Origin of the sequence: Mycobacterium sp., assembly GCF_035640695.1 — a bacterium.
Taxonomy (GTDB): domain Bacteria; phylum Actinomycetota; class Actinomycetes; order Mycobacteriales; family Mycobacteriaceae; genus Mycobacterium.
The window spans coordinates 1-46,546 of sequence record NZ_DASQVQ010000012.1 but is presented as its reverse complement, the minus strand read 5'-3'; the positions used below and the strand labels follow the sequence as shown (position 1 = coordinate 46,546).

39 protein-coding genes are annotated in these 46,546 nt (G+C 65.9%); 21 read left to right on the top strand and 18 right to left on the bottom strand.

The genetic code is table 11. The features are described 5' to 3' along the window. Both VE759_RS01995 and VE759_RS01990 read right to left on the bottom strand, forming a co-directional pair. Positions 1-381: phosphoadenosine phosphosulfate reductase family protein (locus tag VE759_RS01995; RefSeq protein WP_324927727.1), on the bottom strand; the 381-nt coding region annotated here is incomplete at its 3' end. Between the two features lie 134 nt (positions 382-515). Next, on the bottom strand, positions 516-1,685 hold the full coding sequence (locus tag VE759_RS01990) for an acyl-CoA dehydrogenase family protein (protein WP_324927725.1): 1,170 nt from the start codon (positions 1,683-1,685) through the stop codon (positions 516-518). Between the two features lie 145 nt (positions 1,686-1,830). Here VE759_RS01990 and fabG point away from each other — a divergent pair, with 145 nt between their 5' ends. The 6 genes from fabG (at position 1,831) to VE759_RS01960 (ending at position 9,694) form a co-directional block, all read left to right on the top strand. Next, entirely contained in the window at positions 1,831-2,565 is a 735-nt protein-coding gene (gene fabG / locus VE759_RS01985; RefSeq protein ID WP_324927733.1) for a 3-oxoacyl-ACP reductase FabG, read from the top strand. A 38-nt stretch (positions 2,566-2,603) separates the two neighbouring features. Beyond that, positions 2,604-3,791 carry a CoA transferase gene (locus VE759_RS01980; protein WP_324927731.1) on the top strand — a complete coding sequence of 396 codons (1,188 nt, stop codon included), beginning with the start codon at positions 2,604-2,606 and terminating at the stop codon, positions 3,789-3,791. Positions 3,792-3,813: 22 nt separating this feature from the next. Beyond that, positions 3,814-5,007 carry an acyl-CoA dehydrogenase family protein gene (locus VE759_RS01975; protein ID WP_324927723.1) on the top strand — a complete coding sequence of 398 codons (1,194 nt, stop codon included), beginning with the start codon at positions 3,814-3,816 and terminating at the stop codon, positions 5,005-5,007. Beyond that, entirely contained in the window at positions 5,004-5,708 is a 705-nt protein-coding gene (locus VE759_RS01970) for a GntR family transcriptional regulator (protein ID WP_324927721.1), read from the top strand. Before VE759_RS01975 ends, VE759_RS01970 begins: the two co-directional genes overlap by 4 nt. An 861-nt stretch (positions 5,709-6,569) precedes the next feature. Further along, a complete protein-coding gene (gene treS, locus VE759_RS01965; protein ID WP_324927720.1) occupies positions 6,570-8,366 on the top strand; it encodes a maltose alpha-D-glucosyltransferase in 1,797 nt (598 codons plus the stop codon). Beyond that, positions 8,363-9,694: a maltokinase N-terminal cap-like domain-containing protein gene (locus VE759_RS01960; protein WP_324927718.1), complete on the top strand. Its 1,332-nt coding sequence runs from the start codon at positions 8,363-8,365 to the stop codon at positions 9,692-9,694. Before treS ends, VE759_RS01960 begins: the two co-directional genes overlap by 4 nt. Positions 9,695-9,704: 10 nt before the next feature. Here the strand turns inward: VE759_RS01960 and VE759_RS01955 are convergent, their stop codons facing one another. Then, positions 9,705-10,478, bottom strand: a complete 774-nt coding sequence (locus tag VE759_RS01955) for an HAD-IIA family hydrolase (protein WP_324927716.1) — start codon at positions 10,476-10,478, stop codon at positions 9,705-9,707. Positions 10,479-10,627: 149 nt separating this feature from the next. Here VE759_RS01955 and VE759_RS01950 point away from each other — a divergent pair, with 149 nt between their 5' ends. Beyond that, positions 10,628-11,572, top strand: coding sequence for a class I SAM-dependent methyltransferase (locus VE759_RS01950; RefSeq protein ID WP_324927714.1), 945 nt, complete (start codon positions 10,628-10,630; stop codon positions 11,570-11,572). Positions 11,573-11,584: 12 nt separating this feature from the next. Here VE759_RS01950 and tatB read toward each other — a convergent pair whose 3' ends face one another. After that, positions 11,585-11,977, bottom strand: coding sequence for a Sec-independent protein translocase protein TatB (gene tatB, locus VE759_RS01945; RefSeq protein ID WP_324927712.1), 393 nt, complete (start codon positions 11,975-11,977; stop codon positions 11,585-11,587). 283 nt (positions 11,978-12,260) lie between these two features. Here tatB and VE759_RS01940 point away from each other — a divergent pair, with 283 nt between their 5' ends. After that, positions 12,261-12,680 (top strand): ChaB family protein, encoded by a 420-nt coding sequence (locus VE759_RS01940; protein WP_324927710.1) that lies wholly within the window; start codon positions 12,261-12,263, stop codon positions 12,678-12,680. Here VE759_RS01940 and VE759_RS01935 read toward each other — a convergent pair. Next, positions 12,677-13,966, bottom strand: coding sequence for an MFS transporter (locus VE759_RS01935; protein WP_324927709.1), 1,290 nt, complete (start codon positions 13,964-13,966; stop codon positions 12,677-12,679). The genes VE759_RS01940 and VE759_RS01935 overlap by 4 nt on opposite strands. 143 nt (positions 13,967-14,109) lie before the next feature. On the opposite strand from VE759_RS01935, the gene VE759_RS01930 reads away from it, so the two are divergent. Both VE759_RS01930 and VE759_RS01925 read left to right on the top strand, forming a co-directional pair. Then, entirely contained in the window at positions 14,110-15,195 is a 1,086-nt protein-coding gene (locus VE759_RS01930; RefSeq protein ID WP_324927707.1) for an S-(hydroxymethyl)mycothiol dehydrogenase, read from the top strand. Beyond that, positions 15,192-15,815 (top strand): MBL fold metallo-hydrolase, encoded by a 624-nt coding sequence (locus VE759_RS01925; protein ID WP_324927705.1) that lies wholly within the window; start codon positions 15,192-15,194, stop codon positions 15,813-15,815. Before VE759_RS01930 ends, VE759_RS01925 begins: the two co-directional genes overlap by 4 nt. A 7-nt stretch (positions 15,816-15,822) precedes the next feature. Here the strand turns inward: VE759_RS01925 and VE759_RS01920 are convergent, their stop codons facing one another. The 7 genes from VE759_RS01920 to VE759_RS01890 all read right to left on the bottom strand — a co-directional run bounded on the left by VE759_RS01920 (position 15,823) and on the right by VE759_RS01890 (position 21,774). Beyond that, complete coding sequence (locus VE759_RS01920) at positions 15,823-16,950, bottom strand: NDMA-dependent alcohol dehydrogenase (protein WP_324927703.1); 1,128 nt, start codon at positions 16,948-16,950, stop codon at positions 15,823-15,825. Between the two features lie 86 nt (positions 16,951-17,036). Next, on the bottom strand, positions 17,037-17,573 hold the full coding sequence (locus VE759_RS01915; protein ID WP_324927701.1) for a nuclear transport factor 2 family protein: 537 nt from the start codon (positions 17,571-17,573) through the stop codon (positions 17,037-17,039). Positions 17,574-17,575: 2 nt separating this feature from the next. Then, positions 17,576-17,782, bottom strand: a complete 207-nt coding sequence (locus VE759_RS01910) for a ferredoxin (protein WP_324927699.1) — start codon at positions 17,780-17,782, stop codon at positions 17,576-17,578. 11 nt (positions 17,783-17,793) lie between these two features. Then, complete coding sequence (locus VE759_RS01905; protein WP_324927697.1) at positions 17,794-19,152, bottom strand: cytochrome P450; 1,359 nt, start codon at positions 19,150-19,152, stop codon at positions 17,794-17,796. Further along, complete coding sequence (locus VE759_RS01900; protein WP_324927695.1) at positions 19,152-19,967, bottom strand: SDR family oxidoreductase; 816 nt, start codon at positions 19,965-19,967, stop codon at positions 19,152-19,154. The genes VE759_RS01905 and VE759_RS01900 overlap by 1 nt, the downstream gene beginning before the upstream one ends. Then, positions 19,967-21,148, bottom strand: coding sequence for a cytochrome P450 (locus tag VE759_RS01895; protein WP_324927729.1), 1,182 nt, complete (start codon positions 21,146-21,148; stop codon positions 19,967-19,969). Before VE759_RS01895 ends, VE759_RS01900 begins: the two co-directional genes overlap by 1 nt. A 32-nt stretch (positions 21,149-21,180) precedes the next feature. After that, entirely contained in the window at positions 21,181-21,774 is a 594-nt protein-coding gene (locus VE759_RS01890) for a helix-turn-helix domain-containing protein (RefSeq protein ID WP_324927692.1), read from the bottom strand. A gap of 178 nt (positions 21,775-21,952) precedes the next feature. Between VE759_RS01890 and VE759_RS01885 the strand changes: the two genes are divergently transcribed. The 5 genes from VE759_RS01885 to VE759_RS01865 all read left to right on the top strand — a co-directional run bounded on the left by VE759_RS01885 (position 21,953) and on the right by VE759_RS01865 (position 26,752). Continuing rightward, positions 21,953-23,422, top strand: a complete 1,470-nt coding sequence (locus tag VE759_RS01885; protein WP_324927690.1) for an aldehyde dehydrogenase — start codon at positions 21,953-21,955, stop codon at positions 23,420-23,422. 61 nt (positions 23,423-23,483) lie between these two features. Further along, positions 23,484-24,236, top strand: a complete 753-nt coding sequence (locus tag VE759_RS01880) for an SDR family oxidoreductase (protein ID WP_324927689.1) — start codon at positions 23,484-23,486, stop codon at positions 24,234-24,236. After that, positions 24,233-25,099: an NAD(P)-dependent oxidoreductase gene (locus VE759_RS01875; RefSeq protein WP_324927687.1), complete on the top strand. Its 867-nt coding sequence runs from the start codon at positions 24,233-24,235 to the stop codon at positions 25,097-25,099. The genes VE759_RS01880 and VE759_RS01875 overlap by 4 nt, the downstream gene beginning before the upstream one ends. 2 nt (positions 25,100-25,101) lie before the next feature. Further along, positions 25,102-25,542, top strand: a complete 441-nt coding sequence (locus tag VE759_RS01870) for a carboxymuconolactone decarboxylase family protein (RefSeq protein ID WP_324927685.1) — start codon at positions 25,102-25,104, stop codon at positions 25,540-25,542. Continuing rightward, positions 25,532-26,752, top strand: coding sequence for a hypothetical protein (locus tag VE759_RS01865; protein ID WP_324927684.1), 1,221 nt, complete (start codon positions 25,532-25,534; stop codon positions 26,750-26,752). Before VE759_RS01870 ends, VE759_RS01865 begins: the two co-directional genes overlap by 11 nt. On the opposite strand, the gene VE759_RS01860 is transcribed toward VE759_RS01865, so the two are convergent. Beyond that, on the bottom strand, positions 26,749-27,324 hold the full coding sequence (locus VE759_RS01860; RefSeq protein ID WP_324927682.1) for a TetR/AcrR family transcriptional regulator: 576 nt from the start codon (positions 27,322-27,324) through the stop codon (positions 26,749-26,751). The two genes, VE759_RS01865 and VE759_RS01860, sit on opposite strands and share 4 nt — an antisense overlap. Positions 27,325-27,376: 52 nt before the next feature. Here VE759_RS01860 and VE759_RS01855 point away from each other — a divergent pair, with 52 nt between their 5' ends. Continuing rightward, entirely contained in the window at positions 27,377-28,054 is a 678-nt protein-coding gene (locus tag VE759_RS01855) for a class I SAM-dependent methyltransferase (protein WP_324927680.1), read from the top strand. Here VE759_RS01855 and VE759_RS01850 read toward each other — a convergent pair. The 5 genes from VE759_RS01850 to VE759_RS01830 form a co-directional block, all read right to left on the bottom strand. Beyond that, positions 28,051-29,103, bottom strand: coding sequence for a prenyltransferase (locus VE759_RS01850; protein WP_414687811.1), 1,053 nt, complete (start codon positions 29,101-29,103; stop codon positions 28,051-28,053). The two genes, VE759_RS01855 and VE759_RS01850, sit on opposite strands and share 4 nt — an antisense overlap. Positions 29,104-29,113: 10 nt before the next feature. Beyond that, a complete protein-coding gene (locus VE759_RS01845; protein ID WP_324927676.1) occupies positions 29,114-29,845 on the bottom strand; it encodes a class I SAM-dependent methyltransferase in 732 nt (243 codons plus the stop codon). Then, on the bottom strand, positions 29,839-31,092 hold the full coding sequence (locus tag VE759_RS01840; RefSeq protein ID WP_324927674.1) for a glycosyltransferase family 4 protein: 1,254 nt from the start codon (positions 31,090-31,092) through the stop codon (positions 29,839-29,841). Before VE759_RS01840 ends, VE759_RS01845 begins: the two co-directional genes overlap by 7 nt. Before the next feature lie 434 nt (positions 31,093-31,526). Further along, positions 31,527-32,195, bottom strand: a complete 669-nt coding sequence (locus tag VE759_RS01835) for a PAS and ANTAR domain-containing protein (RefSeq protein ID WP_324927672.1) — start codon at positions 32,193-32,195, stop codon at positions 31,527-31,529. Between the two features lie 47 nt (positions 32,196-32,242). Further along, positions 32,243-33,253 (bottom strand): TIGR03617 family F420-dependent LLM class oxidoreductase, encoded by a 1,011-nt coding sequence (locus VE759_RS01830; RefSeq protein WP_324927670.1) that lies wholly within the window; start codon positions 33,251-33,253, stop codon positions 32,243-32,245. Between the two features lie 195 nt (positions 33,254-33,448). Between VE759_RS01830 and VE759_RS01825 the strand changes: the two genes are divergently transcribed. From VE759_RS01825 to VE759_RS01805, 5 genes are all read left to right on the top strand, one after another. Next, on the top strand, positions 33,449-33,868 hold the full coding sequence (locus VE759_RS01825; RefSeq protein ID WP_324927668.1) for a helix-turn-helix domain-containing protein: 420 nt from the start codon (positions 33,449-33,451) through the stop codon (positions 33,866-33,868). Positions 33,869-34,073: 205 nt separating this feature from the next. After that, positions 34,074-34,817, top strand: a complete 744-nt coding sequence (locus VE759_RS01820) for a glycoside hydrolase domain-containing protein (protein WP_324927666.1) — start codon at positions 34,074-34,076, stop codon at positions 34,815-34,817. A 539-nt stretch (positions 34,818-35,356) separates the two neighbouring features. After that, on the top strand, positions 35,357-44,677 hold the full coding sequence (locus VE759_RS01815) for a polyketide synthase (RefSeq protein WP_324927664.1): 9,321 nt from the start codon (positions 35,357-35,359) through the stop codon (positions 44,675-44,677). Between the two features lie 9 nt (positions 44,678-44,686). Next, positions 44,687-45,085 (top strand): holo-ACP synthase, encoded by a 399-nt coding sequence (locus tag VE759_RS01810; protein WP_324927663.1) that lies wholly within the window; start codon positions 44,687-44,689, stop codon positions 45,083-45,085. Positions 45,086-45,190: 105 nt separating this feature from the next. Beyond that, a complete protein-coding gene (locus tag VE759_RS01805) occupies positions 45,191-46,525 on the top strand; it encodes a dipeptidase (RefSeq protein ID WP_414687810.1) in 1,335 nt (444 codons plus the stop codon). Positions 46,526-46,546 lie beyond the last annotated feature (21 nt).

Sequence of the window (46,546 nt, the reverse complement as noted above, 5' to 3'; positions counted from 1 at the left end):
GACGGTCTGCAGCGAGTTGCGCGACGAACCGTTGTCGACGACACGGCCGGCGTCGATGTCGTCCTGCACCGACGCGACCACCAACCGGACACCGGTTTCCGCGACCAGTTGGTCTCGGGTGGCGATGACCTCGTCGAAATTATGCCCGGTATCCACATGCATGACGGGGAAGGGCAGCCGGGCGGGATGAAAGGCCTTGAGCGCCAGATGCAGCATCACGATCGAGTCCTTGCCGCCGGAGAACAGCAGCACCGGGCGCTCGAATTCCGCGGCGACCTCGCGAACGATGTGAATTGCCTCGGCCTCCAGTGAGCGCAGATGGCCGAGCTCGTAGTGCCCGGACTGGCGCTGAGTAGTCGTCGCCGCCATTGGTTTCTCCATAAAAAAGGTAAGTATGATCATGTTTACCTTGTTAGTCAGTTATGAAACCAGCTGGTGGATCGGCTGTCAATAGCCGGAGCCCGCGGCTAACCCGGCACGCTTACCGAAGGCCTTTCGGTCGGAGGCGTGTTGTCTCAGCCGGACGGCGGTGTCTTGATGAGCCCCGCGCCGATGATGAGGCGTTGAATCTCGCTGGTGCCCTCGTAGAGCCGCAAAAGGCGGACGTCACGATAGATGCGTTCGACCGGCACGCCGTGCATGTATCCGCTGCCGCCGTGGATCTGGACGGCGAGGTCTGCGACCTTGCCCGCCATCTCCGTGCAGAACAGCTTCGCCGCCGACGGGGCAATTCTTCGGTCCTCGTTGTTGACCCACTGTCGTGCCGCGTCTCGCACGAGGGCACGCCCGGCCATCACGCCGGTCTGCTGGTCGGCGATCATCGCCTGCACCAACTGGTAGCTGCCAATCGGCGTCCCGCCTTGGGTGGCGGTGGCCGCGTACGCGACCGATTCATCAAGAGCTCGTTGGGCCGCCCCGACGGCTAGCGCTGCGATGTGCACGCGGCCGCGTGCCAACGAAATCATCGCCGCCCGATATCCGATGTCTTCGCTTCCGCCCACCAGGGCACTGACCGGGACACGCACGTCGGTGAAGCTGACGTCTGCCGTCCACGCGCCCTCTTGACCCATTTTCTTGTCCTTGGGGCCGACTTCGATCCCGGGTGTATCGGCCGGCACAAGGAACACGGCGATGCCGGGGCCGCTTTCATCGGCCGGGCGGGTGCGGGCAAAGACGACAAACAGATCGGCCACGGGCGCGTTAGTGATGAAGCGCTTCTGCCCGGACATGATCCAATCGTCGCCATCACGAACGGCCTTGGTGCGCAAGCCGGCCGGGTTCGATCCTGCGCCCGGCTCCGTTAGCGCGAACGAGGCGACGACCTCGCCCGAGGCCATTGCCTCCAGCCAGCGAGTCTTCTGCTCGTCGGTGCCAAATCCGACGAGAACTTGGCCGGCGATGCCGTTGTTCGTGCCGAACATCGACCGCAGCGCGAGCGACGTGTAACCCAATTCCATTGCCAGTTCGACGTCTTGGGCCAGATTCAGGCCGAGGCCGCCCCACTGCTGGGGAATCGCATACCCGAACAGCCCCATCTTCTTCGCCTGCTCGCGGAGATCGTCGGGAACGCGGTCGTCGACGAGGATCTCCGGCTCTCGCGGCATTACCGCGGTGCGGACGAAGTGGCGAGTCTGGGCGAGGATGTCTTGAAAGTCTTCGTCGCTGACTGCTGATTTATGGGTCATATGGGGAAGCTTCCTCTACTGCGGGCACGCGCCCACCGCCGGCACGGCGCCCCTCGAGCCTGCTGCATCATATATGAAATATGATGGCGGACTGTCGGCGCGTGCGTACTATGCCGCGAACACAAAGGATGGGTGATCCGTGTCCATGCTGAGCGGTCAAACGGCGGTCGTCACCGGCGGGGCGCAGGGCCTGGGTTTTGCCATAGCGGAACGTTTTGTGGCCGAGGGCGCGAAGGTCGTGCTCGGCGACTTGGACCTGGAGACCACCGAGGCGGCGGCCAAGCGGCTGGGACGTCCTGATACCGCGGCGGCCGTGCGGTGCGACGTGACTTCGTCGGCCGATGTCGACGGACTCATCGGGGCCGCCATCGAGCAATTCGGTGGCTTGGACATCATGGTCAACAACGCCGGCATCACCCGCGACGCGACGATGCGAAAGATGACCGAGGAGCAGTTTGACCAAGTCATCGCGGTGCATCTGAAGGGAACCTGGAACGGCACCCGAGCGGCCGCGGCCGTCATGAGGGAGAACAGGCGCGGCGCGATCATCAACATGTCGTCGCTGTCGGGCAAGATCGGTCTGCCGGGGCAGACGAATTATTCGGCGGCCAAGGCCGGCATCGTCGGCATGACCAAGGCCGCGGCGAAGGAGCTGGCCCATCTCGGCGTGCGGGTGAACGCGATTGCGCCCGGGTTGATCCGGTCGGCGATGACCGAAGCAATGCCGCCGCACATTTGGGACCAAAAGGTCGCCGAGGTCCCGATGGGCCGTGCCGGAGAGCCGAACGAGGTCGCCAGGGTTGCCCTATTCCTGGCCAGCGACCTCTCCTCCTACATGACCGGCACCGTGCTGGAGGTTACCGGGGGACGCTACATGTGAGCGAAGAAATGCGCGGTCTTCGAACGGGTTCGGCGGTGATGCCGCTGGACGGCGTTGTCGTCGTCGAGGTCTCAAGCTTCGTCGCCGCTCCGCTGTGCGGCATGACATTGGGCCAACTCGGAGCCGAAGTGATTCGTGTCGATCCCATCGGCGGTGCTTCCGACTTTCACAGGTGGCCACTGGCGGACAGCGGCACTTCGATCTACTGGACCGGCCTCAACAGGGGAAAACGTTCTGCGGCAATCGATTTACGCTCATCCGATGGCCAAGAGCTGGTCCAGCGGCTGATCGTCGAAGGCGACGGCATCGTGGTGACTAACGCCGCGGGCCTGTCATGGCTCGCGTACGATCGGCTGGTTGAGATGCGCTCCGACGTGATCCACGTCCAGATGCTCGGTCGCGGTGACGGCACAACGGCCGTCGACTACACGGTCAACGCGGCTATCGGGTTTCCGCTCGTCACAGGTCCTGGCAACCACGTCGGTCCGATCAACCATGTGCTGCCGGCCTGGGATGTCTGCTGCGGCCTGTACGCCGCGCTCGCGGTTATGGCCGCGCTGCGCCGCCGTGATGATTGCGGGGCAGGCACCCGCATCAGCTTGGCTCTGGAGGACATCGGGCTGGCCACCGCCGGTAATCTCAGCTTTCTTACCGAGCCACAGGTCAACGGCACACAAAGGCCTCGGCTCGGCAACGCCATCTACGGCCAGTACGGCCAGGACTTCACCAGCCGGGATGGCGTTGGGTTCATGATCGTCGCGTTGACCGGACGCCATTTTCGCGACCTGGTCGAGGTGACCGGCGCCGGCGGGCCGGTTTCGGCCGTTGCCGACGCGCTCGGTGCCGATTTCAGCGCCGAGGGTGACCGTTACCGCTACCGCGAGGTGTTGACGGCATTGTTCGCACGATGGTTCGCCGACCACACCGCCGACGAGATCACGACAACGCTTTCTGGCACCAACGTGCTGTTCGAGCGCTACCGCAGCTTCGCCGAAGTAGTGAACGACGACCGAGTGACCAAGAACCCGTTGTTCTCCCGCCTAAACCAACCCGGAGTCGGGGAGTACCTCGCCGCGGGGTTACCCGCCGCGTTCGACGGAAAGCATCCGGTCAGCGCGCCTGCGCCGTCGCTCGGCCAGGACACCGCCGACCTCCTCACCGGCAGGCTCGGTCTGAACCCCGGCGAGATCACCCGCCTCATCGGCGCGGGGACGATCGCTTGCTGATTAGCGCAGAGAGAGAACCCAGATGACCAAGCTCGCCCAAACCCTCGGCCTTTCCGAGTTTCAGACCGAGATCCTTACGACGGTGCGTGAATTCGTCGATAAGGAAGTCATCCCCAATGCGCCGGAACTCGAACGGACGGACACCTATCCGCAGAACATCGTCGACCAGATGCGGGATATTGGCCTGTTCGGCCTGATGATTGACGAGGAGTACGGCGGACTCGGCGAATCGCTGCTGACTTACGCTCTTTGTGTCGAAGAGCTGGCACGCGGGTGGATGAGCGTCTCCGGTGTACTCAATACCCATTTCATCGTCGCGTACATGCTCCGTCAGCACGGCACCGACGCGCAAAAGCGACGCTTCTTGCCGCACATGGCGACGGGCGAGACGCGCGGCGCGTTCTCGATGTCGGAGCCGGAGTTGGGATCCGACGTCGCCGCGATCCGCACCCGTGCGAAGCGCAATTCCGATGACACGTACACCATCGACGGCCAGAAGATGTGGGTGACGAACGGCGGCAGTTCGACACTGGTGGCGGTGTTGGTGCGCACGGACGAGGGTTCCGATAGGCCGCATCGCAACCTGACCGCGTTTCTTCTGGAAAAACCAGTCGGTATCGGCGAAGTCGTGCCGGGCCTGACGATTCCCGGCAAGATCGACAAGCTGGGTTACAAGGGCATCGACACGACCGAGCTGATCTTCGACGGCTACCAAGCCGGCGCCGAAGACATTCTGGGCGGCACCCCGGGGCAGGGATTCTTCCAGATGATGGACGGCATCGAGGTGGGCCGGGTCAACGTAGCGGCCAGAGCGTGCGGGGTGGGGTTGCGCGCTTTCGAGTTGGCCGTGCGATACGCGCAGCAGCGCAGCACCTTCGGCAAGCCCATCGCGGAACACCAGGCCATCGCTTTCCAATTAGCCGAGATGGCAACCAAAATCGAAGCCGCGCATCTGATGATGGTCAACGCGGCCCGGCTGAAAGATTCGGGTGAGCGCAACGACGTGGCGGCAGGCATGGCCAAGTATCTGGCCAGCGAGCTCTGCTCCGAGGTCACCCAGCAGAGTTTCCGAATCCACGGCGGCTACGGATATTCCAAGGAATACGAGATCGAGCGACTCATGCGCGATGCTCCGTTCCTGCTCATCGGCGAGGGCACTAGCGAGATCCAAAAGCAAATCATCAGCAGGCGGCTGCTGGCCGAATATCAGATATGACTGTCCCCGACTTCGCTTCCCGGCCACAGCTTTCCGAAGATGTCGCCCGATATGTGCGACAGCGGATCCTCGAGGGGACATACGGCGCTGGAGAATACGTTCGGTTGGAGCAACTGGCCGCCGAACTGGGTGTCAGTGTCACACCCGTTCGGGAGGCTTTGCTTGAGCTACGGGCAGAGGGCCTACTCGTTCAGCAGCCTCGGCGCGGATTCATGGTGTTGCCCGTCACCGGCCGCGACATCGCCGATGTGTCCAGCGTGCAGGCCCATGTCGGTGGCGAACTCGCCGCGCGGGCGGCCGGCAACATCACCGCCGAGCAATTGAGCGAACTGGAAGCCATCCAGGCGCAACTGGAAGCGGCTTACCAGGACGACAATCATGAGCGCGCGGTTCGTCTCAACCATGAGTTCCACCGCGCCGTCAACGTGGCGGCTGACTCGCCCAAACTGTCCCAGCTGATGTCGCAGATCACCCAATTCGCGCCCGAGTCGGTTTTCCCCACGCTCGCGGGCTGGGCGGCTCAATCCACGAAGGACCATCGGCGGGTGCTGGCGGCACTGGAGCAGCGCGACCCGAGGCGCGCACGCACGGCCATGGCGGAGCATTTCATGGCGGGTGTCGCGCCGCTGATCGACCACCTGTTGCGTCATGGAGTGGTCGAGAACACCAACGGCGAAGGTATCCGTCGCCGGCGCCGCTGACACTAATGGTCTACGAGCTGCAGCGGCGCGGCGTGTTCCCGACGATCAACCGCCGCGGCCCGTGCCGTGGCGGCCGCTCCCTTCATCGGCCTGCAAGAGCGACTTACAAATGTCGGCGAGACGCTCTAACGCGGCCGCGATTGCCCAGAGCGCCTCGGTTTGCGATGCCCGTCCGGAGGTCGCCGACTCGGGTTGGGCGGGGCCGCTTTCCGAAGAAGTTGGCGCGGGTGCTGCTGGCGCTGTTGGTGCCAGCCGAGGACGCTCATGGGCGCGATCATCGGTCGAGCCGGGACGCGGACCGGCCGAATGCGGCCGCCCGGCCGGATGCGGCGGACCGGCCGGATGCGGCGGACCGGCCGTGCTGATGCGGGGCCGGCCTCCGTCCTCCCACTGAATCCAGTAGTTCAACGAGCCGGCGCGGTCCGCCTTGGAGGCATGGCCGCCTTCGTGGCCATGTTCGAGCGCGCATCCATGCACCCAAGCCGCTTCGTGCGGGCCGATCAGCGCGGCTAATGACCGCTGCGTTTCATCATCTAGCAGCACGGTGGCATAACACCGAGCCGTGGTCATTCGCCCTCGCCCGCCGAAGCCCAGAGCGCATCGGGTTTGGTATGCACGCGTTGCTCACTCCCTCCGGCGGGCACCGGATCCCAGCTTCACGCTGACAATATGCGTACGGAAGCTGGTCAGCCCGCGCTCATGGGAAGTTTCCCGACGTGTCGGCACCCCGCTGGTGGTCGGCGGCGGCAACGAATTGGTTCGCCACCGGCACATGGCAGAGCCGGTCACGAGCAGCCTCAGTGAAGAGCCGTAGCGCCGGCGGGTGATTCGGCTCGGCGTAGTGGGTACGTTTGGTGAGCGATGGACGTGTCGACTCACCCCGCCGAAAACGTCGCGAACGATCCACGGGATCCGGCCGAGGGCAGCCACGTCGAGCACGGCGTCGTCGAGCACCCGACAGCGCAGGATTTCGGGCAGGCCCGAATTCTGCCCGCCGATCGCACGTGGTACAAGCGCGCCGTCTTCTATGAAGTACTCGTCCGCGCGTTTTGCGACTCCAACTCGGACGGCTCTGGCGACCTGCGGGGTCTGACGGAACGCCTCGACTACCTGCAGTGGCTGGGTATCGACTGCATCTGGCTGCCGCCGTTCTACGACTCACCACTGCGCGACGGCGGCTATGACATCCGCGACTTCTACAAGGTGCTGCACGAATACGGCACGGTCGACGACTTCGTCGCCCTGCTCGACGCCGCCCACCGGCGAGGCATCCGGGTCATCACCGATCTGGTGATGAACCACACCTCCGAAGCGCACCCGTGGTTTCAAGAGTCACGCCGCGACCCGGACGGACCATACGGCGACTACTACGTCTGGAGCGACACCAGCGAGAAGTACGCCGACGCCCGGGTCATCTTCGTCGACACCGAGGAGTCGAACTGGACGTTCGATCCGGTGCGCCGCCAGTTCTACTGGCACCGGTTCTTCTCGCACCAGCCCGACCTGAACTACGACAACCCGGCCGTTCAGGACGCGATGCTGGACGTGTTGCGGTTCTGGCTCAGCCTCGGCATCGACGGCTTCCGGCTGGATGCGGTGCCGTATCTCTTCGAGCGCGAGGGCACGAACTGCGAAAACCTGCCCGAGACACACGCCTTTCTCAAGCGTTGCCGCAAGGTGATGGACGACGAATACCCGGGCCGGGTGCTGCTCGCCGAGGCCAACCAGTGGCCGGCCGACGTCGTCGAATATTTCGGCGATCCGGCTACCGGCGGCGACGAGTGCCACATGGCTTTCCACTTCCCCCTGATGCCGCGCATCTTCATGGCGGTCCGGCGGGAATCGCGCTTTCCGATCTCAGAGATACTGGCCCAGACCCCGCCGATTCCCGAGATGGCGCATTGGGGAATCTTCCTGCGCAACCACGACGAGCTGACGCTCGAGATGGTCACCGACGAGGAACGCGACTACATGTACGCCGAGTACGCCAAGGATCCGCGGATGAAGGCCAACGTGGGTATCCGACGGCGGCTGGCCCCACTGCTGGAAAACGACCGCAACCAAATCGAGTTGTTCACCGCGCTGCTGCTTTCGCTGCCGGGATCGCCGGTGATCTACTACGGCGACGAGATCGGCATGGGTGACATCATCTGGCTTGGCGACCGGGACGGGGTTCGAACCCCGATGCAGTGGACACCCGACCGCAATGCGGGCTTTTCGACCGCCAACCCCGGCCGGCTCTACCTTCCGCCGAGCCAGGATCCCGTCTACGGCTATCAGGCCGCCAACGTCGAGGCGCAACGCGACAGCTCCACGTCGCTGCTGAACTGGATCCGCACCATGTTGGCAGTCCGCCGCCGACACGATGCGTTCGCGACGGGCACCTTCCGGGAGCTGGGTGGCTCCAATCCGTCGGTGCTCGCCTATGTGCGGGAAATAACCGACGACGGCGGGGAAAACACCGTGCTGTGCGTCAACAATCTGTCCCGCTTCCCGCAGCCCATCGAGTTGTATCTGCAGCACTGGAATGGGTACACACCGGTCGAGATGACCGGGCATGTGGAGTTCCCGCGGATCGGCCAGCTGCCATACCTGCTGACCCTGCCGGGTCATGGGTTCTACTGGTTCGAGCTTCGCGGGCCTGAGGAGTCGCAATGAGTTCGCCCGCCAATCTGTCCTGGTCGGAGTGGCTGCCTCGGCAGCGTTGGTATGCCGGTCGCACCCGCGAACTGGCGTCCGCCGAAACGGGCAGCGTGGTGTCGCTGCGGGATGACGTCGACCTGGTGCTCGTCGACGTGTCCTATACCGATGGGTCCTCGGAGCGCTACCAGATCATTGTCAGGTGGGACACCGGGCCGATTCCGGAGTACAGCACGGTCGCGACGATCGGTTCCGTCGACGATCGCACCGCCTACGACGCGTTGTATGACCCGTCGGCGCCGCGGTATCTGCTGTCGCTGATCGACTCGTCGGCCGTGATCGGCGATGTCAGGTTCGCCAAGGAGCCGGACGTTTCGCTGCCGTTGGACGCCGCGCCGTGGGTGTTCGACTCCGAGCAGAGCAACACCAGCGTGATCTTCGAGCAAGACGCCGTGTTCAAGCTGTTCCGCAGGGTCACACCGGGCATCAACCCCGACATCGAGCTGAACCGCGTGCTCGGCCGGGCAGGAAATCCGCACGTGGCCCGGTTGCTTGGCTCCGTCGAGATGGCGTTGGGCGGTGACACGTATCCGCTTGGCATGGTCAGCGCGTACGCAGCCACTTCGGCCGAGGGCTGGGACATGGCCACCGCCAGTGTTCGCGATCTGTTCGCTGAGGGTGATCTCTACGCGTACGAGGTCGGCGGCGACTTCGCCGGCGAGTCATACCGACTGGGGGAGGCCGTCGCCTCGGTTCACGCCGCTCTTGCCGAGCATCTCGGGTCGTCGCAGACCGTCTTCCCGGTGGACGCGGTACTCGCGCGGCTGTCGTCGGCCGCGGCGGCGGTGGCCGAACTACGGCCGTACGTGCCGTCGATCGAGGACCGGTTCGGCAAGCTTGCCGACGAGACGATCACCGTGCAACGGGTGCATGGCGACCTGCATCTGGGTCAGGTGCTGCGCACTCCGGAAACGTGGTTGTTGATCGACTTCGAGGGCGAGCCGGGCCAGCCGCTCGAGGAGCGGCGCCAGCCGGATTCAGCTCTGCGCGATGTCGCCGGCATGCTGCGATCGTTCGAATATGCCGCATACCAGCTGCTGGTGAACCAGGAAAACGAGGAGCCGAGCAAACAGCTTGCCGCCAGGGCCCGCGAATGGGTGGCCCGCAACCGCGCCTCCTTCTGTGACGGCTATGCCGCCGCGTCCGGCTCGGATCCGCGCGACGCCGAGCACCTGCTGACCGCATACGAGCTGGACAAGGCGGTGTACGAGGCCGCCTACGAGGCGCGGCACCGGCCCGGATGGCTGCGCATCCCATTGCGGTCCATCGCGCGCCTCGTCGGCTGACCTTCGCAATTCAGATCAACTCGATCGCCTCGGCGATCGAGTTGAGCACGCGGCTGGGGCGGTACGGGTAGCGCTCTACCTCGTCGAGAGTCGTCGATCCGGTGAGCACGAGGATCGTCTCCAGCCCGGCCTCGATGCCCGCGACCACGTCGGTGTCCATCCGATCGCCGACCATGACGGTGTTCTCCGAGTGCGCCTCGATCCGGTTCAGCGCGCTGCGAAACATCATCGGGTTCGGCTTGCCGACGAAATAGGGCTGGCGTCCGGTGGCCCTGGTGATCATGGCTGCGACCGAACCGGTCGCCGGTAGCGGCCCTTCGGCCGACGGTCCGGTCGCATCGGGATTGGTTGCGATGAACCGCGCACCGCCCAGTATCAGCCGAATCGCCCTGGTGATCGCGGTGAACGAATACGTGCGGGTTTCGCCGAGCACGACGAAGTCGGGCTCGACGTCGGTCAGGGTGTAACCCACCTCGTGCAGCGCGGTGGTCAGTCCGGCCTCACCGATCACATATGCAGAGCCGCGGGGCAGCTGATCGTTGAGAAAAGAGGCGGTGGCCAGCGCGGAGGTCCATATCGATTCCTCGGGCACCGTCAAACCCGACCGGGACAGGCGGGCGGCGAGATCTCGGGGGGTGAAGATCGAGTTGTTGGTGAGCACGAGGAAGCGACGATTGTGCTCGGTGAGCTGCTGCAGGAACTCCGCGGCTCCCGGCAGTGCGTGCTCCTCACGCACCAGAACCCCGTCCATATCGGTGAGCCAGCACTGAGCGGATCCACGCATGCCTACCCTCTCTGTCGGCAAGAGTCTTTCAGCTCGGTACCCGCAATACGGTCGTCTGGCCGAAGTGGTGGAGGAGTACGCTGGAATTGATTAGGTGAACTAGCATTCAAAGCGGGCTCACATGGCTCTCACAAGTGGAGGAATAACCAATGGCCAGAACCGACGACGATTCGTGGGACATCACCGAGAGCGTGGGATCGACCGCCCTCGGCGTCGCCGCGGCCCGCGCCGCCGAAACCGACAGCGATGATCCGCTGATTGAGGATCCCTATGCGAAGCTGTTCCTCGCCGCCGCCGGGGACGGGATGTGGAACACGTTCGCGTCGGGCACGTTGTCCGAGGAATTGGCCGACGTCGACGGGGAACTGGGGGTGCGGATGCGGGCGATGCGGGACTACGTGGCTTCCCGCACAGTGTTTTTCGACGAGTTCTTCCTGGCAGCGACAAACGGCGGCGTGCGCCAGGCCGTGATTTTGGCTGCTGGGCTCGATGCCCGCGGGTGGCGCCTGCAGTGGCCGGATGGGACCACCGTTTATGAGCTCGATCAGCCCAAAGTGCTGGACTTCAAGGGCGGAACACTGGCCGCCAAGGGCGCCCGACCGAGCGCTGTTCTCGTTAATGTTCCCGTTGACTTGCGCCACGATTGGCCGAAGGCATTGCGGCAAGCGGGATTTGACACCGCTGCCCCGACGGCGTGGTCGGCCGAGGGCCTGTTGCCCTTCCTTACTGCCCAAGCACAAGACACCCTGTTCGAGCGCATCAACGAGCTGAGCGCACCGGGTAGCCGCATCGCCGTGGAGGCAATGAGCAGCGACGCCTACCACGCGGACGGGTATGAGCGTCAACGCAAGCAGCTGGAAAAGTTCCGGGCAGCCGCCGCCAAGCTGCATCAACGTGAGATGCCTGATGTTGGTGACCTGTGGTATTGGGAAGAACGCACCGATGTCGGCGAGTGGTTGCGGAACAACGGCTGGGAGGTTTCTGTCGCGACGGCAGAAGAGCTACTGAGCCGCCACGATCGGCGCCCGCCCGAGGGCGTCGAGGATGCCACGCCACAGAGCCTGTTCGTGTCGGCGCAGCGATCACAGTACTGAGATCCGCGACGGTTACGTCGCGTCGCGGTCGAACGGCGGGCCGGTCCCGGACCGATCCGCCGGCTGCGATGGTGCAGCCGGTTCCTGCGGCGCAGCACGTTCGTCAGCCAACCCGCTCATCGCGGTGAACACCGAGTCGTCGCCGTCCAGCAGGTGCTTGGTCAACGCCGCCCGCGGCGTCATCCCCCGCAGCCTCTGTAGCTCACTGATCGGCTCACGCAGGTCATCGAATTCCGGTCCAAGCTCCTCACGAAGCTGACTGGTGGCTCCGCTGACATAGTCGCGGGCCTGTCGCAACGCGTTGGCCGTCCATCGGATCGCTCCGGGTAGGCGCTCTGGGCCCAAAACGACCAGTCCGACGATCAACAACACCACAAAGTGCTCCCAGCCGAAGTTGGCGAACATCTAACCGCCTCCTGGATCGACCCTCTGCATGCCCACGGCCGTCCCTACTTTTTCATCGTGATCGCAGTGTCTTGACTCTAGGTCGGCCGATGCGCCGCGGCGAGCGTTGGGCACATAGGTTTTGTGGTCGTGGACGTGATCGCGGTGTCGCACTAGCGACTTGGCGATCTGCCGCGGGGCGGCAACGGTCTCAACGCGTATTCGGTTTGCCCGAGGCTTAGCTGGGTAAGCATTGCGGGTAAGCATTGTGCGGCCGCGACCGCGACGACGAAGGAGATCGACGATGCCGAAGACGACCACGTCGGGATCGGCGAAGAAGAGCGAGCTACCAAGCACGCTGCAGAAGTCCGATGCGAAGGCGCAGCGCACTTTCGCCAAGGCGCACGATTCGGCCGTGAAGGAGTACGGCGAGGGGCAGCGCGCTCACCGAGTGGCTTACGCCGCGCTGAAGCACAGCTATGAGAAGGTCGGCGACCACTGGGAGCCGAAGGGCAAGCGCGGGCCGTCCGACCAACGCGCCAAGAGCGGCGGGCCGAACGCCAAGGGCGCGACCGCCGAGGGGGTCGACGCGAACGCGAGCAAGCAGCATTTGATGGATGTCGCGCGGCGCCTGGACATCCCGGGGCGTTCGTCGATGAGCAAGGACGAACTCGTCTCGGCCATCAAGAAGGCCAACCGGCGCGAGAGCGCGCGCAAGCGCTAGCGGTCGGTGGCAGTCGCATGAACTGGGGGGCTCTCGAAGCCCTCCAGTAGATATCTGCTCTGCTCAGCCGACTCCATCGCCCGGCGGGCCTTCTTCCGTGTGATCAGGATGCCGATCGCGGCCAGCGCCCAGACGCCGTACTGCACCGTCCAGGCCAGGCGGAACGCATCGAATGAGTATCCGCCCGCAGCATCGAGGATCACGCCCATCGACTGCATCACGAGAAGCGACGCGATGAACCCGCCCATGTTGACCATGCCCTGGGCGGTACCCAGCGTGGCTCTCGGATTGAACGTGCGCGCGAAGTCGAACCCGACCATAGAGCCGGGCCCGCCCACCGAGATCACGATCACGAGCAGCAGCAACAGCCACAACGGCGACCGGAACGGCAGCGCCAGCACCACCGCCCACACGGCCGCATTGCTTGCGATGATCGCCAGCACCAGGCGCGATCTGCGGCGCGGATAGCGGCCGGTGAATACACCGACCACGATCCCCGCCGAGATGGCCGCCACCACCGAAATGGACAGCAGCGTGCCCGCAATGCTCGTCGAAACACCCTGTGCCACCGTCAAGTACGGCACACCCCACATCAGCGCGAAGACCGTCACCGAGAATTGCGTGCCCATGTGGGTGAAGAATCCCAGCCGCGTTCCGGGTCGCAGCCACACGGTTCGCACGCTGGTGAGGGTCGTGTGGACGGCAAGTTTCTCTCTCGGGAGGTGGACGTGCGGCGGTGTGTCTTGAACCACTGCGAGGATCAACACGACACACAGCAAGCCGAGCGCCGCGACCGCGACATACGCGGTGGTCCACCCCGAGCCGACCAGGAGAGCGAGGAACGGAACGGCCGACAGCACCTGACCCAACTGGCCGCAGATGCCGGTCAGCTGGGTCACTAGCGGCACCCTCCGGGGCGGGAACCAGTGCGGTACGAGTCTAAGCACCGAGATGAATGTGACGGCGTCGCCAAGACCCACGATCGCCCTCGCCGCGATGGCCGCGGGCAGTGACTCGGTGAGCGCAAGCGTCATCTGGCCGGCCGCCATCAGCACCGCGCCCGACGCGATCAGCGCCTTCGACCCGAACCGGTCCAGCAGAACGCCCACCGGAACCTGCGCGGCCGCGTACACGATGACCTGCAGTACGACAAATGACGACAGCACACCGGGACTGGCGTCGAAACGATGGGCTGCTTCGAGCCCCGACACACCGAGGGTCGTTCGATCCAGGACCGCCAGGATGTAGGCGAACAGTCCGGTAGACCACACGACCCAGGCGCGCAAGGTTGGACAGCCTTTCGTTGAAGAACCCTCGAGTTCCGGCACGCCGCGCTGCGATGCCCTGGTACCCCGTCATCGATAGTAGGAACTCGTGGCCGTTGAGCCACAAAGGCTCTGCTGAGCCCGATGGCTAGACTCGGATAGTTATGGCTGAGCAAGTACGTGGGGTGATCTCCCGCAAGAAGGGCGAGCCGGTCGAACTTGTCGACGTGGTGATTCCCGATCCGGGGCCCGGCGAGGTTGTGGTCGGCGTCACCGCGTGCGGCGTGTGTCATACCGACCTGACCTACCGCGACGGCGGCATCAACGACGAATACCCCTTCCTGCTGGGCCATGAGGCCGCCGGCACGGTGCAAACGGTCGGCTCCGGGGTAACGTCGGTCGAGCCCGGCGATTTTGTGGTGCTGAACTGGCGCGCGGTGTGCGGTCAGTGCCGGGCGTGCCGACGGGGACGGCCGTGGTACTGCTTCGATACCCACAACGCCACCCAGAAGATGACGCTGACCGACGGCACGGAGCTGACACCGGCGCTGGGCATCGGGGCGTTCGTCGACAAGACGCTGGTGCACGCCGGCCAGTGCACCAAGGTTGACCCGTCGGCCGATCCGGCAGTGGCGGGTCTGCTGGGATGCGGCATGATGGCGGGGCTCGGGGCCGCGATCAACACCGGGGCGGTGAGCCGCGACGACACCGTGGCGGTGATCGGCTGCGGCGGTGTCGGTGACGCCGCGATCGCCGGGTCACGGCTGGTGGGCGCCAAGCGCATCATCGCCGTCGACACGGATGACAAAAAGCTGCAGTGGGCCAAGGATTTCGGGGCCACCGACACGATCAACGCGCGCACCACCGACGTGGTGGAGGCCATTCAGGACCTTACCGACGGGTTCGGCGCCGACGTGGTGATCGACGCGGTGGGCCGACCCGAAACCTGGAAGCAGGCGTTCTACGCCCGCGATCTGGCCGGCACAGTGGTGCTGGTCGGCGTGCCAACCCCAGAAATGCGGCTCGACATGCCGCTGCTGGACTTCTTCTCGCACGGCGGGTCGCTGAAGTCCTCGTGGTACGGCGACAGCCTGCCCGAGCGCGACTTCCCGACGATGATCAGCCTGTACTTGCAAGGGCGGCTCCCGTTGGACCGGTTCGTCAGCGAGCGGATCGGCATCGACGGCGTCGAGGAGGCGTTCCACAAGATACATACCGGTGAAGTGCTGCGGTCGGTGGTGATGATGTGAGCCCCGTCGAGCGCGTCATCACCCATGGGAAGTTCGAACTCGACGGCGGCAGCTGGGAGGTCGACAACAACATCTGGATCGTTGGCGACGACTCAGACGTCGTGGTGATCGATGCCGCCCACCGTGCCGCGCCGATAGTCGAGGCGGTGGGCGGGCGCAATGTCGTCGCCGTCGTCTGCACGCACGGGCATAACGACCACGTCACCGTCGCCCCTGAGTTGAGTCAGACGCTCGATGCTCCGGTGCTGATGCATCAGGCGGACGAGGTGCTGTGGCGGGTGACTCATCCGGACAAGGAGTTTCGCGCCCTGGAACCAGACGCCGTGCTGAATGTCGGCGGCGTTGACGTGCGCGCGATCCACACGCCAGGCCATTCGCCCGGGTCGACTTGCCTGTACTCGGGTGAACTCGGTGCGGTGTTCAGCGGCGACACCCTATTCCAGGGCGGCCCCGGCGCGACCGGGCGGTCCTATTCGGACTTTCCGACGATCTTGGCGTCGATCTCGCAGCGACTCGGCAAGCTACCCGAGGAAACGATCGTTTACACCGGCCACGGCGAAAGCACAACGATCGGTGCCGAACTCAGCCACTACGACGAGTGGGTGGCCCGCGGCCACTAACCCGTGATCAGCGGTCGGCGTCGGTGAACCGGATGACGCCGCGAATATTGCGCCCTTCCAGCATGTCCAGATAGCCCTCGTTGATCTGCTCGAGCCTGTACTGCCGGGTGATCATGTCGTCGATGTTCAGCTTGCCGGCCTTGTACATCGACAACAGGTGTGGAATGTCGTAATGGGGATTGCCGCCGCCAAAGATGGTGCCCTGCAGATTCTTCTGCATCAACGTCAGCATCGCCAGGTTCAGCGTCACCTGAGTATCCAGCAGGCTGCCGATCGCGGTCATCACGCAGGTGCCGCCCTTGGCCGTGATGTTCATCCACTTGTCGACATCGTCGCCGTGCACCTCACCGACGGTGACGATCACCTTCTTGGCAAGCCCGCCCGCGGTGACCCCCGCGATGCCCATCAGCGCGGCGTCGATGTCCGGATAGACATGCGTGGCACCGAACTTCAGCGCTTGGTCACGCTTCCACTCGACCGGGTCGATGGCGAAGATGTACCGCGCGCCGGCGTTGACTGCCCCCTGCAGCGCGGCCATTCCCACGCCGCCGACGCCGACGATCGCGACGTCGTCGCCCGGGCGGATGTCCGCGGTACGGGTCGCTGAGCCATAGCCGGTGGTCACGCCGCAACCGACCAGGCACGCCACCTCGAAGGGAATCGACGGGTCGATCTTCACTACCGAGCTCTTGTGCACCACCATGTATGGCGAGAACGTGCCGAGCAGCGTCATCGGGTAGACGTCCTTGCCGTTGACCTGAATGCGGAACGTTCCGTCGGACACCGCCAATCCGCTGAGCAGGCCCGCGCCCAGATCGCAGAGGTTGCGCAGGCCGCCCTGACACGACGGACATTTGCCGCAGGACGGAATGAACGACAAGACGACGTGGTCGCCGGGGGCGACGTCCTCGACACCGGGACCGATCGCGGTGACGACGCCCGCGCCCTCATGCCCGCCGAGTACCGGGAAACCGGCCATCGGAATGCCGCCGGTGACCAGGTGGTGGTCGGAGCGGCACATGCCTGCCGCTTCCATCTGGATCTTGACCTCGTCCTTCTGGGGCTCGCCGATCTCGATCTCCTCGATGGACCACGGCTGATTGAACTCCCAGATGAGCGCGCCCTTGGTCTTCATCTAGAACCTCCACCTGTCTTGACGGCGCCGGCGGCAGAGCGGCGATGCTGCATACGGGGCAGATGCTACGGGGCGGTTTGTGGCGCTCACCACAGGGGCACCGGGGCCTTGCCGAGCGGGAAGTAACCTGGCACCTTCTCACCCGACATGCCCCGCTCGATGCGCTTCTGCATCCCCGCGCTGAGCTTGCCTGCCTTGATCAGGTCCAGGTAGAGGGTCTGCACGTGGCCGAAGTCGAAGAAGTCGCGCTGCCAGTTCCATTTGCCGTCGCCGGCGTAGCGGAACCAGCTGCCGCCGATGCCGTACGCCTCCTGCTCGGAATCGCCGGAGATCTGTTTCCAGAACCCGACGACCTCGCCGATGCGGTCGTCGATGACTACCCGTTGATACGGGTAACGCCAGCCGGCCAGGCCCTCCATCTCCTGCCCGAGCGCGATGTCGCGGATCTCGTCGATGCCGACGCACATCACGTCTTCCTTCGGCCCGATGTTCCAGCCGTAGGTGGCGTCGTCGGTGTAGAAGTTCGCCAAGACGCGCCAGTCGCCGATCCGTTCTGCTTCGCGGTTGGCGTCCAGCCACCGATGGACGACGTCTTCGAGTTCGTTGCGGGGGAACGACGGCATGGTCAGTCTCCTGTTTCTCGAATGGACAGTGCCCGGGTGGGGCATGCACACACGGCCTGTTCGATCTCCGGTCGGACGTCCTCGGGCGGTTCGGAATTGAGGATTTCGACCTGTCCGCGCTTTGGCACCTTGAAGTAACCCGGCGCCTCCAATTCACACATCGCGTGGCCCTGGCACAGGTCCAGGTCGACTTCCACCCGGTAGCCCATGATCGCCTCCGCTAGCTCCGTCGGCGGTAGCGCACGCGGGCCGGTTGGGCGAGCTGCACCACCATCTTCGAGTGATCGTTGCGGTAGCTGTCGGGCGGCTGCGCCATCTCGAACTCGTACTCGCGCAACAACACCGAGAAGATCGCCTTGATCTGCATCGTGGCGAACGCGGCACCGACGCAGCGATGCCGGCCCGCCCCGAACGGAATCCAGGTCCACCGGTTGATCAAATCTTCCTGGCGCGGCTGTTGGTAGCGCTCCGGCACGAATGCGTCCGGGTCGGGGAAATCGTCCGCGATCCGGTTCGAGACCGCCGGCGATGCGGCGACCAGGTCACCGGCATGGATCGGATAGCCCTCGACTTCGAACTCGCCCTTGGCTACCCGCATCAAGATGATCAGTGGCGGATGTAGCCGCAGCGTCTCCTTGAGTACGTTCTCAAGTCGCGGAATCTGGCGCAGCGCGTGGAAACTCACCGACTGACCGTCGGCGTACAGCTCGTCGAGTTCGGCGATCACTTCGGCGTAGGTGTCGGGATGGCGCAGCAATTCAATCAGCGTCCAGCTCGCGGTCCCCGAGCTGGTGTGGTGGCCAGCGAACATCATCGAGATGAACATGCCGGTGATCTCGTCGGCGGTGAATCGCGGCTTACCAGATTCGTCCTTGATGGTGATCAGCACGTCGAGCATGTCGCGATCGCTCTTGTCGGCCGGAGGGTTGATGCGGCGATGCTCCATGATGGTTTCGACCAAGGCCACCAAGCCCACTCGGGCCTCGTCGCGGCGACGGAAACTCTCGATCGGCAGGTAGGCATCGACGTACGCGAGCGGGTCAGTTCCGCGCTCGAGCTCGTGGTACAGGCGCGCGAACCGGGAGTCGAGTTCGTTGCGAAACTTCGTGCCGATCAAGCATGCCGACGAGGTGTAGATCGTCAGCTCGGCGAAGAAGTCGAGCAGGTCGATTTCGCCTTCGTCGCCCCAGTCGGCGATCATTCGGCGCACCTCGTGCTCGATTGTGGTGGCGTGGCCCTTCATCTGCTCGCCACGCAATGCGGCGTTGTGCAGCATTTCCTTTCGGCGCTCGGGGTCGGTGTCGAACACCACGCCCCTGCCGAAGATCGGCGTCATGAACGGATACGCCTCGGCCTGGTCGAGGTCGTCGTCGCTGGACCGGAAGAAGAACTCGTTGGCCTCGGCCCCGGACAGCAGTACGACGTGCTTGCCGGCCAGTCGGAACCAGCCGACGTCGCCGCACTCGTGGCGCACCCGCTGCATCAAGCCGATCGGGTCGGCGCGGAACTCCTCGAGGTGACCGTGTTCGTCGTCGCCGCCGGAGACGCGGGGGACTTCCGTTAGTCCTTGGCTGGTCATCACGTCTCCGGATACTTCAGTTGCTGACGTTCTTTCGATGCGTTGCTAAGCGGTGCCTCCGGCTGTACCTCCATCGACGCGATGTAGCCGCCGCGCGGCGTTTCAGCGACGAACGCGATGGCCCTGGCAAGATCCGAGGCCCGCAGGAAGTAGTCGTGGCGGGCCTGCCCCCATTTGGCCCAATCCGCCAGCATCGGTCCAATCGATTCGGGTGGCAGACTCCAGCCCATGCCCGTCTTCGTCGGGCCCGGATGCACGATCGACGCCCGCACACCGGTGCCCTCGAGTTCCATCTGCAAGTTGGTGACCATCGAGATCAGTGCTGCTTTCGCGGCGCCGTAGGCCCCCATGTGCGGACGTTGGCGCAGCGCCACATCGGAACCCACGAAGATGACGTCACCGCGTCGGCGCTCCACCATTCCCGGCAGCACCGCGGCGGCCAACCGGTACGCACCGATCAGGTGGATCTGGATCTGGGATTCGAACGTGTCGGTACCGGTTTCATGGAGGCGGCCGACGAAAGTGTCGCCGGCGCCGGCGACCAGAACCTCGATGTCGCCGAGCTCCTCCGTCGACCGGTGCACGAAGCCTTTGACCGACTCGGCATCGGTGACGTCGAGCGGAATTGCTAACGCCTCGCCGCCCTCGGCGCAGATCTGCTCGGCGAGCTCGCGGCACTTGTCCACCCGCCGCGCGCCGAGTGCGACCGGGAAGCCCCGGTGCCCCAGCTCCTGGGCGGTTGCCGCGCCGATGCCCGACGACGCGCCGGCAATGATCGCGGGGCGCCGCTTGGGATGGGGTGCAAAGCGGGGCATCAGGCCGCCTTCACCGTCATCGGGAGGTGGGCAAAGCCGCGCACGTTGCTGGAATGCACTCGAACGGCGGCATCCTCGTCGACCTCGTAGCTGCGGATGCGCTTGAACAGTTCGGTCAGCGCCACCCGAGCCTCCATGCGGGCCAGGTGTGCGCCGAGGCAGAAATGCGCGCCGCTGCCGAAACTGACCAGCTTGGAACCGATCTCACGGCCGATGCAGTATTGATCGGCGTCCTCGAACACCCGCTCGTCGCGATTGGCCGAGCCTGGCAGTAGTAACAGCACGTCACCGGCCGGAATGGCGGCGCCGTACATCGTGATGTCTTCGACGACGTTTCGGGCCAGGATCTGGCTCGAGGTGTCGTAGCGAAGCGTCTCCTCGACCCACAGCGGAATACGGGAGTGGTCTTCGTAGATAGGGGCCATTTGATCCGGGTTCTTGTGGCCCCAATAGGCAGCGTTTGCCAGGAGCTTGGTGGTGGTCTCGTTCCCGGCGACCACCATCAAGAACAGAAACGCCATGATCTCCTGGTCGGAGAGGCGATCACCGTCGATCTCCGCGTCCAACAACGCCGAAGTGAGGTCATTCTGTGCCGTCTTGCGCCGCTCGGACACCATGTCGGCGTAGTAGGCCATCAGATCCGCCGATGCCTGCATTGCCAAACGAGGCACGTCGGCGATGCCCTCGTCGCGGTGCACGACGCCATCGGCAAGCTCGCGGATCCGGGCCCGATCCGGTTCGGGCACGCCCATCAGTTCGGAGATGACGTCCATCGGCAGCTTGCCCGCGAATTCGCCGATGTAGTCGAAGGATGGCGACTGCAGCGCGGTATCCAGATGCTGGACTGCCAGCTCGGTGACCCGCGGTTCCAGTTCCCGAATGCGCCGTGGCGTAAATCCCTTCGACACCAGCGTGCGCAGGCGAAGGTGGCCCGGGTCGTCCATCGCGAGAAACGACATGACGCGGTATGCCTCGGTAGTGCGCGATACCGGATCAAGCGACACGCCAAGCGAATTCGAAAAACTAATGCTATTCCGAAAGCCCTGCAGCACGTCAGAGTGCCGCGACAGCGCCCAGAAGTTCAGCTCCTCGTTGTGATACAGCGGTGCTTCGTCGCGCAGCCGCCGATATATCGGATACGGATCTTCGTGGAACTCGTAATCGTACGGGTTTAGTACCACCGCGGTGCGATCCCTGCTGGCGGTCGTTTCCGTCACCATTCGGCACTTCCCATGATCAGGGCAATGACGCTGTCGAGCCGGTCGGCCATTTGGTAATACGTGATCGATCCGCTGCCGGCCTGCACCAGTGCGCCGTAGAAGATCATCTCCAAAGTCGACAGCACCTCCGGCCACGCGCCGGGCCCGAGCGCCGAGGCGATTCGTCGGCGCACCTCCATGCCGATCTTCTCGCGCACCTGGCGCAGTTCCGGTTCGTCGCCCATCAGCGCGGTAGTGGTCGCGGCCGCCACCTCGGGCTCGTCGGCGACAAGCAGCGCCAGTTCGTGCAGCTGGGAGGTCACCCGCTGCTGGGTGGTCTGGTTCACGTCGGTGAACAGCGGCACCGCCTGTACGCGGCGCAGATACACCTCGGCGATCAACGCGTTCTTCGACGAGAAATACGTGTATGCGGTTGCCGGTGCGACACCCGCCTTCGCGGCCACGGCCCGCATGGTCAAGTCCGAGTAGGACGACTGATGCAGAAGCTCCACTGCGGCGTCGAGCACCTTGCGGATGGTTTTTTCTTGCCGGCGATTGCTGCGACGTGCCCCGAGATCTGTGACCTCAGTCACGGCTTCACTGGACATGTGTCTAGCATATACCGGATCGGGGCCGGGTACACAACTTCCGGGTGAAACGCAAGGGCAGCTCGGCTGATTCGGACGATCCTTGGTTTGCGAGCCGGTCCGCTGCTTGCCCGCTGCGACTGAGAGAATTACTGTGCGCGTAGAATAGGCAGACAAGTGTCCAGGGAGTGTGCCAGTGATGACGACGGTGTCGAGCAGGGTGACGGAGCTGCTGATCGACGGCCAATTGGTCCCGGCCCGGGCCGGGACGTTCCCGACGATCAATCCGGCTACCGAGGAAGCGCTGGGCGACGCCGCCGACGGCGATGCTGCCGACATGGATCGCGCGATCGCCGCGGCGCGGTCGGCCTTCGACGACACCGAGTGGTCGCGGGACACCGCGCTGCGCGTGCATTGCCTGCGTCAGCTGCGCGACGCGTTGAACGAGCATATCGAGGAGCTGCGTGATCTCACCGTCGCCGAGGTCGGTTGCCCGGTGTCGTTGACCGCCGGCGCTCAGTTGCAGGGACCGGTAGACGACCTTGGTTTCGCGATCGACACCGCCGAGACGTTCGAGTGGACAACAAATCTTGGCGCGGCATCACCGTTGGGCATCCCGACAAAGCGGCGGATCGTCCGTGAGCCGTTCGGCGTTGTCGGCGCGATCACGCCGTGGAATTTCCCCCATCAGATCAACTTTGCCAAGCTCGGACCGGCGCTGGCCGCGGGCAACACCGTCGTGCTCAAGCCCGCGGCCGACACCCCATGGTGCGCCGCCGAGGTCGGGCACATTATCGCCGATAAGACCGACTTCCCGCCCGGTGTGGTCAATATCGTCACGTCCAGCGACCACCGGATAGGCGCCCAGCTTGCCGAAGACCCCCGCGTCGACCTGGTGTCGTTCACCGGATCGACCGCGACCGGGCGCGCGGTGATGGCCGCAGCGTCGCAGACGATCAAGAAGGCCTTCCTGGAACTCGGTGGGAAATCGGCATTCATCGTGCTCGACGACGCCGACCTCGCCGGCGCCTGCGCAGTGTCGGCGTTCACCGCCGCAACGCACGCGGGCCAAGGATGCGCGATCACCACCCGGCTGCTGGTACCCAACGACCGCTATGACGAGGCGGTGGCGGCCGCGGCGGGCACGATGGGCTATATCAAGGTCGGAGATCCGACCGATCCGGGCACCATCTGCGGACCGCTGATCTCGGCCAAACAGCGCGACCGCGTGCAGGGGTATCTGGATTCGGCGATCGCCGACGGCGGCTCCTTCGCGTGCGGCGGAGGCCGGCCGGCCGATCTGCCGACCGGCTTCTTCGTCGAGCCGACGGTGATCAGCGGTCTCACCAACGACGCGAAGGCCGCCCGAGAAGAGATTTTCGGGCCCGTGCTGGTGGTATTGGGCTACGACGACGACGCCGACGCGGTCCGCATTGCCAACGACTCACCGTATGGGTTGTCCGGCACGGTGTTCGGCAAGGACCCCGACCGCGTCAATTGGGTCGTGTCGCGGATTCGCGCGGGGACGATCAACGTCAATGGCGGCGTGTGGTATTCGGCAGACATGCCGTTCGGTGGGTACAAGCAGTCCGGAACCGGGCGCGAAATGGGCCGTGCCGGTTTCGAGGAATATCTCGAGACGAAGGCCGTTGCGGAGGCGATGCAATGAGCGAGTCAGCGGCGAGGCGCCGCCCCGAGTCAGCCGCTGTCGGCGGCAGAGGGGAATAAGCGTGGGACGATTCGACAACAAGGTGGCCATTGTCACCGGCTCCGGAGGCGGTATCGGCGCGGCCTATGCGCAGGCTCTCGGCCGCCAGGGCGCCGCGGTAGTGGTGGCTGACATCAACGCCGATGCGGCCGAGGGTGTCGCCAAACAGATCGTCGCAGACGGCGGATCGGCGATCCACATTCCGGTCGACGTGTCCGACCCGGAATCGGCGAAGGCAATGGCCGACCGTACGCTCGCCGAGCTCGGAGGCGTCGACTACCTGGTGAACAACGCTGCCATCTACGGTGGCATGAAGCTCGACCTGCTGCTGACCGTGCCGTGGGACTACTACAAGAAGTTCATGAGCGTCAATCTCGACGGTGCGCTGGTATGTACCCGGGCGGTGTACAAGATGATGGCCAAGCGTGGCGGCGGTGCCATAGTCAACCAATCCTCCACCGCGGCATGGCTGTATGCCAATTACTATGGCTTGGCCAAGGTAGGCATCAATGGCCTGACGCAGCAGCTGTCGCGGGAGCTCGGCGGCATGAGCATCCGGATCAACGCCATTGCGCCCGGGCCGATCGACACCGAGGCCACCAGAACCACAACGCCCCAAGCGATGGTCGCCGACATCGTGAAGGGCATCCCGCTGGCCCGCATGGGCACCCCGGAGGACCTGGTGGGAATGTGCCTGTTCCTGCTGTCCGATGAGGCGAAATGGATCACCGGACAGATCTTCAACGTCGACGGCGGCCAGATCATCCGATCATGAGCGATGGCCACGTCAGGCTCGGCTACATCGGACTAGGCAACATGGGCGCCCCGATGGCCAAGCGGCTGGTCGACTGGCCCGGTGGCATAATCGTTTACGACGTGCGGCCCGAGATGATGGCCCCGCTGGGCGAAGCCGGCGCGACACTGGCCGACAGCCTGGCCGACGTCGCGGGCGCCGACATCATCAGCATCACCGTGCTCAACGACGAACAGGTGCGCGACGTCATCGGCAAGCTGGCGCGACATGCCAAGCCCGACACGGTGATCGCGATCCACTCGACGATCAGCGATAGCACTGCCGTCGAACTCGCCGAAGAGTTGCAGCCACAGGGCATTCACATCGTCGACGCACCGGTCAGCGGGGGAGGCGGGGCCGCCGAGAACGGCCAGCTGGCCACGATGGTCGGCGCCAAACGCCAGGATTACGAGCGCATCAAGCCGGTGTTCAAAAGGTGGGCGTCGCTGGTAATTCACGCCGGCGAACCGGGCGCGGGCACGCGGATGAAGTTGGCCCGCAACATGCTCACCTTCACGTCGTATGCTGCTGCGGGTGAGGCGATGAAACTCGCCGAGGCGGCGGGGCTCAATCTGCAAGCACTCGGGCGGGTTGTGCGTCACACGGATGCGTTGACCGGTGGGCCCGGCGCGATCATGGTTCGCGACGACATGGCGCCGTTGCAGCCGGACCACTGGTTGTACGACGCGTTCACGCACACCCGCGGGCTCGGTGAGAAGGACCTGAGTTTGGCGCTGGCGCTCGGTGAGGCGGTGTCGGTCGAGCTTCCACTGGCGCAGGTGGCGCTTCAGCACTTGGCCGAGGGTTTAGGGGTGCCCGATGCGGCATCGAACACGAAGGAGTGAGCATGGACGAATTGCGCCGCAAGGGCCTCGAGAAGATGAACGAGGTCTACGCGTGGGAGATGCCGGACATGCCCGGCGAATTCTTCGCGCTGACCGTTGATCATCTGTTCGGCACCATCTGGACCCGGCCGGGATTGTCGATGCGCGACAGGCGGATGATGCTGCTCGGTGTACTGACCGCGCTCGGCCAGGAAGAACTGATGGAGGTCCAGGTCAATGCGGTCCTGCAGAATGAAGAGCTGACGCGTGAGGAACTGCGCGAGATTGCGATCTTCCTCACGCACTACGTCGGTTTCCCGCTCGGTTCCAAGCTCGACGGCGCGATCAAACGCGTTGCGGCGAAACGCAAAAAGGCCGAGGAAAGCGGGGCAGCGCGAGACAACAACGACAACGTCAACGATGCCGTCCAGATGCATGTCGGCAAGACGCTCCATGACAAGTAGGTTCGCCAGCCTGTCCCGGGCCCAGCTCGCCACGTTGGTGCCCGAGTTGCTGCTGATCGGTCAGATGATCGACCGTGCCGGAATGGCTTGGTGTATTAAGGAGTTCGGTCGTGACCAGATGCTGCAAGTGGCGATTGAGGAGTGGGCGAGTGCCAGCCCGATCTACACCAAGCGCATGCAGAAGGCGCTGCGCTACGAGGGCAACGACGTCGTCACTATCTTCAAGGGCCTGCAGCTGGATATCGGCGCACCACCGCAATACATGGATTTCCGCTACACGGTGCACGACCGTTGGCACGGCGAATTCCGCCTCGATCACTGCGGCGCGCTGATGGACGTCGAGCCGATGGGTGAGGATTACGTCCGTGGCATGTGCCACGACATCGAGGACCCGACGTTCGACGCCACCGCCGTGGCGACCAATCCGCACGCGCAGGTGCGGCCCATCCACCGGCCGCCCCGAGTGCCCGCCGACCGCCATCCGCACTGCCGCTGGACGGTGATCATCGACGACTCCCATTCACCGGCGACGCCAATCCCGACTCTTGCCAAGGTGCGCCAAACCCGGGCGGCCACATTGGAACTCGACGCCATTGACCCCACGCAGGTGGGCATGGACGACTACGCGGGCCCGCTGTTGTCCGACGTGGACTTCGGCGCGTTCTCACATTCCGCGCTGGTGCGAATTGCCGACGAAGTGTGTCTGCAGATGCACCTGCTGTATCAGGGCTTCGCGCTTGCCGTGCACGCGCGCGCCGATGCCGAACGAGCCCGATCGATCTGCACCCGCCAGCTGATCGGCGTCGGTGGGCTGGCCGCCGAACGCATCCATCACGCGCTGGCCTTACCCGCCGGGCTCGCCGGCGCACAGCGGACATTCGAACTGCATCCGCTGTTCAACCCCGCCGCATACGTCCAGGCCGCGATCACCGATGACGGTGTCCGCGTCCGCCGATCACCCGCTCATGACGACGGGGCATGGATATCGCTGTGCACACCGGCCGAGTACCGTCCGCTCCAAGCGATTGTGCGAGCGGTCGACCCGCATCTCGACGTGGAAGTCGGCGGATCCGACACCGACTGGACCGCTCGGCTGGTTCGGCGCGCCGATGCCGCAAGCGAATTCGGCGAGGTGTCGGTGGCGAAGGTCAGCACCGGCGCCACATTCCAGTTTCAGCCGCGACACTCGCTGCCGCTCACCGTGGTCTAAGCGGCCACGATCAATCGGGCCGACTTGTCGAGCCGGTCGGCGATCTCGGTGTATGAGGCGTATCCCATACCGGCGTACACCAGCGCTCCTGCCCACAGCAGCTGCAGTGATTCGACGACGTCGGGCCGGCCGGCCGGCCCGAGCGCCGCGACCAGGCGTTGCCGGATCTCGCGCCCGATCCGGCTATGCAGGTGCTCGACGTCGGGATTGCGGCCCAGCAGCGCCGCCGTGACCGCGGCGCCGAATGTCGGCTCGTCGGCCATCAGCAACGCGGCGTGGCGAAGCACGGCAACCGCGCGCGAGGCGGGCTCGGCTGAGTCGGTCACCGGTGGCGGGGCCGACGCGAGACGACGCCAGAAGATTTCCGCGATGAGATGCTCCTTCGAGGAGAAGTACGTGTACGCCGTTGCCGCCCCGACGCCCGCTTCGGCGGCGACCATCCGAATGGTCAATCCGGAGAAGCCTTCTCGTCGCAGCACCGCCAGCGCCGCGGCGCTGAGCCGCGCGATCGTGTCGGCCTGTTTCGGTGTCAGTCGGCGCCGCGTCGACTCCAGCGCCACGGGGTCGGACACGTGTCTGGACACTACTGCAACAGTGCGCCGGCGGCAACGCTATGGTGCAGGCATGAGTCGCACAGATGCGGCCCTGTCCGGCCGGCCCGCCGAACTGTTCGAGCTGGCCGAACAGGCAACCGGGTTCATGCCCGCGGACGAGGGCCGCGCGCTGCACGACGCCGCGGCCAGCTACTTTGACCGCGGGGTGGGAATCGAAATCGGCACCTACTGCGGGAAATCCACGATCCTGCTCGGCGCGGCGGCGGAGGCACGAGACAGCGTGCTGTACACCGTCGACCATCACCACGGGTCCGAAGAACACCAACCGGGTTGGGAATACCACGACGCGACTCTGGTCGACGAGGTAACCGGACGATTCGACACGTTGCCGGCGTGCCGACGCAACCTCGATGCGGCCGCACTTGACGACCACGTCGTCGCGGTGGTCGGGAAGTCCGCCGTTGTGGCGCGGGCCTGGCGAATGCCGCTGCAGCTGTTGTTCATCGACGGCGGCCACAGCCAAGCCGCCGCACAGCAGGACTTCGATGGCTGGGCGAAATGGGTGGCAGTGGGCGGCGCTTTGATCATTCACGACGTGTTTGCCGACCCCCGCGACGGTGGCCAGGCGCCGTACCACATCTATCGCCGCGCCGTCGAAAGCGGCGAGTTCAACGAGGTGTCGGTGACCGGATCGCTGCGGGTGTTGGAGCGGGTATCGGGCAGCCCGGGCCGGGACGTCGCGGGCTAGCAGTCGGTGCCAGCTGCCACGCACGCACAGTCGAAGTCGCCCTCCAGCCCATGCGGCAGATCGTGTCCGCGGAAGATGCCACCCGCCGGCGTGGTCGCCGACAGCGCGTCGGCGGCAAGGATCATCGCCGCGCCCGTCCAGGTGGTCTGCTGCTCGGGCCACCGCTTGCCGTCGGCGAACACCAGTCCTGTCCAATACGAGCCATCGCCTTCACGCAGGTGCTGCATCGCCGTGAACTGCTCCAACGCGGCGGTCCGGTGGCCGAGTGCATCGAGGGCAATCACGAGTTCACACGTCTCGGCGCCGGTTACCCAGGGCCGGTCGACAACGCAGCGCACGCCGAGCCCGGGGACGACGAAGTCGTTCCACCGCTGGCCGATTCGCGCGGAGCCGGCGCGGCCACGCAAGGCGCTGCCGAGGACCGGGTAGTACCAATCCATTGAGTGCCGGTTCTTTTCGGCGAAGGCCTCGGGATGCCGGGTGATCGCATGGCCCAGCCGCCCGAGCGCGATTTCCCAATCGGGTTGCGGGTCGTCGACGAAGTTGGCCAGCGCCAGCGCGCAGCGGATGCTGTGGAACATGCTTGCGCATCCTGTCAACAGGGATTCCTCGACTGGCCCGGTGGGCCCCGCGCCCCAACAGATTTCGCCATCGCTCGCCTGGAAATCCAGCACGAAGTCTATTGCGGAATTAACCACCGGCCACATCGTCGCCGCAAACGATCGGTCGCCGGTGATCAGAACGTGATGCCACACGCCGGTCGCAATGTAAGCGCAGAAATTCATGTCGCTGTTGGGGTCTTCGACCACACCGCGGCGGACTTGCAACGGCCACGACCCGTCCGGTCGCTGGGTGGCGCGGCACCAGTCGAATGCGGCGCGGGCCGGCTCCGTTAGTCCGACCGCGGTAAGTGCCATCGCGCACTCCACGTGGTCCCATGGGTCGGTGTGCCCGCCGTCGAACCACGGAATGGCCCCCGACGGTTCCTGTGCGGCCGCGATGGCGAGTCCGGTCTGATGGGATTCCTCAGGCGTCAGGACGCCTGGCACCCAGGGTGCGTCACACCAGCGCAACGGCCGCCTCCGGTTTCGCGAAGTACAGTGCCACGCTCTTGCCTACCAATGGGTTCAGCGCCGACTCGGCGAGCCGGGTGACTGCGGGTCGACGCATGAGATCCCAGACCAGCAGATGGTGATAGACGGCGACGAATGGATGCTCCGAACGTGATACCCCGACAGCACATTTCAGCCACCAGAACGGGGAATGAAGGGCGTGGGCGTGATGCCGGTGCGTCAGCACCATCCCGCCGGCAGCGATCTTGTCACGCAGTTGGCTGGCGCGATAAATCCGGACGTGCCCACCCACGTTGCTGTGATATTCCTGGGACAACAACCAGCACAGTCGCTCGGGAAGCCAGCGTGGAACCGTCACCGCGAGCGTTCCGCCGACCTTGAGCACCCGGATCAGCTCGGAGATCGCCGCGTCGTCTTCAGGGATGTGCTCCAAGATCTCTGACGCGATCACGCAATCAAAGGTCCGATCGGGGAACGGCAGGCTCCGCGCGTCACCGGTGACGGCTTCGGCGGTGGCCGACGCAGGTGCCTCACCGTTGTCGGCCATCGCGCGCAGTATCTCGTCGACCTCATGTAGCTGCGCGGTGTCCCGATCGAACGCGACGACGTCTGCGCCGCGCCGGTATGCCTCGAAGGTGTGACGACCGGCCCCGCAACCGACGTCGATGACTCTTGCCGCCGGACCGATCCCGAGCCGATCGAATTCGACCGTCAGCACTCCGGCGTGCTTTCGTTCGCCACTCTGGCAATCGCTCGCTCGTAGACCCGGACGGTTTGGGCCGCTACCGATTCCCAGCTGTACACGTCGAGGGCCCTGCGTCGGCCGGCGACGCCCAACCGTCGCCGCCTCTCGGGGGAGTCGAGCAATGCGGCTAGCGCAGTGGCTAATTCGTCGACATCGCCGGGCTTGACGAATTCGGCGCAGTCGCCCTCGGTGCCGAGCACTTCAGGTAGTGCGCCGACCCGGCTGGCGACGATCGGCGTGCCGCTGGCCATGGCCTCGACCGCGGGCAGCGAGAAACCTTCGTATAGCGAGGGTATGCAGGCCAATTCCGAAGAAGCGAACAGCGCCGCCAGCTCCGAATCTGACAACCCGCTGGTGATGTGGACGATGTCGGAGATGCCCAACTCTGCAATCAGCTTGCCGGTGGGTCCGTTGGGCTCGACCCTGGCGACCAGTTGGAGCTCGAGGTCGTGGTGAACGCGAAGCCTGGCCACCGCATGAAGCAACGTTGCGACGCCCTTGAGTGGGGTGTCGGCGCTGGCAATCGCAATGATGCGACCGGCTTCTCGCGGCTCGGGTGCCGGCTTGTAGAGCGCGGTGTCGACGCCGAGGGGCACGACGTGAAGCTGGCTGGGCACCACACCGAAGTCCGAAGCGATGTCGGCCGCCGACGACGACGAAACCGTGAGCAGGTCCGGAATCTGGCGCGAAACTTTTTGCTGCATCTTGGCGAAGCCGTACCAGCGGCGCACCAACGGTTTACGCCACCATCGGGCCGCGGCGAGATCCAGGACCAGGTCGCGGGTGATCGGGTGATGCACGGTTGCCACCACCGGCAGGCCGGCCGCGGCGATCTTCAGCAGCCCCGGCCCGAGGCTCTGATTGTCGTGCACCACATCAAAGTCGCCGGCGCGTGCCGACAGCAGGCGGGACGCACGTAGGCCAAAGGTGCGCGGCTCCGGGAAGCCGGCCGTCCACATGGTGGCCAGCTCGAGCAGGTCGATGCGATCGCGAATCTCGCTGGGCCACGGAACCCGAAACGGGTCCGGCTCGCGGTACAGGTCGAGGCTGGGCACCTTGCACAACACGACCCTCGGGTCCAAACCGTCCGGATACGGCTGACCCGAAAACACCTCGACCTGGTGTCCGAGTTCGACCAACCCATGGCTGAGGTGACGCACGTACACCCCTTGCCCGCCGCAGTGCGTCTTGCTGCGGTAGGACAACAACGCAATTCGCATCCTCAGTCCCTCACCAGAGTCGGCCGTTGTGAAACTTACGTGACCCAGTGCCGGATCCGGACAGCCGCGTTGTCGTGGTCGTTATCAACGTGACGAATGCCAGCGCAAGATTCCGTCAAGCCGCTCGAAGCATTCGCTACAACGTCGGGCGGTCATCGGCAATCCTCGAGCATTCTGGACATGTGTCCGGACTATAGTTCGAGTCGATTCGCTGCGCAATGCGCCCACATTGCCGGTGAGCAGGAGCAACATGTCCGAACCACGTGGTTTGGACCGGGTGCGGCGCGGTCATCGTCGGACGCAGCCGCGGCAGCGGCTGGGCCGTGGCGGAGTTGCTGGCCGGGCGTGGGGCGGCTACGAGCGGCGCGACGAGATGACCGTGCGAGCATCACGGGACCCCGCGCCGGCGGAATACGTTGCGCCGGTTATCTCGGTCACTCCCCGGGCTGCACCGGATGTTCGGTTGACTTGTGAGCGGTCAGCAGAATTCGGTCGAGTTGATCACGAACCTGCTCCGGAAGTAGCGACGCCGTCGTGACAGCCGAGACAAATCGCGCGGCGATGTGACGCAGCTTCACGTTGGTCTGCTTGGAGCGCCACGCCAGCATGTCGAAAGCCTTGTCGGCCGACATGCCGTAGGCCAGCATCAAAATGCCGATTGCTTGATTGATGACGGCACGGTTTTTCGCGATCTGGGCGACAATTTCGTCGACGGAGTGGCGGATGTCGGCGTCGAATTCGTCGGTGACATCGACGTAGAAGCCCGTCGTGCCGATGATTTGGCCGTCCCCGTCGCGCAAGCGGTCGCCCACGACCACCACGACGTGGGTCTTGCCGCGGGTGTCGATGATGCGGTGGCGACTGGAAAACGGGACCCCGTGCTCGCGGACCTGCTCGATCAGCTCGGCGACGGTCGGTTTGTCATCGGGATGCTTGTGAGACAGGACCAGCTCGGTCGTCGGGGTTACTGTTCCAGGCTGGTATCCGTGCATCATCGCAACGGCATCTGACCATTCCCAGCGGTCGTCCTTCGCGAGATAGCGGAAAACTCCAACGTGCGGCCAATGCGGGCCGGGGGAGTCAGGCCGCCCGTTCTCCGTCACTAAGTAATTGTCACACCGCCTCGGCTCCGGCGATGTCGGATGGCGATCTAACCTCCGTGCAGTGCTTTCGCGAGTGCGCGGATGTCGTCGACGTCGACCTGATAGCCGGGAAAGTACACGCAGACGCGCTCGGCAACGTCCGCGAAGCGGGCAAGGATTTCCTGCGCGCACTCCTCGGGAGTGCCGCGCACCGCGAGGGTGGTGAGCAGGGTCTCGTCGATCAGTCCGGTCATTTCGTCGACGGCCAAGCGCTTGGACAACACGTTGAGTTGGGGCTGCAAGTCGGGTCGGCCCTCGATCTCCAGTACCGGTGCGTAGGCGGGTGTGGAGCCGTAGAAGCCCAACAGCATGCGCGCGCCCCGCGACGCCGCGGCGAGTTCCTCGTCGGTGCGGCCCATTGCGGCGATCACCTGCGGCACAATGTCGAAATCGGTCCTCCCGCGACCAGACCGCGCGAGCCCGGCGTCGACCGCGGGCAGCGTTCGCTCACGGAAGTGCCGCGCCGAGTGAAAGGGCATCATCAGCAGGCCATCGGCCACCTGCGCCGCGGTGCGGGTCATCACCGGGCCGAGCGCGCCCAGATAGATGGGCGGCGCGCCGTATGGGTTGGGCCCGGGACTGAAGTTCGGCGGCATCAGCGTGTGCTTGCTGAATTCGCCCCGAAACTCAAGCCGGTGTCCGTGCTGCCACGCATCGAAGATCGCCCGAACGGCCAGCACCGTTTCGCCCATACGCGCGGCCGGGCGGCTCCAGCTGGTCCCATACCTGTTTTCGACGTGTGCGCGCACCTGTGACCCCAGACCGAGCCGGAATCGCCCGCGGGACAGCAGTTGCAAGTCGTATGCGGCATGGGCGAGATGAAGAGGGCTGCGCGGCAACGCGATTGCCACATTAGTCATCAGTTCGACGTCGGCCACCGGCGCGGCCGAGGCCAGTGGCAGGAACACGTCGTGTTGACCCTCGAAGGTGAACAAGCCGTCGACGCCTGCGGCGGCGAGTGTCTTGGCGCGCTCTGCGGCGCGGTCCGGGCTGGCGTCGAGTTGCACATGCAGGAACATCTGCGGATTGTTGCACCCTCGGGCCGGCCGGGGTCGCAACCGATTCGCTGCGCGAGCCAGACGGGTAACACCTCGAGCACAGTGTGGCACTACGCGCGGAAGGGAGCGCGTGCCTTGGCCGGGGACGCTAACCTGACGTATCCCAGCGGGTTGAGCAGCAGCCCGGAACTGCTCATGCCGCCGAGGAGGTGGTCTGTGGTCCTGGCATCCCCTGCCTATCCCACCCCGAAGCCCACGACAGCACCCCTAGTCGCCGCCGACTGGGGTCTGCACGGTCACGCCGCGAGCAGCACACTATGCCGCGCGATCGGTTACATCCACGAGAACGCCCACACCGACGTCGGGCTCGACGACATCGCCGAAGCCATTCACCTGACTCCACGTGCGGTGCAGTACATGTTCCGGCGCCAGCTCGACACCACACCGCTGACCTATCTGCGCTGGGTGCGGCTTCAGCATGCGCATCGCGAACTGCTCGCCGCCAACTCGCACGCCGATACCGTCACCGCGATCGCGGCCAAGTGGGGATGGGCGCACCCGGGCCGATTCAGTCAGGCCTATCGGGCCGTGTTTGGTCAGCCGCCGAGTCGGACACTGCGCGAACGGCAGGCGTAGTGACGCCGGCCAGCGGCCTCAGATTTTCTCGATAGCTCAGTCACCGGTCCCCTTGGTGCGGCGTTCAACTTGAACTCACTGCCCAGCGGATAGACCGGGGACGCCCGCGACGGAATCGCGCCACGCCGCACCGCGCCAAAGGTGATGCAGTTGTGACCTGTGGCGTTCATGTGAAATCTGAGGCCGCTGTCGTACTCTGTGGCTCGTGTCCATATCGCGCCGTGACTTGCTGAAGCTGGCGGCAGCGATGCCGGCCGCCCTCGGCGTTGGCGGGACTGTGGACGCCATCACGTCGGTCGTGCCGGCGACGGCTCACGCCGAACCGGTCGTGCAGCCCATCGGGATTGTGCTCGACTATGCGGCCGGTGTGATCGCCGCCAATGCGATCAAGGCGGCCGGCGCCCGCGGCGTGATCCGGTACGTGTCGGACCGCCGCCCCGGCGGTGAGTGGATGAAGGGCAAGCCGATCGAGCTGCCCGAGGCCCGTGACCTCTGCCAGAACGGCTTGAAGGTCGTGTCGTGCTATCAGTACGGCAAGCAGGACACCGCCGACTGGCTCGGCGGGCAGGCCGCCGGGGTCAGGCACGCACAGCGCGGTTGGCAGTTGCACGTTGCGGCGGGCGGCTCGTATGGGGCGCCGATCTACGCCTCAATCGACGACGACCCGACGTTCGACCAGTACAAGCGGCAGGTCGCGCCGTATCTGCGCGGTTGGGAGACGGTGCTGGGGCATCAGCGCGTCGGCGTCTATGCCAACTCCAAAACCATCGACTGGGCGCTGCAGGACGGCCTGGGCTCCTATTTCTGGCAGCACAACTGGGGTTCGCCGCAGGGGTTCACGCACCCGGCCGCGCACCTGCACCAGATCGAAATCGACAAGCGCAGCGTCGGCGGCGTCGGCGTGGACGTCAACCACATCCTCAAGCCGAGATTTGGCCAGTGGGACTAAATCGGAGGCCGGCAACTTACCTCGCAGTAGGGTCGACAGCAAACATTTGACAGTGACTGCCAATCCTTGACATTGTTGTCGCGCCCTAACAAGTGCTTGGCCGGACGAGCGTGATCGCCGAACTTGCCAGGGAATTTTTAAGTAACGATTCGATAACAATCATGCTGTGATCAGCACCGTTGCGCCTACTCAACCGTAACCACTTACATGCAGGACGTTTGTCCGACGGGGTTCAACCGGTTGTCAGGCCCGGTGTTACCTCCGCCACGGTTACCCGTCCGTAGAACTCGTCAGTAACCATTTTCGCGACAGGATTGACCCTCGGTCTTATGACACTCTTATGGCAGCCGGCGGAGCCGTCCGAGCTGGTTGGGCCGGCTCGCAGACCCGCCGGCGCGCACCGAAATCAGTCGGAAGTCCGGCTGAGATTCGACGGGGAATCATCACGCCTTCGCGAGCAGCGCAGGTCAGCAGTGCGGAACACGGGCCGAGACACGACACGCGATAAGCATCGAAAAGCACCGAGGAGATAGCCAGACGTGACGATCTACGAATACGAGAGAGTGTCCGCTGACCGCGACGGTGGACCCGGGGCACCGGAGGCCGGCGCGCACGCGCTGGTGGATCGTCTCAATGCCGGCGAACCGTACGCCGTCGCATTCGGTGGCCAGGGCAGCGCCTGGCTGGAAACTCTTGAAGAGCTGGTGTCGACCGCGAGCATCGAGGCCGAGCTGGCCACGCTGGCTGGCGAAGCGGACTTGCTACTCGAGCCGGTCGCCAAGGAGCTGGTGGTGGTCCGCCCGATCGGCTTCGAGCCGCTGCGCTGGGTGCGCGCACTGGCCGCCGAGGAGCCGGTGCCCCCCGTAAAGCAGTTGACATCGGCGGCGACATCGGTGCCCGGGGTCCTGCTCACGCAGATCGCGGCCATCCGGGCGCTGACCCGGCAGGGCATGGACTTGACCGCGTCGCCTCCGGTGGCGGTTGCCGGCCACTCCCAGGGCGTGCTGGCTGTCGAGGCGCTCAAGGCCGGCGGCGCCAGGGACGTGGAGCTGCTGGCGATGGCGCAGCTGATCGGCGCCGCCGCCACACTGGTGGCCCGTCGCCGTGGAATCGCCGTGCTCGGGGACCGGCCGCCGATGGTGTCGGTGACCAATGCCGACCCCGATCGCATCCACGAGCTTCTCGAGGAATTCGCCGAGGACGTGCGCACGGTGCTGCCGCCGGTGTTGTCGATTCGCAACGGCCGGCGCTCGGTCGTCATCACCGGCACTCCCGAGCAGCTGTCGCGCTTCGAGCTGTACTGCATGCAGATCGTTGAGGCGGAGGACGCCGACCGCAAGAACAAGCTGCGCGGCGGCGCAGTGTTCAACCCGGTCTTCGAGCCCGTTCAGGTCGAGGTCGGCTTCCACAGCCACCGGCTCGCCGACGGCGTCGACATGGTCGGCCGCTGGGCGGAGCAAGTCGGCATCGACGTCGATCTGGCCCGCGAGATGACGGAGGCGATCCTGGTGCGCCAGGTCGACTGGGTCGACGACGTCACCGCGCTGCACAACGCGGGGGCCCGCTGGATCCTCGACCTCGGACCCGGCGACATCCTGACCCGGCTCACCGCGCCGGTCATCCGCGGCCTCGGCATCGGCATCGTTCCGGCGGCCACCCGCGGCGGCCAACGCAACCTGTTCACCGTCGGCGCGGTGCCGGAGGTGGCCCGCCCGTGGTCGAGTTACGCACCGACCGTCGTCACCCTGCCCGACGGCGCGGTGAAGCTGTCGACGAAGTTCACCCGGCTCACCGGCCGGTCGCCGATCCTGCTCGCCGGCATGACCCCGACGACGGTCGACGCCAAGATCGTTGCGGCGGCGGCCAACGCCGGCCACTGGGCCGAACTGGCCGGCGGCGGGCAGGTCACCGAAGAGATCTTCGCCAATCGGATCCAAGAACTGACCACGTTGCTGGAGCCGGGCCGCGCGATCCAGTTCAATTCCCTGTTCCTTGACCCGTATCTGTGGAAGTTGCAGGTCGGCGGCAAGCGGCTGGTGCAGAAGGCTCGCCAATCCGGTGCACCGATCGACGGTCTTGTGGTCAGTGCCGGCATTCCCGATCTCGAGGAGGCCGTGGAGCTGATCGACGAACTGAACGGCATCGGCATCGCTCACGTCGTGTTCAAGCCCGGCACCGTTGAGCAGATCCGTTCGGTCATCCGCATCGCCGCCGAGGTGCCCACCAAGCCGGTGATCATGCACATCGAGGGCGGCCGCGCCGGAGGGCACCACTCCTGGGAGGACCTCGACGACCTATTGCTGGCCACCTACTCCGAAATCCGGGCGCGGGCCAATATCACGGTTTGCGTCGGCGGCGGCATCGGAACGCCGGAACGCGCGGCCGAGTACTTGTCCGGCCGGTGGGCCGAATCGCACGGTTATCCACTGATGCCGATTGACGGCATCCTGGTCGGCACCGCGGCAATGGCCACCAAGGAATCCACTACATCGCAGTCGGTGAAGCGGATGCTGGTCGAGACCAACGGCACGGATAAGTGGATCGGAGCCGGAAAAGCTCAGGGCGGCATGGCTTCTAGCCGCAGCCAGCTCGGTGCCGACATCCACGAGATCGACAACACCGCGTCGCGCTGCGGCCGGCTGCTCGACGAGGTCGCCGGTGACGCCGAGGCGGTAGCCGCGCGCCGCGATGAGCTCATAGCCGCGATGGCCAGCACCGCCAAGCCGTACTTCGGCGACGTCGGTGAAATGACGTACCTGCAGTGGCTGCGCCGCTACGTCGAACTGACGATCGGCGAAGGCAACAGCACCGCCGACACCGCGTCGCCGGGCAGCCCGTGGCTGGCCGACACGTGGCGCGATCGGTTCGAGGAGATGCTGAAGCGCGCCGAGTCTCGGTTGCACCCAAAGGATTTCGGTCCGATCGAGACGCTATTCTCCGACACCGAACTTCTGGAGCGCCCGGACGACGCGATTGCGGCACTGCTGGCGCGTTATCCCGACGCCGAGACCATCAAGCTGCATCCGGCCGACGTGCCGTTCTTCGTCCAACTGTGCAAGACGCTGGGCAAGCCGGTGAATTTTGTGCCGGTGATCGACCAGGATGTGCGCCGGTGGTGGCGCAGCGACTCGCTGTGGCAGGCGCACGACGAGCGCTATGACGCCGACCAGGTGTGCATCATTCCCGGCACTGCGTCCGTCGCCGGCATCACCCGCCTCAACGAACCCGTCGGCGAGCTGCTGGACCGATTCGAGCAGGGCGCCGTCGACAACGTGCTGGCCGCGGGCGTGGAGCCCGAACGCGTCCCGACCCGGCGTCGGGGACGCATCGACGTCACCGGTCCGCTGGCCGTGGTGCTAGACGCCCCTGACGTGTTCTGGGCCGGACGCATCGCAACCAACCCGGTGCACCGCATCGCCGAGCCGGGCGAGTGGCAGGTGCGCGAAAGCCACCGGGCGGGCGGCAGTGAGGCGACGGAGGGCTACCCAAGCGCGACACATCCTTCCACTGGTGCGCGGCTGGAAGCGGCAGGCGACGGCAGCGTCGTGCTCAGCGTGCCGTTATCGAGGACCTGGATCGATATCCGGTTCACGCTGACCGACGCGAGCATCGACGGCGGCGCCCCGGTCGTGTCGACAGAGGACGCCGCCACTGCGATGCGGTCGGTGCTCGCGATCGCCGCGGGCGTCGACGGCCCCGGCTCGCTGCCCCACGTTCACGACGGCACCGCCCGCGTGACGGCCCAGTGGAACCCCGAGCACGTAGCCGATCACACGGGCGTCACCGCGACGTTGGGTGCGCCTCTGGCGCCGACCCGCACGGTGGTGCCCGACGCGCTGGTTGGCCGCTGCTGGCCCGCGGTTTTCGCGGCGATTGGCTCGGCGGTGACCGACGCCGGCGTGCCCGTGATCGAGGGTCTGCTCAGCCTGGTGCACCTGGATCATGCCGCCCATCTGACCAACCCTTTGCCGACCGAGTCCGCCGAATTGATAGTAACCGCAACGGCTTTGGCCGCGACCGACACCGAAGTGGGCCGTGTGATTCCGGTATCGGTCACGATCGCAGGCCTTGACGGCACCGTGCTGGCGAGGCTGGAGGAGCGCTTCGCGATTCGCGGCCGCACCGGTGTCGCGGAGCTCACCGATCCGGTGCGCGCCGGGGGAGCGGTGTCCGACAACGCCACCGACACGCCACGGCGGCGCCGCCGTGACGTCACTATCACCGCACCGACCGACATGCGGCCGTTCGCGGTGGTCTCCGGCGACCACAACCCGATTCACACCGATCGCGCCGCGGCACTGCTTGCGGGGTTGAAAGCGCCGATCGTGCATGGGATGTGGCTCTCGGCGGCCGCGCAGCACGTCGTCGCCGCCACCGATGGCAAGCCGGCGCCGCCGGCCCGGCTGATCGGTTGGACGGCCCGTTTCCTCGGTATGGTCGAGCCGGGCGCAGAGATCGACTTCCGCGTCGACCGTGTCGGAATCGACCAGGGCGCGGAGATTGTCGAAGTTGCCGCCAGAATCGGTTCCGAGCTGGTGATGTCGGCGACCGCGCGGCTGGCCGCGCCGAAGACCGTCTATGCGTTCCCCGGCCAGGGCATCCAGCACAAGGGCATGGGCATGGAGGTCCGGGCCCGGTCCAAGGCCGCCCGCAAGGTGTGGGACTCCGCCGACAAGTTCACCCGCGAGACGCTGGGCTTCTCGGTGCTGCACCTGGTCCGGGACAACCCGACCAGCTTGATCGCCGCGGGTGTGCATTACCAGCATCCCGAGGGCGTGCTGTATTTGACGCAATTCACGCAGGTCGCGATGGCGACCGTCGCGGCGGCGCAGGTCGCCGAGATGCGCGAGCAGGGCGCGTTCGTCGAGGGCGCGATCGCATGCGGGCATTCGGTCGGCGAGTACACGGCGCTGGCCTGCGTCAGCGGGGTCTACGAGCTCGAGGGGCTACTGGAGGTGGTTTTCCACCGCGGCTCCAAGATGCACGACATCGTGCCGCGCGATGAGCTCGGCCGGTCCAACTACCGGCTGGCCGCGATCAGGCCCTCGCAGATCGACCTCGCCGACGCCGACGTACCTGCATTCATCGACCAGATCGCGGCGAATACCGGAGAATTTCTCCAAATCGTGAACTTCAACCTGCGCGGTTCTCAGTACGCGATAGCTGGCACGGTTCGCGGCCTCGAGGCGCTGGAAGAAGAAGTTGAGCGGCGTCGTGAACTTTCCGGCGGCCGTCGCTCGTTCATCCTGGTGCCCGGCATCGACGTGCCGTTCCATTCGTCGGTGCTGCGGGTGGGCGTCGCCGAATTCCGTCGTTCGCTCGAGCGCGTGATGCCCGTCGACAAGGATCCCGACCTGATCATCGGGCGTTACATCCCGAACCTGGTGCCGCGGCCGTTCACGCTGGACCGCGACTTCATCCAGGAGATCCGCGACTTGGTGCCCGCCGAGCCGCTCGACGAGATCCTCGCCGACTACGACACCTGGAGGAACGAGAAGCCGCGCGAGATGGCCCGCAAGGTGCTGATCGAACTGCTGGCCTGGCAGTTCGCCAGCCCGGTGCGCTGGATCGAGACGCAGGATCTGCTGTTCACCGAGGTGGCGGCGGGCGGTCTTGGGGTGGAGCGGTTCGTCGAGATCGGCGTCAAATCGGCGCCGACCGTCGCAGGGCTCGCCAGCAACACCCTGAAGCTGCCCGAATATGCCCACAGCACAGTCGAAGTGCTCAACTGCGAGCGTGACGCCCCGGTGCTCTTCGCCACGGACACCGACCCAGATTCGGACGTCGACGAGCCATCGCCCGAGCCGGTGGCGGTCGAGGCGCCGGGTGCGGGGGCCGCACCGGGTGCTGGGGAGGCCGCGGCTGCGGGGGCTGCGCCGGCTGCGGGGGCCGTACCGGCTGCGGGGGCCGCGCCGCAACGGCCGGCGGGCGCTCCCTCGGGCGGTCCGCGCCCGGAGGACCTCGCGTTCGACGCTGCCGATGCCACGCTGGCGATGATCGCGCTGTCGGCCAAGATGCGGATCGACCAGATCGAGCCGCTCGACTCGATTGAGTCGATCACCGATGGGGCGTCGTCGCGGCGGAACCAGTTGCTCGTTGACCTTGGGTCGGAGCTGAACCTCGGCGCCATCGACGGTGCGGCCGAGGCCGACCTTGCCGGCTTGAAGTCGCAGGTAACAAAGCTGGCCCGGACGTACAAGCCGTTCGGCCCGGTGCTCTCCGACGCGATCAACGACCAGCTGCGCACGGTGCTTGGCCCGTCGGGCAAGCGGCCGGCCTACATCACCGAGCGGGTCAAGAAGACTTGGGAGCTCGGCGAGGGGTGGGCCAAGCACGTGACCGTGGAGGTCGCGCTCGGTACGCGCGAAGGCAGCAGCGTCCGCGGCGACAGCCTCGGCGGGTTGCACGACGGCGCGCTGGCCGACGCGGCGACGGTCGACAAGGTCATCGACGCGGCGGTCGGTGCGGTGGGCGCGCGGCACGGTATCGCGGTAGCGCTGCCGGCGGCCGCCGGCAGCGGCGGTGCGACCGTGGACGCCGCCGCGCTGGGTGAGTTCACCGAGCAGATCACCGGGCGTGACGGCGTGCTGGCCTCGGCGGCACGGCTCGTGCTGAGCCAGCTCGGTCTCGACAGTCCGGTCACCGCGCCGGAGACCGCAACCGACGCCGAGCTGATCGATCTCGTCACGGCCGAATTGGGCTCGGACTGGCCGCGATTGGTGGCGCCGGTGTTCGACGCCAAGAAAGCGGTGCTGCTCGATGACCGCTGGGCCAGTGCCCGCGAGGATCTCGTAAAGCTGTGGCTGATGGACGAGGGCGAGATCGACGTGAACTGGCCGATGCTCTCGGAGCGGTTCGAGGGCGCCGGTCATGTCGTCGGTACGCAGGCCACATGGTGGCAGGGCAAGGCCCTGGCCGCTGGCCGCAACATCCACGCGTCGCTGTTCGGCCGCGCGGCCGGCGGCGCGGAGAACCCGGGCAAGGGCCGTTACAGCGACGAGGTCGCTGTGGTGACCGGCGCCTCGAAGGGTTCGATTGCTGCGTCGGTGGTTGGTCAGCTGCTCTACGGTGGCGCGACCGTCATCGCAACCACGTCGAGGCTCGACGACGACCGGCTGGCGTTCTACCGCGCGCTGTATCGGGACCACGCCCGCTACGGCGCGGCGCTGTGGGTGGTGCCCGCCAACATGGCGTCCTACTCCGACATCGATGCGTTGGTGCGGTGGGTCGGCAATGAGCAGACCGAAAGCCTTGGGCCGCAGTCGATTCACATTAAGGATGCGATGACGCCGACGCTGCTGTTCCCATTCGCCGCCCCGCGCGTGGCAGGTGACCTGTCCGAGGCCGGCGCGCGCGCCGAGATGGAGATGAAGGTGCTGCTGTGGGCCGTGCAGCGGCTGATCGGCGGCTTGTCCGCGATCGGCGCCGAGCACGACATCGCGTCGCGGCTGCACGTGGTGCTGCCCGGTTCGCCCAACCGAGGCATGTTCGGCGGCGACGGCGCCTACGGTGAGGCCAAGTCCGCGCTGGACGCGGTGGTGTCGCGGTGGAAGGCCGAGTCGTCGTGGGCTCAGCGAGTATCGCTGGCGCACGCGCTGATCGGCTGGACGCGTGGCACCGGGCTGATGGGCCAGAACGACGCGATCGTCAGCGCGGTGGAAGAGGCCGGCGTCACGACCTACTCCACCGCTCAGATGGCGTCAATGCTGCTGAAGCTCTGCGACATTGAGTCGAAGGTCGCCGCGGCGCAGGAGCCGCTGCACGTCGACCTCACCGGCGGGCTCGGCGACGTCGACATCGACATGGCCGAATTGGCCGCCAAGGCGCGCGAAGAGGCCACGACCGAGAAGGCGGCCGACGACACGAAGTCGACGGACGCCACGATCCGCGCGCTGCCGTCACCGCCCCGCGGCTATGTGGCCGCGCCGCCACCGGCATGGGAAGACCTCGACGTCGACCCGGCCGACCTGGTGGTGATCGTCGGTGGCGCGGAGATCGGCCCGTACGGCTCGTCGCGCACCCGCTTCGAGATGGAGGTCGACAACGAATTGTCGGCGGCCGGCGTGCTCGAACTCGCGTGGACGACCGGGCTGATCAAGTGGGAGGACGACCCGAGGCCGGGCTGGTACGATACTGCGTCCGGTGAGCTGATCGACGAATCCGAGCTCGTCGAGCGGTACCACGACGCGGTGGTCGAGCGTACTGGGATCCGCGAGTTCGTCGACGACGGCGCGATCGACCCCGATCACGCCGCGCCGCTTCTGGTGTCGGTGTTCCTGGACCAGGACTTCTCGTTCGTGGTGTCGTCGGAGGCCGACGCGCGGGCATTCGTGCGGTTCGACCCTGAGCACACCGTCGCCACGCCGGTGCCCGACAGCGCCGACTGGAAGGTGACCCGCAAGGCGGGCACCGAGATTCGTGTGCCGCGCAAGACCAAGTTGTCCCGCACCGTGGGCGCGCAGATCCCGACCGGCTTCGACCCGACCGTGTGGGGCATCAGCCAGGACATGGCCACCTCGATCGACCGCGTAGCCCTGTGGAACATCGTCGCGACCGTCGACTCGTTCCTGTCCGCCGGATTCACCCCGGCCGAGCTGATGCGCTGGGTGCACCCGACCCTGGTGGCCAACACGCAGGGGACCGGCATGGGCGGCATGACGTCGATGCAGACCATGTATCACGGCAACCTGCTCGGCCGGAATAAGCCCAACGACATCCTGCAGGAGGTCCTGCCGAACGTTGTTGCCGCGCATGTCGTTCAGTCCTACGTCGGCAGCTACGGCGCGATGATCCACCCGGTCGGCGCTTGCGCCACCGCGGCGGTCTCGGTCGAGGAGGGCGTCGACAAGATCCGGCTGGGCAAGGCCGAGCTGGTCGTGGCGGGCGGCTTCGACGACCTGACGCTGGAGGCCATCATGGGGTTCGGTGACATGGCGGCCACCGCCGACACCCAGACCATGCGCGCCAAGGGCATCAGCGACTCGAAGTTCTCCCGCGCCAACGACCGGCGCCGGCTCGGGTTCGTCGAGGCCCAGGGCGGCGGCACCATCCTGCTGGCACGCGGCGACCTCGCAGTGAAGATGGGTTTACCGGTGCTGGCCGTGGTGGCCTACGCGCAGTCGTTCGGTGACGGTGTGCACACCTCGATTCCTGCTCCCGGGCTCGGCGCGCTGGGTGCCGGCCGCGGCGGCAAGGACTCGCCGTTGGCCCGGTCGCTGGCCCGGCTGGGTGTCGGCGCGGACGACATCGCGGTGATCTCCAAGCACGACACCTCGACGCTGGCGAACGATCCGAACGAAACCGAGCTGCACGAGCGGCTCGCCGAGTCGCTGGGCCGGTCCAGCGGCGCGCCGCTGTTCGTGGTGTCGCAGAAGAGCCTCACCGGCCACGCGAAGGGCGGCGCCGCGGTGTTCCAGTTGATGGGCCTGTGCCAGATCCTGCGCGACGGCGTGGTGCCGCCGAACCGCAGCCTGGACTGCGTCGACGATGAGCTGGCCGCATCCGCACACTTCGTGTGGCCCCGCGAGACACTTCGGCTGGGCGAAAAGTTCCCACTCAAGGCCGGGTTGGTCACCAGCCTCGGGTTCGGCCACGTGTCGGGTCTGATCGCGCTGGTGCACCCGCAGGCCTTCGTGGCGTCGATTGCCGCCGAACAGCGCGAGTCCTACCAGCAGCGCGCCCAGGCGCGGGTGCTGGATGGTCAGCGCACCCTGGTGACGGCGATCGCCGGCGGCCGATCGCTCTACGAACGGCCCGCCGACCGTCGATTCGACCACAACGCGTCGGAGAAGCGGCAGGAAGCCGAGATGCTGCTCGACCCCTCGTCGAGGCTCGGCGAGCACGACCAATACGTGAGATAGCGTGCTCGCATGGCGATAGTCGGGCTGGGGATCGATTTGGTCTCCATCCCCGACTTCGCCGAGCAGGTCGATCGGCCGGGAACGGTGTTCGCGGAAACCTTCACCCCGGGCGAGCGGCGCGACGCAGCGGACAAGAGCTCGTCGGCGGCGCGCCATCTCGCGGCCCGGTGGGCGGCCAAGGAGGCCGTCATCAAGGCGTGGTCGGGTTCGCGGTTCGCCCAGAAACCGGTGCTGCCGGAGGGCATTCACCGCGATATCGAGGTGATCACCGACATGTGGGGCAGGCCGCGGGTGCGGCTGTCGGGTGCGATCGCCGAGCACCTCGCCGATGTGACGATTCATGTGTCGCTGACACACGAGGGCGACACGGCCGCGGCGGTCGCGGTGCTGGAGTCCAATCAGCGCTGATTAGCGGCGATAGTGTCGTTTGGCGCGAAAATGCATGCCGCGCGGAAAAAGGCCCGGGCGGGAGGGGGCGCGCGGAATACAGTTTCGGCGCATAGTCTCGCGTCTATGAATGATCTGGTGGAACGCGTGCGTGACGTGCTGCCGTCGGTGCGGCGCGACCTGGAGGATCTGGTGCGCATCGAGTCGGTGTGGGCCGACCCCGGCCGGCGACGCGAGGTGCGTCGCAGCGCCCAAGCGGTCGCAACGTTGTTGTCCGAGGCGGGTTTTCCCGACGTGCAGATTGTCGAGGAGGGCGGCGCACCTGCCGTGATTGCGCGATATGCGGCACCGCCGGGGGCGCCGACCGTGCTGCTGTACGCCCACCACGACGTGCAGCCCGAGGGTGACCATACGCAATGGGCGTCGCCGCCCTTCGAGCCAACGGTGCGCGGCGGCCGGTTGTACGGCCGCGGGGCCGCTGATGACAAAGCCGGTATAGCAACGCATTTGGCGGCGTTCAAGGCGCACGGCCAGCCCCCGGTCGGTGTGACGGTGTTCGTCGAGGGTGAGGAGGAGTCCGGGTCGCCGTCGCTGGGCCGGTTGCTGGCAGCTCACCGCGACACGCTGGCCGCCGACGTGATCGTCATCGCCGACTCGGACAACTGGAGCACCGACGTTCCGGCGCTGACCGTGTCGCTGCGCGGCCTGGCGGATTGCGTGGTGGAGGTGGCGACGCTCGACCACGGGCTGCACTCCGGCATGTGGGGCGGTGTGGTGCCCGATGCGTTGATGGTGTTGGTGCGGCTGCTGTCCACGCTGCACGACAATGACGGCAACGTGGCGGTCGCCGGTTTGTACGAGGCTGCCGCGGCCGAGGTCGACCGCGCACCGGCATGGGTGCACGACATGTCGGGTATGCTCGACGGGGTCGAGGAGATCGGCAGCGGTTCAGTGGCGCAACGGCTTTGGGCTAAACCGGCGATCACCGTCATCGGCATCGACACCACGCCGATCGCGACGTCGTCGAACACGCTGATCCCGCGAGCACGGGCCAAAGTCAGTCTTCGCGTGGCGCCCGGAGGCGACGCGAAGGAGCATCTTGCCGCACTGACCCGTCATTTGGAGGACCACACCCCATGGGGCGCGCACGTCAGCGTCATTCCCGGCGAGACCGGCCAGCCCTACGCGATTGACACCGCCGGCCCGGTGTACAACGCCGCGCGGGCGGCCTTCCGCGACGCCTGGGGTGCCGATCCGGTGTTGATGGGACAAGGCGGGTCGATACCGTTCATCGCCGAGTTCGCCCAGGCGTTTCCGGGCGCGACGATCTTGGTCACCGGCGTGGAAGACCCTGCCGCGCAAGCACATAGCGTCGACGAGAGCCTGCATTTGGGCGTATTGGAACGCGCCGCCACGGCGGAGGCGCTCCTGCTGGCCCACCTGGCTGCGAACTCACACTGAAAGGTCTCGGCGCAGCTTGGC

Coding starts and splice junctions, on each gene's coding strand:
- VE759_RS01990 (WP_324927725.1), bottom strand. CDS start 1,685: ATGACCCATAAATCAGCAGTCAGCGACGAAGACTTTCAAGACATCCTC.
- fabG (WP_324927733.1), top strand. CDS start 1,831: ATGCTGAGCGGTCAAACGGCGGTCGTCACCGGCGGGGCGCAGGGCCTG.
- VE759_RS01980 (WP_324927731.1), top strand. CDS start 2,604: ATGCCGCTGGACGGCGTTGTCGTCGTCGAGGTCTCAAGCTTCGTCGCC.
- VE759_RS01975 (WP_324927723.1), top strand. CDS start 3,814: ATGACCAAGCTCGCCCAAACCCTCGGCCTTTCCGAGTTTCAGACCGAG.
- VE759_RS01970 (WP_324927721.1), top strand. CDS start 5,004: ATGACTGTCCCCGACTTCGCTTCCCGGCCACAGCTTTCCGAAGATGTC.
- treS (WP_324927720.1), top strand. CDS start 6,570: ATGGACGTGTCGACTCACCCCGCCGAAAACGTCGCGAACGATCCACGG.
- VE759_RS01960 (WP_324927718.1), top strand. CDS start 8,363: ATGAGTTCGCCCGCCAATCTGTCCTGGTCGGAGTGGCTGCCTCGGCAG.
- VE759_RS01955 (WP_324927716.1), bottom strand. CDS start 10,478: ATGCGTGGATCCGCTCAGTGCTGGCTCACCGATATGGACGGGGTTCTG.
- VE759_RS01950 (WP_324927714.1), top strand. CDS start 10,628: ATGGCCAGAACCGACGACGATTCGTGGGACATCACCGAGAGCGTGGGA.
- tatB (WP_324927712.1), bottom strand. CDS start 11,977: ATGTTCGCCAACTTCGGCTGGGAGCACTTTGTGGTGTTGTTGATCGTC.
- VE759_RS01940 (WP_324927710.1), top strand. CDS start 12,261: ATGCCGAAGACGACCACGTCGGGATCGGCGAAGAAGAGCGAGCTACCA.
- VE759_RS01930 (WP_324927707.1), top strand. CDS start 14,110: ATGGCTGAGCAAGTACGTGGGGTGATCTCCCGCAAGAAGGGCGAGCCG.
- VE759_RS01920 (WP_324927703.1), bottom strand. CDS start 16,950: ATGAAGACCAAGGGCGCGCTCATCTGGGAGTTCAATCAGCCGTGGTCC.
- VE759_RS01915 (WP_324927701.1), bottom strand. CDS start 17,573: ATGCCGTCGTTCCCCCGCAACGAACTCGAAGACGTCGTCCATCGGTGG.
- VE759_RS01910 (WP_324927699.1), bottom strand. CDS start 17,782: ATGGGCTACCGGGTGGAAGTCGACCTGGACCTGTGCCAGGGCCACGCG.
- VE759_RS01905 (WP_324927697.1), bottom strand. CDS start 19,152: ATGACCAGCCAAGGACTAACGGAAGTCCCCCGCGTCTCCGGCGGCGAC.
- VE759_RS01900 (WP_324927695.1), bottom strand. CDS start 19,967: ATGCCCCGCTTTGCACCCCATCCCAAGCGGCGCCCCGCGATCATTGCC.
- VE759_RS01890 (WP_324927692.1), bottom strand. CDS start 21,774: ATGTCCAGTGAAGCCGTGACTGAGGTCACAGATCTCGGGGCACGTCGC.
- VE759_RS01885 (WP_324927690.1), top strand. CDS start 21,953: ATGACGACGGTGTCGAGCAGGGTGACGGAGCTGCTGATCGACGGCCAA.
- VE759_RS01875 (WP_324927687.1), top strand. CDS start 24,233: ATGAGCGATGGCCACGTCAGGCTCGGCTACATCGGACTAGGCAACATG.
- VE759_RS01870 (WP_324927685.1), top strand. CDS start 25,102: ATGGACGAATTGCGCCGCAAGGGCCTCGAGAAGATGAACGAGGTCTAC.
- VE759_RS01865 (WP_324927684.1), top strand. CDS start 25,532: ATGACAAGTAGGTTCGCCAGCCTGTCCCGGGCCCAGCTCGCCACGTTG.
- VE759_RS01855 (WP_324927680.1), top strand. CDS start 27,377: ATGAGTCGCACAGATGCGGCCCTGTCCGGCCGGCCCGCCGAACTGTTC.
- VE759_RS01840 (WP_324927674.1), bottom strand. CDS start 31,092: ATGCGAATTGCGTTGTTGTCCTACCGCAGCAAGACGCACTGCGGCGGG.
- VE759_RS01830 (WP_324927670.1), bottom strand. CDS start 33,253: ATGTTCCTGCATGTGCAACTCGACGCCAGCCCGGACCGCGCCGCAGAG.
- VE759_RS01810 (WP_324927663.1), top strand. CDS start 44,687: ATGGCGATAGTCGGGCTGGGGATCGATTTGGTCTCCATCCCCGACTTC.
- VE759_RS01805 (WP_414687810.1), top strand. CDS start 45,191: ATGAATGATCTGGTGGAACGCGTGCGTGACGTGCTGCCGTCGGTGCGG.